This window comes from Sphingopyxis granuli NBRC 100800, from assembly GCF_001591045.1.
GTDB lineage: Bacteria > Pseudomonadota > Alphaproteobacteria > Sphingomonadales > Sphingomonadaceae > Sphingopyxis > Sphingopyxis granuli.
On the sequence record NZ_BCUA01000006.1, the window covers coordinates 1 to 56,008 of the forward strand.

The following is a 56,008-nucleotide window of genomic DNA, read 5'->3' on the forward strand; positions in this document are numbered from 1 at the left end:
TTGCAAGATGAATCCCCACACGCCTTAAAGGGTGATGTCGGCCAACTGGTCGTGCATCTCTGCAAGGACGCGCAACAGCGGCTTCGGCGCCTTGCGCATGTCGCCCTGCATCGAAACCCGACCGGCCTTCGCCATCGCCATGGCATGCACCGCCTGCGCCGCATTGTCTTCGGGCGTGGCGCGGCGCCGGTTCAGTCGCGCCGCCGGCAGCATGGCGTCATGGTCGCCCCGGACGACGACATCGGCGTCGATTTCCGTATCGAAGAATTCGACGCCCGCGCCGGTGATCCGCGCGGCGAGCACCACGGTCCCGCCGTCCGGCGGAACCGCCGTCACCACCTCGCACATGCGGAAGTCCGCGTCGGGAAAGCCGTGCCGATGCTGGTCGACCAGCGCGGTCAGGATCGCGCGCATCGCATCGCGCCAGCCGGGCGACGCATAGGCGTGGCGCGCGGCGGTCATGGGACGCGATCCGGCCGGATGAGCGGCGCAGGTGCGGCGGCTTCGGCGCAGGCCGATGCGTGACGACGATAGGAAATGGAACCCTCCCGCAATAATATAGTGCAATCATATCACTATATTATTGCGGGATCAACTGGCCGCCATAGAGATCAAGTACCGACGCCTCGCCCAACTCGCCGAGCACGATGTCCTTGAGCTGCTGCATATGCTGCCGCCACACCGCGGCCGCGGCCTCGGCGTTGCGGGACTCGATCATGTCGGTCAGCAACGTGTGGTTCGCCAGCGCCACCTTGTTGAGCTCGAGCTGGTCCTCGCGCGCGCGGGCGATGAAATGCGTCACGTGACGGCGGAATATGTCGTCGAGCATTCCGGTCATCAGCGCCAGCACGACATTGCCCGCGCGCTGCATCAATATGCGGTGGAATTCGGCGGTCGCGAGCGCGAATACGTTGAAATTCTCCAGATTGTCGCGTTCCTTGGCCAGATGGTCGCGGAGCGCCTTCAGGTCATCGTCGGTGCGCGTCGTCGCCAGCGCGCGCATCAGCGGCGGCTCGATGATCAGGCGCGCCTCCAGCACTTCCTTGAGCGAAGCGCCGCGAATCTGCAGCAGGGTGCCGATCGACTTGGCCGCGATCTCGTCCTTGGGCAGCTTGATCCGCGCCCCGCCACCGGCGCCGCGCTTCACCTCGATCAGCGATTCGGCTTCCAACACGCGGAACGCCTCGCGCAACGAAGAACGCGAAACACTGAACTCAAGCATCATCTCCGCTTCTGCGGGCAGTGCGTCGCCGGCCTTGAGCTCGCCCAGAACGATGCGGCGCCGCAGTTTCTCGGCAATGATCTCGGCCGCCTTGGGAACATGGATCGGCTGGGATTTGGCGACGGGTTCGCGCTCGCGGCGCGGCGTCTTCGTTCTGGTTGCCAAAGGCTTATTCCCTCGTAGAGTCCGGATAAGGTGCGATGATAGTCCTATAAAATGGGGAATCCCTCGTTTCAATGCCCCGTCGACGGTCGAAAAGGCCGAAAGAGGCGCGGAAACATAATTGGTGCACTCTTTTTATTGCGCAGTCCGCGGCTTTCGCACATGGTCGTGAAAACAACAACGACATGCGGGAGAGGATGTGACCACAGACGCATCGACGGCCACCCCTGGCCGTGAGCAATCGGCGGAGCGGCGCAACGCCCTGCACGGCTGGCGGACCATGGCCTTCGCGAGCCCGTCCTTCGCGCTGACAGCCATGCTGCTGCCGGTGCTGATGTATCTGCCCGATTATTATGCCCGCGACCTCGGCGTCGATCTGGCGGTCGTCGCCTTCGTGCTGACGACGGTGCGAATCGCCGACATCGCCTTCGACCCTGTGCTGGGGCTGATGATGGACCGCAGCCATCCCCGCACCGGGCGCTACCGGACATGGTTCCTCTGCGGTATCCCGCTGGCGGCGATCGCGATCTACATGCTCTATAACGCCCCCGTCGGCGTGTCGGGCGCCTATCTCTTCCTGTGGCTGGCCGCCGCCAACGTCGGGCAGTCGGTCAGCTATCTGGCGCATATCTCGTGGGCGGCCTCGGCGGCGCGCTCCTACGATCACCGGTCCAACATCTTCGGCTGGCTGATGGTCTTTTCAGTGCTCGGCATGTTCCTGATCATGGCGCTGCCCCCCGTGCTGAGCCTCACCCTCGGCTGGGAGCGGCCGCACGCCGTGCAATCGATGGGCTGGCTGATGATCGCCTCGCTGCCGCTGACCGCGCTGCTGGCGATCGCCGCGGTCGGCGAGCCGCCCCGCCGGCCGACGCTGGTACGCCCCTCGCGCCAGGATCTGCTCGCGTTGCTGCGCCGGGGGCTCGTGGTCCGGCTGATCGCCGCGGACATCGTCTGGGGCATCGGGCCATCGGTCGCGGCGGCCCTGCTCTTCGCCTTTTTCGACAGCCTCAAACTGATCGAGCGCGACCTCGCCGGGCTGGCACTGCTCGCCTATTTCATTGGCGGCATGCTGGGCGCACCGATCTGGGTCCGGATCGCGAAACGCACAGGCAAGCATCGCGCGCTGCTGTGGTCGGGGCTGACCTATGCCGTCGTTCAGTCGGCGATCCTGCTCGTTCCGGCGGGCAATGTGCCGCTCGCCCTCGCCGGAATGGCGATCGCCGGCCTGCCCAGCAATGCGGGCCCGATCCTCATCCGGTCGATGATGGCCGACGTCGCCGACGAGGTCCGGCTCGCAACGGGGGTCGATCGCCTGTCGCTGCTGCTGTCGCTGCTGTCGTCGATCGGGAAGATCGGGCCAGCGGTCATGACCGGGCTCGCGCTCTATGCCCTCAGCCTTGCGGATTTCGACATCGCGCTCGGCGCCCGCAACAGCACGGAGAGCCTGTGGCTGCTCGGCTTCCTCTATGCGATCGTTCCCGCCGCAACCGGCCTGCTGACCGCATGGGTCATTCGCGGTTACCGGCTCGACGCCACGACCCACGCCGATATCTGCCGCCAACTCGACGAACGCGACCGGACGGCGGAGCGCGAAGCGGAAACGCCCGAGCCGACACAGAAAAAAACTTCGCTTGCATCAATTTAGTGTATTGAGTGCACTAATTAATAGCTTTATCGTCGACATGTTGCACCGAATCCCGCTGCGAGACGGCGACACGGCGCGACGAGGCAAACACAACATGTCTCTGGGGAGAGGCCTAAATGTCAGATAATTTCCGGCGCCTGCGCGCCCTGCTGTTCGTCTCCGCGACCTTCGCCGTTCCGCTTTCCGCCGCTCAGGCGCAGGACGCCGCCTTGCCAGCCGACATGGCAGCGACCGGGGGCGGAGCGAGCGACATCGTTGTCACGGCCCAGAAGCGAGTGCAGAATGTGAAGGACGTTCCGATCGCGGTGACCGTCATCGGCGGCAACCGGATCGAGGAAGAGCAGATCACCAGCTTCCACGACATCGAGCGCATCGCGCCGAGCTTCAAGTCGCTGCAGCTCGGCGATGCCCGCGCATCGACGATGAACATGCGCGGTGTCAGTTCGGTGCAGGGCAATCCCGGCCGCCAGTCGTCGCTCGGCGTCTTCATCGACGGGGTTTTCATGGCGCGGACCGGCATGGCGTCCTCGCAGGATTTCCTCGATATCGAGCGCATCGAGGTGCTGCGCGGCCCGCAGGGCACGCTGTTCGGCATGAACACCGCCGGCGGCCTGATCCACATCATCACGCGCAAGCCGAACCTGTCCGAATTGTCGGGCCGGGCCGAAGTTGTCATCGGCGAATATGATACGCTGGAAGCGCGCGGCTATGCGACCGCGCCGCTGATCGAGAACAAGCTGGGCCTTAGCGTCTCGGCCGCGAAGAGCACGCGCGGCGGCCTTCTCTACAATTCGGTGCTCGACCGCAGGGTCGATACCGAGAACAAGTTCAACGTCCGCGGCAAGCTCTATTATGCCGACGACGGCATCGACGTCCTGCTGTCGGCCGACTACCACAAGGAAACGTCGATCTGCTGCAGCGCCGTCTTCACCCGGGTGACGGGCACGCCCGCGACCGGCCTGGGGGCCTATCCCGTCACCGTGCCCCCCGGCTCGCCATACAGCCGGATCACGATTCAGGACGGGCTCAGCACGAATCCCAACGAAGGCGGCGGCGTCAGCGCCGAAATCAACGTCGCCGTCGGCGATCACACGCTGACGTCGCTCACCGCATGGCGCCAGTGGACCGTTCGCTCGATCAACGACCCCGATTCGGTGAACTGGAATTTCCTCAACGATTTCCTGATTTATCAGAAGCACAGCCAGTTCAGCCAGGAGTTGCGGCTCGCTTCGCCCGCGGACCAGCCGCTGACCTATCTCGCCGGCCTGTTCTTCTATGACCGGCGATCGCGCGATTACGAGGATCTGCACATCGGCAAAGATCCGCTGCCGCCCGTGCTGCTCACCGGACAGGCGGCGATCACCGATTCGCGGGTCAAGGACCGCACCTACGCCATCTTCGGCCAGGCGGAATACAAGCTCACCGACAAGCTGACCGCCGCTCTCGGCGCCCGCTACACATGGGAACCGCAGAAGTTCAGCTTCGACCAGCAGTCCCAGATTTATATCTACCCCAATTTCGGGCAGATCTATCGCAAGCGCACCGACAGGGCGCTCACCTGGAAGGCCGACCTGCGCTATGCCTGGACGCCCGAGGTGACGACCTATGTCAGCGTCGCGCGCGGCTTCAAGCCCGGCGGCATGACCATGACGCGCGTTTCCAGCCTGGCGGGCCTGATGTTCGAGGAAGAGACCAATATCAATTACGAGGTCGGCCTGAAGGGGATTTTCTTCGACCGCACCCTTACCCTGAACACCGCCGCTTTCTACACCGAGTATAATGACTTCCAGACGACGGCGTTCGACGGCACGCGCTACATCACCGCCAATGCCGAGCAGTTCACGACCCAGGGCATCGAAGTCGAAGGCCAGTGGGCGCCGTCACGGCACGTCTCGCTCTTCTTCGGGGGCAGCTATGTCGACGCGCATTATACCGATTTCACCAACGGCCAGTGCACCGGCGTCGCTGGCGCGTGCGACCTGTCGGGCCAGCGCCTGAACGGATCGGCGAAGTGGAATCTCAATATCGGGGGCAGCTTCTCCGCGCCGATCACCACCGGTCTCGATGGCTATCTCCGGCTCGACTACGCATGGAAGAGCGATTCCTACGTCGCGCAGGACCTCGACCCGAATTCGCGCATCGCGCCCTATGGCGTCGCGAACGCACGTGTCGGGATCGAAACCGACGACGGCTTCAGCGTCGAAGTCTTTGCCAAGAATCTGTTCGACAAGAAATATCTGCTCTTCACCTACGGTCTGCCCTTCGGCGCCGGCGGTCATGTCGGCTACGTCGGCGCGCCGCGCCTGATCGGCGTTCGCCTTTCGAAGGCCTTCTAGATGAGGGGCACCCCAAAGGACGGATCGGGCGCCGGAGCCGACCGCTTCGGGGCTTGCCGCCTTATGAATTAGTGCTATGATTCAACTATAAATATATGATTGGGATAGCCTTGCCCCGCGCAAGCCAGAGGAGATGCACATGCCTTATGTTGAAAACCAGATCGTCCATGACGCCGATGCCCATATCGTCGAAATGCCCGACTGCCTCGATCCCTATTTCGATCCCGGCATGCTCGAAGTCTATCACGAGGCACGCAACCAGGAGCGCGAGTTCCGCGCGCGCATGGCCCCACTGATCGAGATGGGGGCGTTCGACAAATGGGCGGCGAAGCATGACGATCCCGAATTCCGCGCCGGCGCGGACGAGAACGTCCACAGGCGCAAGATGTATGAAGCGCTCGGCGCCTTCCGGGCCGAGGACCGCCCGCATGTGCTCGATCTTCAGGGCTATGCCAGCCAGCTGATCTTCACCTCGCTGTGCCTGCGCAACTTCGACTTCGACAAGGGTCCGAACATGGACCTCGCCTATGCCTCGGCGCGGGCGCACAACCGGATGATGGTCGATTACTGCTCGGTCGACCCGCGGCTGCTGCCGACGGCCTATATCCCGATCGCCGACATGAAGCGCACCGTGACGGAGGCTCGCTATGCGATCGAGTTGGGGGCCAAGGCACTGATGATCCCGGCCCATCCGCCGGCGACGCATTCGCACGCCCATATCGACCTCGAACCGCTGTGGGCGATGGCGCAGGAAGCCGGCCTGCCGATCGTCTTCCACATCGCCGGGACCGAACTGCCGCAGGGGTACAAGTTCACGGGCCGCGCCAATGTGAACGACACGGTGAGCGGCGGCGACGGCGATCATAATTCGCTGGGCCTCATCGCCATCCCGCATCCCATCCTGCTCACGCTGTCGGCGCTGATGTTCGACGGCGTGATGTGTAAGTTCCCGAAGCTGAAGTTCGGGGTCATCGAACTCGGCGCGTCATGGCTGCCCAGCCTGATGAAACTGCTCGATTCGAGTGTCCTGGCCTTTTCGCGGCACGAGGAGCGGCTGCGCCAGCTGTCCGCGACGCCCAGCGAGATCATCCGCCGCCAGGTGCGCGTCACGCCCTACCCCACCGACGACACCGGCTGGATCATCGCCAATTCGGGACCAGAAATCTGCATGTATTCGTCGGATTATCCGCATCCGGAGGGCGGCACCGATCCGATGAAACGGTTCCGTGCCTCGATGGAAGCCGCCAACCTGCCGCAGGCGACGTTCGACGCGTTCCTGCGCGAAAATTACATCGACATGATGGGCGAAGGGCTCGCGCCCGACCTGCGCTATCCCAAGCATCTGGTTGCCGCCTGATTTCCTTGCTTGGCGGGGCCGCCTCGGGCCGGCGTTTTCGGCGCCGGCCCATTTTTCCGGGGCAGACCCATCAAAACCGAATGCGCTCGAGGGATAGGTGAGAGGACGATATGACGTCAGCGAATGACAGCACATTGCCGGACGGACCGCTGGCGGGGGTCAGGATACTCGAAATCGGGCATTATATCGCGGCCCCGCATTGCGCGATGATGCTCGCCGATCAAGGCGCCGACGTCGTCAAGCTGGAGCCGCTGTCGGGCGATCCCGGGCGGCAATCGCCTCCCCTCGCCGACAATGGCGAAAGCCTCGCCTTCGCCTGCCACAACCGCGGCAAGCGCAGCGTCGCGATCGACCTGCGCGATCCGGCGAACCGCCCCGCCCTCGACTCGCTGCTCGGCTGGGCCGACATCGTCGTCACCAACTATGCGGCCGGCATACCCGAAAAGCTGGGGTTCGGCTTCGGTCGCCTGCAACAGGTCAATCCGGCGGCGTCGATGGTTCACATCACCGGCTATGGCGCCGACGATCCGCGCCGCGATTTCCTGGCATTCGATCCGACGATCCAGGCGATGAGCGGCTTTGCGGCGCTCAACGCGACGATCGACGGCCCGCCCCTCGCCAGCCCCTTCTTCATGGCCGATCATTCGGTTGCGATGAACGCCGCTTTCGCCGCGATGTGCGCACTGTGGGAACAGCGCCGCACCGGAAAGGGCCGCTTCGTCTCGCTCTCGATGATGGAATCGATGACTTCGCAGCTCAGCTATCACATCCCCTCGGCAGGGGTGAAGGGTAAGGTCGCCGGGCGTGGCTCCGGCTTCGGCATGTTCGACATGTTCCCGACGAAGGATGCGCCGATCTTCCTGGCGCCCGGCGCGCCCGACATGTGGAGCGCGCTGTTCCGCCTGCTTGGCCACCCCGAATGGATACCCGAAAAGGGCGAGAAACTCGACCTCGCGTCGAATCCCGCGCGCATCATGGAGGTGATGAAGGCCGTAACCGCCTGGCTCGCCGAGCGCAGTTCGAAGCAGGCCTTCACCGAATTGCAGCAGGTCGGCATCGCGTGCGGCGTCGCGCGCAGCGTCGAACAGCTTTATCAGGAGGAGCGCGCCGACGAGACGAGCGCCATCGTCTTCGCCGAACTGGCGCGCGATGGCGGCTCGGTGCCGGTGCCGGGCGCGGCGTTCCGCATGATGCCCGACGGATCGGTTCCGACCGACGTTCCCAGTCTTGGCGCCGACACGCGCGCGGTGCTGGGCGAGTTGGGGCTGAGCGACGACCGGCTCGATGCGCTCCAGGGGCACACCGCCGCCGCGGCGTCCTGATCCGAACGAAACGAGCCCCCGATATGCCCGATTCCCATGCGGACGAGCCGTTCAGGCGCGAGGTCCGCGCATGGCTGGACACCCATTGCCCACCCGAGATGCGCGGCCCCGCCGACGGCGAAGAGGATCACTGCTGGGGCGGCCGCAACCCCGAATTCAAGAACGATGCGCAGCGTCGCTGGATGGAGGCGATGGTGGCGCGTGGGTGGACCGTTCCCGACTGGCCGGTCGAATATGGCGGGGGCGGCCTTTCGTCCGGGCAATGCCGGATATTGAAGCAGGAACTGGCGCGTATCGAAGCGCGCAACCCATTGTTCAGCTTCGGCATCTCGATGCTCGGCCCGGCGCTGCTTAAATTCGGCACCGAAGAGCAGAAGCACCGCTTCCTTCCCGAGATCGCACGCGGAGAGATCCGGTGGTGCCAGGGTTATTCGGAACCCAACGCCGGCTCCGACCTTGCCGCGCTACAGACGCGGGCGGACGACAAGGGAGACCACTGGCTGGTCAACGGCCAGAAGATATGGACCAGCCATGCCGACAAGGCCGACTGGATCTTCTGCCTGACGCGCACCGACCCCGCCGCGCCGAAGCATCGGGGGATCAGCTTCCTGCTTTTCGACATGGCCAGCCCGGGCGTCACGACGCGGCCGATCCGGTTGATCTCGGGCCTGTCGCCATTCTGCGAAACCTTCTTCGACGACGTCCGCGTTCCCAAAGACCAGGTGGTCGGCGAGGTCGGCAAAGGCTGGGACGTCGCGAAATTCCTGCTCGGCCACGAACGGGAGATGATCGCCGGCATCGGCCTGCTCGGCCCCGAGGAGGGGCTGGGCGCCGAATTTGCCGATCTGCTTGCGGCCGATCCCATCCTGCGGGCGGAGGTCGCGGCGTTCGACGTCGACGCGCTCGCCTTTCGCGCGATGAGCGAGCGCTTCGTCGACGAGCTGAAAAGCGGCCGGGCGCACCCCGTGCAGCCGTCCCTGATGAAATATGCCGCCACCGAACTGCACAAGCGCCGCCACGAACTGCGGATGGCGCTCGCCGGCACCGCCACGCTCGAATGGGAGAGTGAGCGCACCACCTTTGGCATGCCGGCGCGAGAATGGTTGCGAACCAAGGGCAATTCAATCGAAGGCGGCACCAGCGAAGTCCAACTCAGCATTATTGCCAAACGGCTGCTGAACCTGCCGGTAGCGGGAGCCACACCATCCACCTAATGGCATGTTAATATTGAATATTCTCTCCGATCGGACAGGACATACCCTCACTCATACCCTCACGCGACCACAAAGAAAAAATGGGAATCGAAAAGAGGATGAAACGCGAAAAAAGGGAATCGAACACGCCGGTGGTGGGGCTTACTTGTCCTTCATCCTGCATTTGGCGAAAACGCGAAATTGCAGGATAAATTGCCTATGGACAGGCGCGAGCGATCTTGCCTGTCGTTCCTGTGGCTCGCTCATGGCACCTAACTTTTCTCGAACAGGCGCTTGAGACTGGCGTATCGGACGAAGGTTGATCGACCGACCTTTACCGTTTCAAGCTCGCCGGCCTTGATGAGTTCGTAGAGCGTCGATCGACCTATGCCGGTGAGTTTCACCGCGGCGGCTATGCGGACGCATACCCGAGCGCGTCGGGGCGAAGGCCATGACATGCTCCGGCCCGTCGTGGCGAAGATAGCGCCACCGCTTGCGGCCGAGAAAGACGCTGCTGTCGCTGAGCAGGCCGGCGCGGTCGATCTCGCCGTTTGTAGCCCAGCGCGCGGAGCCGTATGTGGTGACATGCCGCGACTGGCGCGCGCGCCATAGCGACCCGGCGATGGCGGACGCGCAGCCGAGAAAGCCGCTCGCTCCGGCGATCATCCCGGCCTTGTCGAAAACCTCGGGCGCGTAGGCTTCGTAGTGATACCACCACGGAAATATCGCCCACGGCCGATAGACCGGCGTGTCGAACAGGACAAACCATGCCGGTCCAAGCTGCGGCTGATAACCTAGCTGTGCCGCACACCATTGCGTGGCGATCCAGACGCCTGCGATTACCATCGCGAAAACGACGAAAATCTGTCCGACAAGGAGTTTGGTAGGCGTTAAGACATTTTCCCGGCGACGCAGGGATCGCGTCGGCGTCCCAAAAATCAGCCGGGTCGGTGAAATCTCATATGACGGTTATGGCGCGTGATGACGCGCCGCGACGCAGTGCGAAGGGCTATCAGATTTCGCTATAGGTATCGGCGTGACTGCATCGCGCCTGATGTCGGCCGTTCCACCTCTGATGAGCCCGAGCCGAAATGCGGGCACCGCCGTCCTTTTCGCTCTCCGCCAGCGGCCGGTCGAGCACGATGCCGCACGCCGTACGGTATTACTCGACATGCTTGGGCATTTGGCCGAGCACAGTTAGTGCTAGGAGACCGCGCCGCGGAGCGCGGAATAGGAAATTGATCGACGAGGCCGCGACTTTCGAAGGTTCCTCAACACTTTCAGCGTTTTGGGCGAATAGCGTTCCGACAGAGCGGCTGGCCGCCGGAGCATCCTACCTTTTGCGGATACCGTGATCGACCGAAGGGCGCTTATAGCCATCCCGTATCCGGTATTTGAAAGCCGATAGATTCGGGTTAGTCCCTCCCAGCTACAAGTAGCTCCCTCTGACCTTCATTTACGCTACCGACATAATTCAGGATTCCGGCGACTTGTTCGTCCGAACCGCCTTGAATATTTTCGAGAAATTCGACCATCCGATCAGCAGCAATTTCCATACGCCTGCTACCGATATGGATGTTGAAAGCGGTGATCTCTGCTGCGGGCCCATCGGACTTGGCATCATTTATAACGAAGCCGGATGCATCGGCGGCAGCGCGTATTTCGCTCAAAGCATGATCAACCGTCGCAACATCGTGCGAGGACACGATGATGTCGTCTACATATATCGACACTGGCCAGACTGCGTTGTTGACGCAAGCGATCGCCGCGCCGAGAGCCGAATGGTCAAGCACGACAGACGCTAACAATGGCGATTGAATTAAACCGAACCGCAGGCTGAAGTTCCGTTGCCCCCTTAACCGTCGCTATTATCGCAGATGGCCGCCGTGGTTTCGCAAGCCTCTTGGAACGGCGCTTATTGCAGAAGACATAGGAAGCTATGCGTTGTGCGGCTCTGGAAGGTGGTTATTCCGCCCGGCACGGACATAGATACATCCAGCCAATCCCGCCGCGTTGGCGACGTCCCAATCAATAGCTCATGCAGAGCACACGACGCTTATATCGGCACCAGAGCTGACATCGACGCGCATCGCGCAGATCCGCCAGCAGGTCGAGAAGGCGACGAGAGGCCGCGACCGTAAGAAGCTGCGATTGAATAATTCCAGTCCTCAAAGAGAAAAACAGGAAACACCGCCCTCGCCATTTAATGAAAATCCAGGCAGAAACTTGACTTTTCGAAAAGGATGGCCCATATCACAGTTGCTAACGTCGCCTGCGACGGAATTTTGATACCCCGCTCCGGGGCGATTCTTCCCTTCTCACGCTTCCAGCTCTGTCGGTGCTTTTGCCGGCGGATATCCTGTTTTCGTGAAAGGAAACACTCATGCCGATCGGCAAAGTCAAATTCTTCAACAGCGACAAGGGCTATGGCTTCATCTCGAATGAAGACGGCTCGGGCGACAGCTTCGTCCATGTGACTGCCGTCGAGCGCGCCGGAATGGCGTCGCTGGGCAAGGACCAGCGCGTCTCGTACGAACTGGAAACCGGCCGCGACGGCAAGATCTCCGCGGTCAATCTCGAAGCGGCCTGACCCGGCCCTTCGGCAATGGCCAAGGAAGATGTCCTCAGCTTCGAGGGCTCGATCGAGGAAATCCTGCCCGACGGGCGGTTCCGCGTCATCCTTGAAAATGGCCATCGGCTGATCGCCTATACCGCCGGACGGATGCGACGCTTTCGTATCCGTTCGGTGGTCGGCGACGCCGTCCGCGTCGAAATGACGCCCTATGACCTGACCAAGGGCCGCATCGTCTACCGCGATCGCGGCCCCGGCGGTCCAGCCGGCGGCGCGCGCAAGCGCCGCTGACACCTGAGAATCAAGAAGACCAATATGTTTCAGACCAACACCATTCTACCCGCGCTCGCCGGCCTCCCGCTGGCAGGCAATCCGATCACTATAGGCCGCACGCCGCGCCGTTCGCCAACGCTCTCGCGCCGCGAACTGAAGCGGCTGATCGCCGACATGATCGATTGAACGAAAGGAAAGCGCCGTGGCAGCAACCAGCGACAATTATCGCGAACAGGCCGAGCGATGCGAGGCCGACGCCGCCGCGGCGGACCTGACACTAGTTCGCGAGCGCAATCTCCGTTCGGCCGCCGCGTGGCACGCGCTGGCCAACCGCCAGTTCAAATCCGAACAGGCCCGCGCTGACAGGGATCGGCTCGCCGAAGCGGTCCGTGCCCAATGTCTCGCCTGAATCCGCGAGCGCGAACCTGAATCACCGGCACGGCGGCCGTCAGCATGACGAAAGGCCCCACCAGGACACCATCATGGATATGAACCAGCTCTTCTATCATCATCAAATGGCCGTGATCGCTGCCGACCGGGCACACCGCGCCGGCGAAGCACCCGCCGGTTTCGATCTCCCGAACCATTATGCCCGGCGGATCAACCGGTTTCGCGAAAAACGCGGTCTCGAACCTGATTTTGTCGGATATAGCAGCGCGCATGCGCGGTGGCCCGTCGCGGTGATAAAGACCGGCTCGGGCGCGATCGCGCTCGACATCGCCTAGCATCGGCCTATTGTCGTATGACAAAGGCTTTCCTCGCGACCCGGGAAGGCCAATGGGGCTTCCTTTGGTCACGAGCGCAGAGGATGAAAGGGCTTCGCATGCAGATGCGAGGCCCTTTTGCGATGGAGATTTGCCCGATCGTCCGAAGTCTCTTCGCGATGGCCCGCACGATTTCCGGTGCAGCAGAAAGTCCAAATCCCGCGCGCTATCAAACGCGCGGGAGCGACAGCAAAGCAGCCGGCGGGAAACCGCCACCGTCGACGGTGAGATAAAAACGCCGCGACGAGCCGTGCTGTAGCGCCACGATATCGATCCTCTCTTCCTGGAACCATATCCAGAAGCGATGAACCTCGTCCTTCGTCCAGTCGATGATCTGATCGACGAGGAACAGGCTTTCGCCGACTTTTACCGCCTCGATATGATGCGTCCGTCCGTCCATCCCGCCTTGCCGGATGCCGGTGATTTCATAATCGGCCATGCCGGATGCTCCATCCCTGTGTCATGGCCACTAGTAGCGAACGGGCACGATGCGAATGCGATCGATCGCGCCGGGCGACGCCCGCGACCGGGCGATCGCTTCCGTACGCAGCATGTCGAGAGTAAGCGCGTCATAGTCCTGCTCGTCGGGCTGCATGGCCAGATCGGTTTCGACGACAAGAATGACTTTGCGTGCCAGCCCGTCGATTTCCCACTCGAACCATGTGCGCGTGATATGCCGCGCGGCTTCCCGATCACCTGACATGGCGCTCACCGGTCTCGGCCGCGCGCGAGCGGATTTCCCGCTCGACGAGAGCGTAGCCCGTATCGCTCAGGGTGGCGATTGCGATCGGGCGGCCGCGCAATTCGGCGCTTTCGCCATTCAGGAAGGTCAGCGCGGGATCGCGCCCGCCGAGCAACTGGAAAGCGAGCGCGCTGATCGCGCCCTGACGCTTCGCTTCTTGCGGCGGAAGCGGTGCGAAGGGCCGGCGCCGCCTGAACGGATTGGTCCGCGCGCGCGCCGCCGGCATCTCCTTGCGGTCAGGCATCATTGGCTTGCCTCCCGGAATTCGCAGCGCTCTCGCGCTGACGACGCAGCGCGGCGCGGGCATCCTCGATATTGGTATAGCGAAAGCTTCCCACGCTGAACTGGTCAACATAGCTATGGACGATGCCCTCGTCCGACTGCGGGCGGAAAGGCCGCAGATGCACGGCCTGCCGTTCGTGGGGGGGGGGCGGAGGCAGGTCGGCAGCCAGCTTCGCGAGTTTTTCCTCGTCGAGATCGAGGGCCTGGTAGATATCGTGTCCGATGACCCACAGCTCTTCGTGGAGATCGGTCAAGCGCTCGGCTATGCCGCCCAGCGCGCATGCCGCGCGCTCGGCCTCGGTCATGGCCAGCGCCTTGTTGACGAGAAGTTCGGCAACCAGCGTGTCGCCAAGAAAAACCGGATAGTCGTCGCCCTGTGCCGAGGTCGGAGGATCCGCGCGCGGGCCGCCGTCTCGATCGGCCATGAGGGCCGGACCGACGCCGAGGCCGCGCCGCGCGCGATACTCGCCGATCCGCTTCGCATAATAGCGCGGAAGATCGAAATTGGCGTGGGGCCGCCCATCGCGGTGGGCGCGGTTCGCTGCGATCAGCGCCATCTGGTGATGATAAAGGAGTTGATTGAGATCCACGTCCACCTCCCGTTCAGCGGGAGCGCGATGGTCTCTCAGTCCCCGGCAAGCGAAAGGACGCCGACGATCTCATGGAGATGGGGTAGCGGCTTCTCATTTACAAGAGAGGGGGTTCGGCCCCGTGCTTGCCGGCTCGCAATGCTGCGGATCGACAGCGGCTTGCAGCCGACAACCGAGCGGCGCCGAAATTCAGCCTGGGTGCTTTGATAGCCGATATTGAACCCGTCGAAGAGAAAGGGTCGAGCTAATCACTCTGAAACTGATCGACTGAGTTCAATTGCACGCGTTCCGCGGGTGTATCCGGCGAGGCCGAATTGCATGGCGTGTGTGCACTTTGGCGCTGGCCGCGCGGCCCGTCCATATTGACGGCGCAAGCGCCCGGCAGGCGGATCGCATGCAGATCGGTCAGGCATCCGGCGACCTGCGACCAGAATTCCGCGTCCTCGATTTCACCAGCATCGCGCAGCCGGTCGATACGCCGTGCGAGAACCTCGGGCCCACGATCGCCAAACTGATTTTCGATGGCGAGGGCTTGGCCCCACAGGTCGCGAGTGGCCTTCGTTCCCATAGGTGCGACTCCAATTATCTCCCGAATATATCGCCGGCCTTGCGGGAATCCAAAATCCGGCGCGCTTCGAACGGCTGACCAAATGTTTGGCCGGTGGCACCCCGTCGCCTCACAGCCAAGACCACAGCCGACGAGCCAGACGATTTTCGGCGATTTTCCGGGAGAGGGTCCTATGATTCAGATCTTGGGGGGCTTGGGTGGAACCGATTCATCCGGTACCGCTCCGGGCTGCGCTGATCCTGATTCCGTTCCACACGACCGAGTCGCGGATCGCACGCAGTGACATCTGGAATGCCGTCGCGCCGCGGTTGTTCGGCTTTGGCTAAGCTCGGCCGTCTCGGCAGGCATAAGTTGAACCGCCGTCGCGGCAGCCTTCTCGATCATGTGCGGCATTTGCGTCGCGCCGGGACGGCGCGAAGCCTTTCATCGACCTAAAGCTTGCCGGTACCGAGCCACCTCACCTTCGCCGGGTCGCGGTGATCGAAGAAGCTGCTGGCCTTCCGATCGAGGGTCGCGATCCTGGCGAGATCCTCGTCGTCGAGCTGGAAGTCGAGGATCGCGAAATTCTCGACCATGCGTTCCTGGCGCACAGACTTGGGGATCGCAACGATACCGCGGTGGTTCGCTGCGAAACGGGTCAGCGCGACCATCTGGCCTTGTAAAGAGCGGTTGTTCGCACCACCTACGGGGGTATCGCCAGCCTCATTTTTGCATGTTGGCGACCGAGAGACTTTCGCGCTCCCGCACGCGGGAGACGGAATATGGATTTCGATCAACTTCTCTATCATCATCAGATGGCCTTGATTGCCGTAAGCCGGGCGCGGCGCGACGGACATCCTCCGTCCAGCTTCGATCTGTCCGACTCTTATGCCAGGCGGATCGCCGAATATCGCGACCGGCGCGGTCTCGACGACGGGCCTGCCGACAAAAGGCGGCCCGGTTCCGCCCGCCTCAAAGCCGACCCGACAACCTCGGAGCAGGCTGCCGGATATGCGGATTTCCTCGGCGACACATTCATTGCCGAGCTTCTCATTCATAAGGCGCTCAGCATGACGCCCCAAGAACGCAGCGCCTCCGCACTCGAAGATATAGTCGATCGACTGGCCGAGATAGAAGAAGCGCGCTGGGTCATCGGCCGCGATATCTATCGGTCGCTCGGATACGATGAAATGGCGCTCGCAGCGCTTGCCGACAATATATCGATGGACGACGGTGGGAGCAGCAGCGCCGTCAATCCCGGCTCTGCATGGCCATCGACGGACAAGGACATCGCGCGCGGCCATACCGGGCAATTGCCCTTGGAGACTTGGCGAAACGTCAACATCCATGATGAACGCGCCGAACTCCTCCGCCAGCGGATTCGGGAGCGCAGCTTGAGCGAACAAGCCGATGCGCCTGATCGCGAACAGGTCATTTCAAGGGCGATGCTCGACGCGGAATATCGCTACGGCAATGCTTCGGAACAATTTGCCGTCGACGAGGAAGCCGGGGCGGTTCGCCTTGGCGATCGCGGGGCCGCCCATATCTGGCAAATCGTCGGCGAGCGCCTTCATACGCTCCATGACATAGGCAGGCCGCCCAGGCAGGACTAATGAATTGATCGCGCGCGGCGCAACGCTGCGGAAACGACAAGCCAATAGCGAACGGGCTCGATACGAATGCGGTCGATTGCCCCCGGCGAGGCGTGCGGCCGACTGCGTTCGCAACCGCGCGCAAATCCTCCAAAATCAACAGATCATAGCCATTGCCGTCAGGTTGGTGTCGCTCTGCCCGGGAAGTGTTGGCCGCAATGATAAACATATAGGCATTCGAATTGCCCCGAATTCGTGGGGTGGTTTGCGCGATCCGTGGTATAAGGCCCTCATCACCTGAATTTTGAACAAGCTCCATGTGACAGAGGGACAAAAATTGTGCTCTCGCTTGATGCAGGAGCACGCACCATGTGCCTCAATCAGCTACTCGAAGACGAACAGATCGCGCTGATGCGCTATTCCGCCGCGACCAAACCCTCGGAGGTCATGCGATATCGGCGCAAGATCGAAAGCCTCGGTCAGTGCTTCAAATCCTTCCCCTACCGTCACCGTCCCTATCTTTCTCCGAATGTCCGGAGCGGAGCGATCGCTTCGGCCCGCCCGCGGCGTTCGGACGAATTCTCGTATCGTATGATCGAACGGAAGGACGTCTGACATGGCAAAATCGCAAAAGCGCAGCAATCGCGAGATCCGCAAGCCCAAGGCAGCAAAACCCAAAGCACTCACTGCCCTTGCCGCCCAAGAGGCGTCTGCGGTGAAAATGACCGCCAAACCGAAAGGCAAGCACTGAGATGGCCTGCACACGCCGGCGCTGCGGATCGCGTTCGTCGGCAATGCCCTCCCGCGCCGCTGCGGCATAGCCACCTTCACGACCGACCTCGAACTCGCGGTCGGCGCGCTCGGCGAGGTTGCGGATACGGCCATTGTCGCGATGATCGAGCCGGGCGGCGACCACGAATTTCCGCCAGCCGTCCGCAAGACAATCCGGCAGGGCCAGGTGGCCGACTATCGCGCCGCCGCCGATTTCATCAATCGCGAGGCGTTCGATCTCGTCTGCCTCCAGCATGAGTTCGGCATCTTCGGCGGCGAGGCAGGCGCGCTGATTCTCGGCCTCGTAGCGAGGCTCGATGCGCCGCTCGTCACCACCTTGCACACGGTTCTCGATCGGCCGACCACGGCGCAGCGCCGCGTCATGAAGGATATCGTTACCGCATCGGCGCGGGTGGTCGTCATGGCCGACAAGGCCCGCGACATGCTGATCAATGTCTATGGCGCCGATCGGGGGAAGATTGACGTTATCGCCCACGGCATTCCCGATGTTCCGCTCGCCTCGGCGCGAGCCGCCAAGGAGCGGTTGGGGTTTATCGATCGCAAGGTGATCCTGACATTCGGGCTGATGAGCCCGAACAAAGGTATCGAGACGATGATCGAGGCCATGCCCGAGATTGTCCGGCGCACGCCCGATGTCCTCTATGTGGTGATGGGCGCCACCCACCCCGCCTTGCTGGCCCGTGAGGGCGAGCGTTATCGCGACACGCTGACGGCGCGGGTACGCGAGCTTGGCCTCGATGACCATGTCGCGTTCATCAACCGTTTCGTCGACCGCCCCGAACTGCTCGACCATATCGCGATGTGCGATGTCTATGCGACGCCCTATCTGGCGGCGGCGCAAATGACGTCGGGAACGCTCGCCTATTCGCATGGTCTGGGGCGTCCGGTCGTTTCCACGCCCTATTGGCACGCCGCCGAGTTGCTCGCCGACGGGTCGGGCGTCCTGATCCCGTTCGACAATCCGGCAGGCTTCGGCCCGGCGATTTCCGATCTGCTGGGCAACGACACCGAACGTCTGGCGATGGGGCGCAAGGCCTATGCGGCGAGCCGCCCCATGATCTGGGCCAATTCGGCGCGGCGCTATGCCGCGAGCTTTCGCAAGGCTTGCCGTGAGCGCAGGCTCGCGTCCGGCGGCCAGGCGGGGATGCCCGAACCCGGGCCAGTCCGCCTGCGGACGAACGTCCAACCCGACCTCCCACCGATCTCGCTCGACCATCTCGCCGCGATGTCCGACGACACGGGGATATTCCAGCATGCCGTTCACGCAATCGCCGACCGCAGTCATGGATATTGCATCGACGACAATGCACGGGCGCTGCTCCTGTGCTGCGGTCTCGCCGGCGGCCCCGATGCGCCGCTGGCGCGCCGGCTGTCATCCACATTCGCGGCCTTCATCCAGCACGGCTGGAATCCGGGCAATCGGCGTTTTCGCAATTTCATGGGCTTCGACCGGCGATGGCTGGAAGATGCGGGCTCGGAGGACAGTCACGGGCGGACGCTCTGGGCGCTGGGCGCCTATAGTGCGCGTGCCTGCTCCCTTGGCCATGCGCGCTGGGCAAAAGAGCTGTTCAGCGAGGCGCTGGCCGACGTCGAGGCCTTCACCTCACCGCGGTCCTGGGCGTTCACCTTGCTCGGCCTCGCATCCTATTGCGCGGTTTATGCCGAAGATCATGCCGCCGCGCGCCTGCGTGCCGAACTCGCCGGCCGCCTCGAAAGGTTGCTGGGCGAACAGGAAGGTCCCGAATGGACATGGTTCGAAAATGGCCTCAGCTATGACAACGCCCGGCTGCCGCAAGCGCTGATCGTCACGGGCGCCGCAGCGCTCTCGGCGACCATGGTCGAAGCGGGATTGCGAAGTCTGCGCTGGTTGGTGGCGATGCAGACGGCGCCCGAAGGTCATTTCCGGCCCGTCGGCTCGCATGGCTTCCTGATGACCTCGCGCAATAGTCCCGAACCGTTCGATCAACAGCCGCTGGAGGCTTGCGCGACGATCGCGGCCTGTATCGCGGCGAAAGGCGTCGATCCAGACTCTTCGTGGCGTGCGGAAGCCGAGCGCGCCTTCGCATGGTTTCTTGGCGCGAACGATCTCGGCATCAAGCTGGCTGACCTCGCGACGGGCAGTTGCCGCGACGGCCTCCACCCGGACCGCGCGAACGAGAACCGGGGGGCGGAAGCGGTGCTATCCTTCCTGCTCGCGCTGGCCGATATGCAGCGCCTGAGAGCGGCGGACCGGCGGGCGCCGTCACAGCCGAGCCCATCCACACACGAAGCCATCAATGCCTGACGGGGCTCCGCCATCCGCGCCCTTCTTCAACCGGCAGGCGCTTCACTTGCGGCCCGACCCGTCGCGCGTCGTCGTCCGGCCGTTCCGGCCGGCGGTCGAACCCCGAGACCTGCATCCCGTCGACAAGACCCGCGCCAATCACATCGTCGACCGCGTCCTCGCAATGACCGCGGACGAGACCGACGCGCTGCTTGCCGAAACGCTGCGAAACTTCGACGACCGGCACCGCAACCTCCCCGCAATATTCGAACGGCGCGCCGCGGAAATGGAGGATGCCTTCACAGCTCACAAGAGCTTCTCGCAGGCGCAGCGTCAGCTCGTCGGCGCCTACTTTCTTCATGAGTACAGCTTCGAAGCAGCCGCGCTGTTCAATCCCAGCATCGTGCCGCACCCCGACCAGTCGGGAGTCGCCGCAGGATGCCGCCGCTTCATCCTTAGCCTGCGCGCGGTCGGCGAAGGCCACATCTCTTCCCTGACGTTCCGGTCGGGAATATTGGCCGCCGACGGAACCGTTACCATCGACCCGCCCGCGCGGCTCGCCGCGACGCCCGTCGTGACCGCCCGTGTCGGCGATCGTCTGGAACTCGGCTTCGATCCCGCCAGCGACATCGCGGAGCGGGTGATCTTCCCCGTCACCGAGAGGCAGGCGAACGGGATCGAGGATGCCCGCTTCGTCGCCTTCCATGACGAAGGCCAGACCATCTATTATGCGACCTTCACCGCCTACAGCGGAAGCGGCATAAGGTCGGAGCTGATCGAAACCCGGGACTTCGTGACATTCCATCTGGCACCGCTCAAGGGCGCTGCGGCGCACAACAAGGGGATGGCGCTTTTTCCGCGAAAGATCGGCGGGCGCTATGCGATGATCGCGCGCCACGACAATGAGAGCCTGCACCTCATCCTGTCGGACGACCTCCACGAATGGGGCCTCGGCGAGGTGATCGTGAAGCCCAAATATCCTTGGGAGTTCGTCCAAATCGGCAATTGCGGCTCGCCCATCGAACTCGACGAAGGCTGGCTGCTCTTCACCCATGGCGTCGGCCCCGTACGCCATTATTCGATCGGCGCGGTTCTGCTCGACAAGGACGATCCCTCGCGCGTGCTCGGGCGCTCGCGCGTACCGCTCGTCCAGCCCGCGACCGCGGAGCGCCATGGCTATGTCCCGAACGTCGTCTATTCGTGCGGCGCCATCAAGGTCGGAGAGCGCATCCTGCTTCCCTATGCCATATCGGACGCCTTTTCGACCGTCGCCACGATCAGGATCACGACACTTCTCGACCAGCTCAAGGATTGAAAGGCTTCGACATGGACAAGACCCCGTCCGGCAACCACCGGTCATGCAAATGCGGCGGTATCGACGCCGCCGAGCGTGAAACACTGGATCGATACGGCATTACCCGCGTGCCCGCCGCGACCTATCTCCTGGACGGTTATCGCTACACCAGCCTTGCCGACGCGGTTGCACAGGCACGCCGTTCCCGCATGTGAAGGGAAATCGGATACTGTCGGCGAGCGGGAATGACTTGAAGCGCGGCAGGACACTTCCAAAACGAAACCGGGCCACGTATCGACACGCAGCCCGGCCTGGGGACGATCGGTTAGCTCGGACTAGCTGCTCTGCTTGCCCGGCTTTTCCGCTTCTCCACCCTGCTGAGGCCGCTTGTCGCGGTCCGGCTGGCCGGGCTGACGGCGGCCGCCGTCCTCCTGCTGGGGCTGGCGCTCGCCTTCCGACTTGCGGCCCGGCTGGCTGCCGGTCTGGTTCTGGTCGGGGTTGACCATGACCATTCTCCTCTCTTCAATTGCCCGGTAGTGGGCTTGGAGAAGACGCGCGGGATAGGGCATTGTTCCTGTTTATCATGCCGGGTCGCTAATAGAGCGATTCCGTCCGGTCGAGCGGCAGAGCCGATCGTCTCAGCCCCGCCGTCCGCTCGCCTGCCATACCAAGCCGGGTAGTTTGACCATCTCGCAACCGCAAACGGTGCAATGGCTGACGAAGCGCCCCCGATCCCAGTGGCTCGCCTTGAAATCGACGAGGTGACGGCCGAATAGATTGTGCAGTATCATGATCGCGTTCCTTTCGCTGGTTGTGCTCCGCCCTCATTGTCCCATTGCTCAAGGGCATGCTGGACAGAAGACGACGACACGACTTGAGGATGGGCTGTTTGCGGCGCCCCCGAGCAGGCGTCGTTTTCGCGCTCCCAGCTTTCGATTGCGCGCTCGAGGTCGTGTCGCCGGCGCCGCGACTGGTGAAACGCGTTTCCCATCGTTTGCGGAACATGTTCCAGCCCGTGATGGAGAAGCCGGTTCCACAACCGAATGATCCGGCCGAAAGATCGCGAGGGTTCGTGGATGGAAATCATCGAATAGACTCCCGCTGGGCAAGCGGGAGCTCGAGGTCTCTCAGTCACGGGAAGCTTGCGATCGAAATCGGGTGATGACACATCCTATCACAGACGGACATGATGCGGGCATCAATTCGCCACGCAGAATGGGCCTGCGCACCGGATCAGCCTGCATCCTCGTCATCCCCCCGGCGCTGGCGCAGTTCTGGCGCTTCGCGAGGCGGTATGTCGGGCCGGCGCTCGAACGCGCCGCCTTCCCCGGATATGCGCTCCTTCTGAACGATGGCCGCTACGCGCTTCTTCGAAATGCCGAGGCTGCGCAGCGCATAGCCGGCGAGGCCGAACGACAGCTCGCGCGCGCCCATGATCGCGAGGCCGACGCCCTGACCTTCGAGATGGGCGACCTCGGCTTCGCTGTGGGTCCGGATCGCGGTGTCGATTTCGGGATTGAGCTCGCGCGCGATCTCGATGATGCGCCGTGTCTGAAAGCCATCCGGCGTCGCGATCACGAGCAGCCGCGCCTGGGCGATATCCGCCGCCTCGAGAATACCCGGGGTCGATGCTTCGCCATAGATGGCCGTAATGCCGCGCTCGCGCAGCGCCTCGACGCGGCGTCGATCCTTGTCGACGAGGATAACGGGAAGACCTTCGCTCTTGAGCATCCTACCGACCACGCGCCCGACCCGGCCGTAGCCGACAACGACCGCGTGATGGCGAAAGCTGCTGTGCTTCGCGTCGGGCAGACGGGAAAGGCTCTCATCGCCTCCCCGCTCCAGCAATGCCAACAGCCGCGGTCGTCGTCGCAGCCATCTCTCGAAGCCGTCGAAAGCGATGAAGACGAGCGGATTGAGCGTAATCGACAGCAGCGCGCCGGCGAGGACCAAGTCCCTCGCTTCCGCCTCGACCAGCCCCAAGGTGACGCCCAGGCCGATCAGGATGAAGGAGAACTCGCCGATCTGCGCCAGGCTCGCCGAGACGGTCAGCGCCGTCCGCGCCGGATAGCCGAAGGCCAGCACGATCCCAAACGCCGCAACCGACTTGCCGGCCAGAATGATCGCCAGCACTGCCAGAACGGCGGACGGTTCACGGACCAGGATGCCCGGATCGAACAGCATCCCGACCGAGACGAAGAACAGGACGGCAAAAGCATCCTGCAACGGCAGCGAGTCCGCGGCCGCCCGATGACTGAAATCGCTTTCGCTGAGGATCACGCCAGCAAAGAAGGCGCCGAGTGCGAAGGACACGCCGAACAGGGCGGCCGAGCCGAAAGCGATACCGAGCGCGGTCGCGAGAACCGACAGAGTGAACAATTCGCGCGAGCCCGTTCGAGCGACACGTTCCAATATCCAGGGCGCGGCGCGCGTTCCGACGATCAGGACAAGCGCAAGGAACAGCGCAACCTTTCCGAGCGTGACAAGCAAGACGAGCGCGATATCGCCCGCGCCGCCCGAAGCTCCTTCCCCTCCCAGCGCGCGCCCTAACGCCGGCAGCAACACAAGGGCCAGCACCATGACGAGATCCTCGACGATCAGCCAACCCACGGCGATCCGGCCGTTGATCGAATCGAGCGTATTGCGCTGCTCGAGCGCGCGCAGCAGCACGACGGTCGACGCGACCGACAGGGCAAGACCGAAAACCAGGCCCGCCCCGGTGGTCCAGCCCCAGAGATGCGCCAGGCCCGCCCCGAGCAGGGCCGCAACCACGATCTGGACGAGCGCGCCGGGGATGGCGATCCTGCGGACAGCGACCAAATCCTTGATCGAGAAATGCAGCCCGACACCGAACATCAGCAGGATCACGCCGATCTCCGCGAGCTGGTTCGCCAGCGCAGCATCGCCGACGAAGCCGGGAGTGAAGGGGCCGACCGCCACGCCTGCGAGCAGATAGCCGACGAGCGGCGGCAGCTTCAGCCTGCTGGCAATGAATCCGCCGATGAAAGCGAGGACCAGTCCCATAACGAGCATGGCGAGAAGGCTGGTGTCATGGGGCAATAGCGATCCTTTCGGAAAGAGCCGCCATGCCGGCGGCACTCGGTATGATGGAGCGCCGATGGGTAAAGCGGCCGCGCTATCGGTGGCGGTGAAGGATCGACCCTACACCAGCGACGGCGCCAAGACCATGCTGCTCATCGGAAGCAGGAAAAGACACTGACAGGTGCGATGGCGCGACTGCGTTGCGCGGACCCGCCTAGAATTTTCGATGGAAGCTGACGAGGTCCGCGTCGGGATCGCCATAGCCGCAGATCAGCCCGCGCAGCATCTGCGCCGCCATCATCGAGAAGGTGATGCCATTCCCGCCATAACCCATGGCTGCATAGCAGTTGGGCATGCGCGGGATGCGGCCGATCGTCGGGGTGCCGACAGGGCTGTCGCCGAAGCTGCCGGCCCAGCCATGGACCGGAGTCGCGTCGATTTCCGGCAGCAGCGCGGCGAGCTTGCGCGACAGGGTTCTGATCTTGCCGGGAAGCTTCGCGTCGCGTTCGCCCGCGTCCGCGATTTCCTCATCCTCGCCGCCGCATATGACCTCGCCGCGCGGGGTGGTGCGGATGTAGAGATAGGGGTCGGCGGCTTCCCAGATCATCGCGGCCGTCGACCAGATGGCGCGGGGCTGAGGGCGGGTCGCGATCGACCAGCTCGATATGATCCTGTTTCCCTTGCGCGGGATGCCCTTCATCATCTCGTAGCCCGTCGCCATGACCACATGGCGCGCACGGATCTCGGGACCGCGCGCGCTGTGAAGCGTCACGCCGTCTTCGCGCGCGTCGATGTCGCAGATATCGACCGGCGAATAGAGCCGGGCGCCGCGCGCGATGGCGGCGTTCAGATAGCCAAGGGTCATCCGGCGCGGGTCGGCGGAATAATTGCCGAAACCGATCAGCGCATGGCGTCCCTTGATCCCGTAGCGCTCCAACACCGCGGCGGGTTTGAGAAGCTCGACCTCGAAACCCGCGCGCCGGCGGGCGTCGGCTTCGCGCGCCAGGCCGTCGGCGTCGAGGACATTGCCGTCGAGATAGATGGAACCGCGCGTCGCGCCGTCGACGGCGAGGCCCAGCCGCTCGGTCCGCTCGCGCAGCGCATCGACCGCCTGGCGCGAGCGGCGCCAGATGCGCTCGGCCTTCTCGCGCCCGATCCGCTCCGCCATCAGCGAGAGCGGCGTGTCGAGTTCATATTGCAGCATCGCCGTCGATGCCGCAGTCGACCCTTCGGCGGGGCCGCGACGATCGACGATGACGGTCGTGAGCCCTGCTTCTGACAGCGCCTCCGCGATCAACGCGCCCGATACGCCGGCACCGACGACGATTGCATCGCACGCGATATCGCGCGTCAAAGGCCTTGACGAGATCGCCGGACGACGCCGCGCCGACCAGATCGACCGGCCGGTGCGGAGATCGCGGTGATGGGTCGCGGACGCGGCCGCCATCAACGTAGGCGATCAGGCAAGATCGCGCACCCTGGCTTCGCGCGCCCAGTGGCGCCGCGTGCCGACATCGGCGAAGGCGTCGATCGCAACGACGCCGCCGTCCTTTTCGACGCCCGCCTTGTCGAGCAATATCTGGGTCGCGTCGTCATGCGCGATGGTCTTGCAATGGCCATAGGCGTCCATGAACCACTGCACCGCCGCACCCTGCACCGAAAGCGCCTTGGCCTGTTCTTCTGTCAGGATCGAGGCGACCGCGTCGAACAGCACCGAAGGCGATCCGGCGAGTTGGCCATCGGCCTTGAGCGTGCCGCCCTTGACCTTGATCCCGCCGACCTTGGGCGCGACCAGGAACGGGGTACCGCCGGTGCCTTCGATATCGGCTTTCAGCTTGTCAATCGCCATCTTGTCCGACCCTTCGGCAAAGAGGATCGCGACCTTGCGGCCCTCCATCGTGTCATCGGCATTCTTCTGAATCGACAGCGCATCGGAGGGTTTGAGATCGACCGGCGCTCGCGCAGCCCTTTCCTTGGGCGGCAGGTCGATCGCGAGGCCCGCGGCAACGCGCTTCGCCAGATCCTCGTCGATGTTGCGAAGCTGGCCGACGACACGCGCGCGGACGTGATCGAGCGTGACCTTTGACAGTTCGAAGACCAGCGCCGAGGCGATATGCGCCTGCTCATTCGCGGTCTGCGACAGGTAGAAGAGCCGCGCCTGGCTGAAATGATCCGCGAATAGCTCGGCACGGATACGGAGCTTTTGCGCGGGATCGTTGCGCTCGTCGTTGGCGCTGAAGGTCGTGAAGCCCGCCTCCGCACTCTCCCGCGGACCGCCATTCTCACCCGCTTCGGCGAGGCTGTTGGGTTCGTAATTGGCGCGCCCGGTCGGCACGAGCGTCTGCATCATCCCGTCGCGCTGGAAATTGTGGAAGGGGCATTTGGGCGCATTGATAGGAATCTGGTGGAAATTGGTCGTTCCTAGCCGCGACTTCTGCGTGTCGAGATAGGAGAAGAGCCGGCCCTGCAGCAGCGGGTCGTTGCTGAAATCGATGCCGGGGATGATGTTCGACGGCAGGAAGGCGGCTTGCTCGGTCTCGGCGAAGAAATTGTCGACGTTACGGTTGAGCGTCATGCGCCCGATAATCTCGACCGGGATATCGTCCTCGGGGATCAGCTTGGTTGCATCGAGCACGTCATAGGGCTGCTTGGCCGCGAACGCCTCGTCGAACACCTGCACGCCGAGATCCCACGCCGGGAAGTCGCCCGCTTCGATCGCCTCGAACAGGTCGCGGCGATGGAAATCGGGATCGGCGCCGGCGATCTTGACCGCTTCGTCCCATGTCGTCGACTGGATGCCGAGCACGGGCTTCCAGTGGAATTTGACGAATTTGCCCGCACCCTCATCGTTGACGAAGCGGAAGGTATGAACGCCGAAGCCTTCGATCATGCGGAAGCTGCGCGGGATCGCGCGGTCGGACATCGCCCACATGATCATGTGCATCGATTCGGGCATCAGGCCGATGAAGTCCCAGAAGGTGTCGTGTGCGCTCGCCGCCTGCGGATAACCGCGGTCGGCCTCCATCTTCACGCTGTGGACGAGATCTGGGAACTTCATCGCGTCCTGGATGAAGAAGACCGGGATATTGTTGCCGACCAGATCCCAATTACCGGTTTCGGTGTAGAGCTTGACCGCAAAGCCGCGCACGTCACGCGGCGTGTCGACCGATCCGGCGCCGCCGGCGACGGTCGAGAAGCGAACGAAAACCGGACAACTCGCCCCTTCCTTCTGGAAGATCGACGCCTTGGTCAGTTCGGGAATCGCCCTGGTGCATTCGAACACGCCGTGCGCGCCCGACCCGCGCGCATGGACGATGCGTTCGGGAATGCGCTCATGGTCGAAATGGAAGATTTTCTCGCGGAGGGCGAAATCCTCGAGCAAGGTCGGCCCGCGTGCGCCGGCGCGAAGCGAATTCTGATTGTCGGAGATACGGTGACCGAAATTATCGGTGAGATAAGCCGCCGCATCGGCGACTCCATCTCCGACTTGCTGATGCAGTTCATCGCCATCGCCTCTGCTGTCAATCGGCGCCGGCTGGCCCTCTCCCGGTTGGTGGTCACGAAGTGCATGGTCTGCGGCGGGTGACGGCACGGGCTTCTTCGCCATGATCGGATCCTTCGGTCAGCGGGGATAAGGTCTCAACCCGCGGCTTCCCCCTAAGTTTCGTCGCGCCCGCTTTCTTCTGATCGAGCTAGGCCGCCTCCGGCGCCATTGCATGCCATCAACCGGTCGGGGATGGCCTATAGAAGCGGAATCGATCGACCGCGCCTTCGATCAGGTGGCCAGCGAGTCTGAGGCGGATTTCGTCGGCGCCGCTACTGGTCGTGCAGACCAAGCGCGTGCCGCCTGACGGCAACCGCTCGATCGCACTGATAGCCACTCCCGACGCACGGCAGATTTCCCTGACATCGGCCTCAGGCAACGCGAGGTTGATCGCGCGGCTCACGTCGATTCCGGCACGGAAGCACCAGAGCGGATGATCTCCGCGACCTGCACATAGCCCTCCGGGCTGGCGGTTGCGATGGCGAGCGGCCTTCCGCCAAGCACGACATTTTCTCCATTGAGAAAGGCGATGGCAGGTTCGCGTCCGCCCATCACCAGATAGGCAAGCTGGCTGATGTCACCCTGACGCCGGGCATGATCGAGGGAGAGCGGGCTTCGATATTTGTGGAAATGGCGCACGGGGCGAGACGATGCGACGGTTCTTTCGGCGGTGTCGGGGCGATTCATGGCGTGGCTCCTCTGCGTAAGCGGGAGCACAGGCTCTCAGCCGCGGCGGCTTACAAAAAGGAGGGCCGCGATAGATGCTATATGGGTTTGTACACACGGATTGTAAGGACGAAAATCCAAGGGCCGCGGTCCGCGACATTTCGCCCCTAGCCGTGCCTGTCCTTCGTCGAAGCAGGGAGCCGCATCACCTTCCTAAGATGATGTTTATAATGAATATTATTTCCAATCGGCCGAGACATACCCTCGCTGACACCCTCACGCGACTATAACGAAAAATGGGAATCGAATAGAGGGTCGAACTTCGCGAAAATGGGAATCGAAAAAGTTCGGTGGCGGGCCTGCCGGTCCATTACCCTGCATCTGACGAAAAACGGAGAATTGCAGGGTAAATTGCCTATAGACAGGCGCAAGGGATTTTGCCGGCCATCCCCTGCGGCTCGCTCGCGGCGCCCTAGCTTTTCTCGAACAGGCGCTTGAGGCTGGCGTATCGAATGAAGGTCGATCGACCGACTTTTACAGTTTCTAGCTCTCCGGCCTTGATGAGTTCGTAGAGCGTCGACCGTCCGATGCCAGTGAGTTTAACCGCGGCGGATATGCGGACGCTGATCGGTTCGATATGGTGGCGGTCCTCGGACGCAACTTGCGGCCCTTGCCTGCTCTGCATCTTGCTCATGGCTTCCGCCTCCCTCGGTGAAAGCGGCGATCGGTTTCGATGAAAGCCGTAAGCATTGCAGGAATAAGGTCCGGCACGGATTCACGCCTGCCGTATGCCGCTTCGTAAGCGTCGGCATAAGCGTTCAATGCCTCGAACAAACCCGGCATGGCGTTGAACGTGATTCTCTTCGGCGTTCGCTCCGGCAGCTTCGGCAATTTCAGGTCAGCCATTTCCGCCTCCCCACGGCCGCCCGACGACAATATCCTTGTGGACGATGACACGCAGCGGCCAGCCGGGCCGGACGCGCATAGTCGGCTGGATATTGAGATTGCGGGTGACGAGCTGGTCGCCCGCGCGCGCGCCGCTCTGCTGCGCGGACTCGCGGATCGCTCGAACAAGGTCGCTCTCGCTGCTGCCAAAACTCAATTCCGAGCCGACACCAAGCAGCGTCGAGAGCGCGACGCCCTTCAATAGCTGCCATGTGTGCCGGTCGATCTTGTCGGCGAGGCCCGCATAGCCCTGCGTGTCGGTCGCGGGAACATTGTCGATGCGGATTGACGAACCATCGGGAAGGATGATGCGCTGCCAGACCACCAGCGCGCGGCTTTGGCCGAACGCGACGACGCTATCGTAACTGCCGACCAGCCGCGAGCCTTGCGGGATAAGCAGGCTTTGGCCGGTCACGCTGTCATAGACATTTTCCGTGACCTGCGCCGTCACCAGCCCCGGCAAATCGGAAATAAGCCCGGTGATGAGGCTCGCCGCGATGACGCTGCCCGCCTGCACGGTCCAGGGTGAGACGGGCGCGGTCAGCCTGTGCGGGTTTACGTCGCCGCCCGCGTTCGCTTTGCCGATCATTGCGTTCTTGCGCTGCTGTCCGTTCGGATCGTCTGCGGCCTGCGGCGACGCTGGCAACTCGGGCGTCTGTTCTGCCGTGACCGCGACCGGGCGAGCAGATGCGGCGTTGCCGGCGACTTGCAGCATGACGCCGGACTCGCGGGCCGCGCGCTGTTCGGCCGCGATGCGCTGGCGTTCGGCTTCGGCCTCCTGCGCCGTGCGCCGCGCCGCCTCGTCCGCGGACTCGATCGGCGCCATCCCGATTTTGCGCTGATGGTCGAGGATCGGCTTGCCAAGGTCGCCGGGGAGCGGCGGCCCGAGTTGCGGCACGTCGCCATAGCTGACGGGAGCGCCCGCGAGTGCATCGGGCGGCGCCTTCGCGCCATGCAGCTTGTCGTCGGCGGGTGCGATGATGCCGATACTCGCAGGCTTCAACGCCAGCCATGTGACGCCGACAATCGCGGTCGATCCGACAGCGGCAATGGCGACGATCGCGCCGCGCCGAAAGCGGGTCACGCGACCCGGCGCGGCGCGAAGGGCGAGCGTTTCGGGGTCGGCCTTGGCCGGTGCGGTGCTGACGGGCGGGATAGCCGGGTCGATCATTTGCCTTTCCTCCGCTTCGGCTGCGCCGTCTCGATCCGCACGATCTGCTGCTTCTTGCCGCCAAGGCGCAACTCGGCCGCGCCGAACAGCCGATCGACGACATAGTAGCGGCCCGCGACCCGGTAGTTCACAAGTTGCGCCTCGCCGTCGTCCCCAATGACGAACAGCGGCGGCGCCTCGCCAACCGCAATGCTCGGCGAAAACTCGATAAAGGTCTGCCGCCCATCATCGAACGCGCGCAGCGGACGCCATGCAGGTTTGTCGCCGGAAATCGCATAGTGGAAATTGAGGCGATCGACCGCGAGGCCCGACGCGATCGGCGCGGCTGCTGCTGCCGCGTCCTGCTGGCGGCGCAGCGCGATCAGCTCGTCTTTCGGATAGGTCCACGACAGCGCCGCCATCGCGCCGGTCGATCGGCTTTCGAGTTCGATGTGATAGACGCGCCTGTCAGTCGTGATGACGAGATTCGAGCGAAGTCCTGCCGAATAGGGCTTCACGAAAATATGGGTGCGCTGCTCTGCGCCACTGCCGCTGGTCGTGTCGCCAACGGTCCAGCGCACGGTATCACCCGCGGCAACCGACGTGACCGCCTCGCCAGGCTGCAAAGCAATGTCGGTGATGCGCTCGGGGGCGGCATAGAGCCGATAGAGCGTCCCGTCGCTATAGGGATAGACCTGCACCGCGCCGACGAATCCGGCGTTCGACGGCTCGCGCAGCGCGGCCTTGTTGGCGGCGGCGACCTTTGCGGTCGGCTGGGCGGCGGCGGGAACGGCAAGCGCAAGGACGCTAACCGACAGGATGACGGCGCGGATCATGGTTCATTCCTTTCGGGGGTCTGCGGCGGTTCGGGGTCGATCGGCATATCGGCGGGCGGTTCCGGCGCGACCAATTCGTCCGGTCTCGGGAAGCGATCGAGCGGTTTCAGAACATCGGTGTCGAGTTCGCGGGACCAGTCGATCGCGTCGATATAAAGGCCGAGCGGGTTCTTGCGCAGCACCTCGGCCGAGCGTGGCGGCTGCACCTTCACGGTCAGCATCGCGGTCCAGCGCGAAGTGCCCGACAGGCTGCCGCGTTCATAAGCCTGCTCGGTCCATTTGACCTGAAAGCTACTATCCGATGCGCGGACCACGCTCGTCACCTGTACCGACACCGTGCGACGGCCTACATCCGCGAACGGATTATCGGCGCGGGCATATTCGCCAAGGAAGAGCGACGCGCGTTCGGTGGCGAAGTCGTATGCCGATAGCCAGTTCTCACGCATGAGCACCGGATCGAGCGAACGCGAGCGGACATTGACGATGAACTTGCCAAGGTGCCAGGCAATCTGCGGGTCGGTCGCCTGATACTCCGTGTCTGCCGGCGCGACCGCCTGCGCCTCACCGAGAGTGTCGACCTCGACGACATAGGGCACAACATGGCTCTGCATCGACTGCCAGATCAGCGCGGACGACAGGCCCGCGGTGAGCAGCAGCCCACCGAACGCCATCAGCCGCCAATTCTTCGCCTGAACGCGGGCGGCACCGATGCGCTCGTCCCATAGTTGTCCGGCGCGTTGATAGGGAGTTTCAGGTTCGGGCGTCTGCCCATAGCGCTGCACGGCTCGTTTGAATCTCATGACTTAATCCCTTTCCTTGATGTCCGGTGTGATCCCGGCGCCGCCACGATCGCCCGATTGAACGGCGTGGATCGCCATCTGACGGCGGTGACGGCTAGCCTGGGTGGCGTGGAGTTTTTGCGCCCATGCCGGCGGCGATGCGTCACCGGCGGCGCTGCCGCTGGCGGCGCTCGATGCACCGCTGGTTCCCGCGGCCCAGGCGGCTTGCTGACCGCGCGCGGCAGCAGCGCGAAGGCCGAGGGCATTGTGCATCCGGTTGGCGGCAGCCCCTTTGGCGGCGCTCGCCATGCCGCCGATACCGGCGCCGATGGTCGAGGTGCCGGACGTTTCCTGGCCCAGCTTGTAAGCCGTCGAAGCTGCGCTCCCCATCGCCGTTCCGGCGCGAAGCGCGCCGAGACCGGCGCCGGCAACGCCCCGCGTAGCGGCAACAGCGCCGGCTCCGCCCATCGCGAAGCCGCCTGCGGCCAATGCGGTTGTCGCGACGACGGAACCGGCGCCGAGCTGCGGGGCGCCCGCGACCAACCCGGACGCAATGCCGGGACCAAAGATAGCGAGGCCGAACAGGGCCAGGCTCGCGAGCATCAGCGATACCGCCTGCTCGATCGACACCTCCTCGCCGGCAATCGCGCCGGTGAAGTCGGCAAAATAGTTGGAACCGATACCGACGATGACCGCCAGCACCATCACCTTGATGCCGGACGAGACGACATTGCCCAGCACACGCTCGGCGAGGAAGGATGTGCGATTCCAGAGTGCGAAGGGAACCAGCACGAAGCCCGCGAGGCTCGTCAGCTTGAATTCCAAGATCGTGATGAAAAGCTGGATCGCGAGAATGAAGAAGGCCGCGATGACGATCACCCAGGCAATTACCAGCACCGCGATCTCGACGAAATTATTGAAGAAGTCGATCGGGCCGACGAGCTCTTTCGCTTGCACCAGAAGCGGAAAGGCGGCCTCGAATCCGGTTCCCGCGAGCCGGCCCGGCATCAGCAAATCCTGCGCGCCGATCGCGCTGCCGCCCGCGGTCAGTCCCAGTCCGGCGAAACTGCGGAAGATGATGTCGGTGAGGAGCGGAAAGCTGTTCAATATCAGCGCGAAGGCGCCGACATAGAGAATCTTCTTCAAAAACTTGCCGATGACGTCGTCCTCACCGCCAAGCGCCCAGAACAGCCCGGCGAGCGTGATATCGATGCCGATCAGGATCGTGGTCAGGAAACCGACATCGCCGCCGAGCAGCCCGAAACCGCTGTCGATATAGGCGATGAACGCCTGCATGAACTGGTCGATGACATTCAAATCCTGCACGCACGGGACTCCTTAAAGGCAATGGATTGGGGTCGCGGGAACCGCTGGCCGCGAGAGGGGGGAGCCATGCGGTCCCCGCGACGGGACGGCGCTCGCCGGGGAACAAGGGGCGCAGCGCCGCCCAAGCTATGGCTGCGGCGTGTAGGCCTTGCCGTCGCCGAGGAATCGGCTCGTGCGGACACGGGCCTCGCGCGCGCTCTGGCCGCGCCGCGCCGCTTCGAGCGATTCGGTTCGGAACTGCGCCGCCATCAGGTTCTGGAGCTGGAACTGCTGCTTGGTCGCGAGCGCGAGAAGCTGGTTTGTCGCCTGCTGTGCCTGCAAACTTCCTTCTGCGCCTTGGCTCTTGGCGACGATCGCCGCGAGGGTTTGCGCGTCATCGCGGACATTCTCGACGATACCGCTCTGAACCTGCATCGTCTGCCGGAACGCGGCCATTTCATTATCGAGCCGCTGTTTCGCGACCGCAATCCGCTGGTCCCGTTTCAGCGCGGTCCCGAAGCTGTCGGGAAACTGCTGCCGAAACCGCTCGTCGAGTTGGTCGACGCGGAAGTCGATGCCCTGCGCCTGCCCCATCAGCTTGTCGATCTCGCCGAGCTTCTGGCGGAGCTGGTCGAGCTGCGGGAAGTCGATGCGCGAGAGGTTCTTAGCCTGACCCGCAAGCATCTGGGCTTCGTTCTGAAGGCTCTGGATCTGATTGTTGATCTGTTGAAGCGTCCGCGCGGCCGTCAGCAGATTTTGCGTGTAGTTGGTGGGATCGAACACGCTGATCTGCGCGGAGGCCGGCGCGGTGGCGAGCGATGCCGCACCGATCGCGCCGACGATGCCGGTTCCGATCAAGGCGGCGATGACATATTTCTTCATCTCATATCTCCTTAGGGTTGCACGGGGGACGCGGGGAAACAGGCGGCCGCGTCAGCCGCCCATTCAAGGCCGGAATCGGAGAGGAACCAGCCGACGAAATCGTCTGCGCCATGTGCGGCGAGCAGCGCGTCGATACGCTTTTGCGTGTCGGGATCGGATGCACCGCAAAGGGCGAGCGCGATCGGGCCTAGCCCCAGCTCGAACAGCCGGTTGCCGCGCGCCGATTGCAGATAATATTGCCGCTTCGGCACCGCGCGGCTGACCAGCTCGATTTGCCGCTCGTTGAGGCCGAAGCGAAGATAGGCCGCCTGGCTTTGCGGTTCGATCGCCCGATCGTTGGGAAGCAGGATGCGCTGCGGGCAGCTTTCGATGAGGACAGGCGCAATCGCGCTGGCGGCAATCTCCGAAAGGTTATGGGTGGCAAAGACGACCGACACATTTTTCTTGCGGACGGTTTTCAGCCATTCCCTGATGCGCTCGGAAAACAGCGGATGGTCGATATATTTCCATGACTCGTCGAGGACGAGCAGCGTCGGCTTGCCCGTGAATCGTTCTTCGAGACGATGAAACAGATAGGAGAGGACCGGCGCGACAACGCTTTCCGACCCCATCAAGGCTTCCATCTCGAAGCATTGGACGTCGGCCATATGTAGGTCGTCCTCGGCCGCATCGAGCAGACGGCCGAATGGCCCTTCGAGCGTATAGGGCGCGAGCGCCGATCGCAGCGGCGCCGATTGCAGCAGCAGCGACAGGCCGGTCAGGGTCCGTTCCTCCATCGGCGCGGTTGCGAGATTGGTGAGCGCCGACCAAACGGCTTCCTTGACCTCGGGCGTTATCGGGACATTCTCCCCGGCGAGCAGGGCGCCGATCCACTCGGCCGCCCATGCCCGCTCGTCGGGCCGGTCGATGTGTCGCAACGGCTGGAAAGCGATCGTCTCTCCGGCATCGCCGCCAAGCCCAAGACCATGATGCGCGCCGCCCATCGCCAGCGTCGCCGCGCGCGCCGACCGCCCCATGTCGAAGATATAGACTTGGGAGTCGGGGTAGCGCCGGAACTGCAACGCCAAGAGCGTCAGCAGCACGGACTTGCCCGCGCCGGTCGGTCCGACGATCATCATATGCCCCACGTCGCCAATATGGGTGCTGAGCCGGAACGGGGTCGAGCCGCTGGTTTCGGCATAGAGCAAAGGCGGGCCGTCGAGGTGCGCGTTGCGCGCCGGTCCCGCCCATACCGACGACAGCGGCATGAGGTGGGCGAGATTGAGCGTGTGGATGATTGGCTGGCGGACGTTCGCATAGACATGGCCGGGCAGGCTCGACAGCCACGCCTCCACCGCGTTGACGCTCTCGCGAATACAGGTGAAGCCCAGCCCGTTGACGATGCGCTCGACCGCGCGCACCTTTTCCTCGACGCGGGCGCGATCGGTATCGGCAACGGTTATGGTCGTGGTCAGATAGCCGAACGCAACATGGTCGGCCCCGAGCGCCTGCAATGCCAGGTCAGCATCGACGACCTTGTTGTCGGCATCACTGTCGAGCAACTGGACCGGCTGATTATAGATAACCTCGCGCAAGAGCGCCGTCACCGACTTACGCTTGTTGAACCACTGGCGGCGCAGCTTGGTGAGCGCCTTGGTCGCGTCGGTCTTGTCGAGCGCCACGAAGCGCGTCACCCAGCGATAGCCGAAATCTTCGTGATTGAGCGCGTCGAGGATTCCGGGCCTGCTGACATTGGGAAAGCCCATGATGGTCAGCGTCCGCAAATGCTGGTCGCCAAGCATCGGTTCGAGGCCACCGGTCAGCGGCGTGTCGGTCAGTATCGCGTCGAGATACATCGGGGTTTCGGGGACCGCGACGGCGTGGCGGCGCGTCGATATGGCGCCGTGAAGGAACGTCAGCGTCTCGCCATCGTCGAGTGCGCGCACCTCCGGCATGAAGCCCGAAAACAGGTCGAGCGCCCTATCGGTTTCGGCGACGAAGCTCGCAAGCGCCTGCCGCCAGTCGCGGCCCTTCACGTCGTCGCTACGCTCGACCAGCGCGCGGCCCGCCGTGTCCGCCTGATCCGGCGACGGCAGGAAGGTGAGCGTCACATAATAGCGGCTTTCATAGTGTGCGCCCGCGCTCTCGAACGCCGCTCGCCGTTCCTGATCGACCAGCCAGGACGCGGCGTCGGGAAAGCCGCTGTCGGGATAGCCCAGCGCCTCGCGGCGTTCGGCTTCCAAGTGGAGCGCCCAGCCCGATCCGAAACGCTTGAGGACATTGTTAGCCCGCGCGCAGGCGCCGACCAACTCGGCCTCCGTTGCGGACTCCAAGTCCGGCCCGCGAAAGCGCAAGGTGCGCTGAAAGCTGCCGTCCTTGTTCAGCACCACGCCGGGAGCGACCAGCGCCGCCCACGGCAGATGGTCCGCAAGGCGGTCGGCCCGGCTGCGATATTCGCGCAGGTTCAGCATGTCAGATAACCCCGCTGGCGAAGGTGGCGGGCGAGGACGGGCGCGAAATCCGGGTCGCGCTTTGCGACGAATACCGCAACCGTGTGACCAAGCGCCCACATTGCGAGGCCAGCAATCCATTGCTGCAAGCCCAGCCCCAGCGCCGCCGCGATCGTGCCATTGACGATCGCGATGGCCCGCGGCGCGCCGCCGAGCAGGATCGGTTCGGCAAGCGCGCGGTGCATCGGCGCCTCGAAACCCTCGATGTGGCTGCCCGCGCCGATCATGCGATGAGCGCCCCGCCGCCGAAGCTGAAAAAGCTGAGAAAGAAGGAGCTGGCCGCGAACGCGATGCTGAGGCCGAAAATAATCTGAATCAAACGGCGAAAGCCGCCCGCCGTTTCCCCGAACGCCAAGGTCAAGCCGGTCACGATAATGATGATAACGGCGATGATCTTGGCAACCGGGCCTTGGACGGACTCCAAGACCTGCTGCAACGGTTCCTCCCACGGCATCCCCGATCCGGCGGCCTGCGCGGTGGCGGCGACAGCCAGGCCGAGCATCGCGGCACCGGCGGCGGTTATGATCTTGTGTGGTTCGCGAACGCGGGACAGGCGCATGTCATTCTCCTTCAAAAGCGGTGGGATCGGGGGTGAGATCGCGGACGGCGTAATTTCCGTGCTCGTCGAGGCCGACGACGCGCGCGACGCTATCGACGCGGCGCGCGAGGCCGCGCCCGGATATGAAAACGATCATGTCAATGGCTTCGGCAATCAGCCGGCGCGGGACGGTGACGACGCTTTCCTGAACAAGCTGTTCGAGGCGATAGAGCGCCGCGACCGCGCTATTGGCGTGGACGGTCGCGATGCCGCCCGGATGCCCGGTGTTCCATGCCTTGAGCATGTCCAGCGCCTCGCGCCCGCGCACCTCGCCGACGATGATCCGGTCAGGCCGAAGGCGGAGCGTCGAGCGCACAAGCTCGGCCATCGTGACCGCGCCGGTTCCGGTCGGGCCGATAGAGCGGGTGCGGAGCGCGACAACATCGCTGGCCGCGCATTGCAGCTCGCGCGTGTCCTCTATGATGATAATGCGCTCGTCGAGGCCGGCCATTTCGGCGAGCAGCGCATTGGCGAGCGTCGTCTTGCCCGATGACGTGCCGCCCGCGACTAGAATGTTTCGTCGCTCGACGACCGCCATAGACAAGAGCCGCGCCGTGTCGGCCGACATGATGCCGTCGCGAACGTAATCGAGCAGCGTGTAAATTCTGGCGGCGGGCTTTCTGATCGAGAAGCAGGGCGCGAGGCTGACGGGCGGCAAGACGCCCTCGAACCGCTCGCCCGCGCCTTCGCCGTGCGGCGGCAGTTCGGCCGATATGATCGGCGCCGCCGCATGGGCCTCGGTGCGGGCGTGGCTGGCGACCAGGCGAATGATGCGTTCGATCTGCGCCGGGTCGTATCGGGTTCCGGTGTCGATACGGCCTTCGCCGAGCCGGTCGAGACGCAGCACCCCATCGGGGTTCACCATGATCTCGATGACGGCGGGGTCGGATAGGGCCGCCGCGATACCCGGTCCCATAGCGGTGCGGAGCATCGCGCGGCGGCGATCTGCAGAAAGCGCGTCGGTCATGGCTGTGCCTCGATGATGTTTTGGGTGTCGAGTGTCCGCTTGCCGCCCGCGATCTGGCGGCCAAGCTGGGCGATGAATCGCTCGAAACGCTGATTGCCAGTCGCGAGCGCAGCGGCGTCGGCTTCGGGGAGCGGCGCGGTGACGGTAAGCTGGTAGCGCACGAACAGCGCCAGAGCCTCCAGCACCACCTCCATGTCGCGGCGACCTGCCGCGACCTCGCGCGATATGCGGTCGAGCCGGACTTTCAGAAGGTCGTCGACCTCCTTCGTCGCGCGGCGCGCCAGCCAATCGCGAAGCGCCTCGTTGACGATCCGTGACTTGTTGCCGCCGCGCCGGATAACCAGCGCGTCGAGCGCATCGCTCAAGTCGCTGTCGATGTAGAGATTCTGCCGGACCTTCATCGCCTACAGCCCCGGCAGCAGGTCTTGGGACTGCGATTGATTCATCGCGTGGCCGCGCACCAGCGACGCGCGAACGCGGTCCATGACGCGCTTGTCGGCCGCCGCGTCGGCGTCGTCGCGTTCCATGTCGGGCAATTCGAGTTGCGTCGCAGGTTCGGGCTGAGGCGGCTTCTCGTCGATCGACGGATGCCGCTGCTGCTGCAAGCCGCCGTCCTCGTCCGCACCGGGTTCCTCGTCCGCTTTGCCGAGCCTGCTATCGGGCGCGCTGACCAGCCCGGTCCAGTCGTCGGGGCGGCTTGGCGGTCGGTCGGCATAGTCGCCAACCGCGAGCGCGGGCGGCGGCAGGAGCCGCGCGCGGAAATTGGCGTCCTTATAATATTGCAGCTTCTTCGCCCGGATCGGGGCCATACCAGACACAAGAACCAGCTCGTCGGCGGGCGGAAGCTGCATGACCTCGCCTTGGGTCAGCAGCGGGCGCGCCGTCTCCTGCCGACTGACCATGACGTGCGCGAGCCAGGGGGCGAGCCTGTGGCCCGCATAGTTCCGCATGGCGCGCTGTTCGGTCGCGACGCCGAGAGCATCGGAAACCCTCTTTGCCGTCCGCTCGTCATTGGTCGAGAAAACGACGCGCACATGGCAATTATCGAGGATCGAATTATGCTCGCCGTAGGCCTTATCGACCTGGTTGAGCGACTGCGCGATCAGATAGACCCGGATTCCATAGCCTGCCATGAAGGCGAGGCTCGTCTCGAAGAAATCGAGCCGCCCCAAGGCGACGAACTCGTCGAGCATCATCAGAAGCTCATGCTTGCGCGGCATCGAGCTTCTCCGTGAGGCGGCGGCCGATCTGATTGAGCATCAGGCGCACAAGCGGCTTGGTGCGGCTAATGTCGGACGGCGGAATGACCAGGTAGAGCGAGACGGGATGATCGGCTTCGGCCAAGTCGGCAATGCGCCAGTCGCAACGCGACGTGACGGCCGCGACGGTGGGGTCGCGATAGAGGCCGAGGAACGACATGGCCGTCGAGAGAACGCCCGATCGCTCATTCTCCGATTTGTTCAGCACCTCGCGCGCGGCGGACGCGACGACCGGGTGGACCTGCGGCGCTTCCTTCGTGCCGAGATGATTGGTGGTCATCATCCGGCGCAGCGTCGTCACGAACGGGCGCTGCGGATCGGACAGGAAGGTTGCGACGCGGGCGAGCGTCTTTTCTTCCTCGGCATAGAGTATGTGGAGGATCGCGCCGACCAGCAGCGAGTGCGATGTTTTCTCCCAGTGGTTCCGACGCTCCAGCGCCCCTTCGGGATCGACCAATATGTCGGCGATGTTCTGAACGTCGCGAACCTCGTTCGCGCCCTTCCTGACCTCCAACAGCGGATTATATTTTGCCGATCGAAGGTCGGTCGGGTTGAACAGCAGGACGTGCGAAAAGCACGCGCGCCAGCCCGCGGTAAGCTGCCAGTTCTCGCCCTTTATATCGTGGACGATGGCCGAGCCGGTCCAGCTTAGCAGCGTCGGGATGACGAGGCCGACGCCTTTGCCGCTCCGCGTCGGCGCGAACGCCATGACATGCTCCGGCCCGTCGTGGCGAAGGTAGCGCTCGCGCAGACGACCAAGGAAAACACCGCGCTCGCTAAGCAGCCCGGCGCGGTCGATCTCGCCTTTTGTCGCCCAGCGCGCCGAGCCGTATGTCGTGACATGGCGCGACTGGCGCGCGCGCCATAGCGACCCGGCGATGGCGGACGCGCAGCCGAGAAAGCCGCTGGCTCCCGCGATCATCCCGGCCTTGTCGAAGACCTCCGGCGCGTAGGCCTCGTAGTGATACCACCAAGGGAATATCGCCCACGGGCGATAGACCGGCGTGTCGAACAGAATGAACCATGCCGGCCCAAGCTGCGGCTGATAACCGAGCTGCGCCGCGCACCATTGCGTCGCGGCCCAGACGCCCACGATGACGAGTGCGAAAACGACGAAAATCTGGCCTATCAGCAGCTTCGTGGGGGTCACGGTTTTCTCCCGGCGACGCAGTGATTTGCGTCACCGGCAAAAATCAGCCGGGCGAGAAAAATCGCATACTACCGTTGTGGCGCACGATGACGCGCGGAGACGCAGCGGGGGTGACTATCTTGTATAGAATCACGCCAAATCGGTCGCTATCGCCTGACCATTGACGATTTCGCAAAATCGTTGACCGGGTATGCGCGAGCCAGAAGCCCAAATCCGAAAGCAAGGCCCATGGGGCAACAATATTGACGCAATGACCGTATCGACGCAATGACCGTATCAATGTTTCATTGATGGCTTGGCGATAGAGACCTGCGCGCGTAAGGGGAGCGGCCATGAGCGATGAGCAGGAATTCGGCAGAAAAGCCAAGGACCGCAACGGCCCGGGGGTTACGCCGTTCCGCTATCCTGGTGGCAAGGCGTTCTTGGCCGATTTGCTTGAATCGAAGATACGCACCTACAAGAAAATTACCACATATGCGGAGCCCTATGCAGGCGGTGCTGGCGCAGCCATCGAATTGATGGCCCGCGGAACAGTTGAACGAATCGCCCTCAATGACTTTGACAGGCGCATCCATTCGGCATGGTGGGCGATATTGCATCGGACTGATGATTTCGTAGAACGCATCCGCGCGACCACAGTGGACCTCGCCACTTGGTATGCTTGTCGCCAGATTGTAGAAGAAAATAGGCTGGACGGCGACCCGTTTGAGTTGGGGTTCGCCACCTATTTCCTAAATCGAACGAACCGCTCCGGTGTTATCGTTGGCGCCGGCCCTATCGGGGGATATGCTCAGACCGGTAAATGGCTCATTGACGCGCGTTGGTATCCCGACACTATGTGCAAGCGCATCATCTGGTTGGGCCAACGCCGAGATCGGATCGAACTCACCAATCTCGACGGCATCGCCTTCATCAAGTCGTTCCCGAAAAAGCGTGCGAAGGAGACGTTTTTCTTTATCGACCCTCCCTATGTGCAGGCAGGTGCGAAGCTTTATCTTAATGCCATGAATGATCTAAAACATCGTGATCTTGCCCAGTATTTAACGGGTAATCCAACGGTGCCAAATTGGCTCGTCACCTATGATGATTGTCAGCTCATTCGAGAGGTTTACGCGGCGGCCAGCGTCGAGCAGATACCCGTGCGTTATAGTCTTCAGCGCAAGCGCACAGAACATGAAATTTGCGTGGTTCCTGCTTAGGCAGCCCTTTGCTCATTCCGATAGCGCACCAGCCATGACAGCAAAGAGTGCGCGCGATCTACCTCGTCCACATGGACTCCGTTCACGGTAGCCAACTCTATTCCTTTCATAGCAGCCTTCGGCGTTCTCAGCCGGTCTAGGATGTGACCGTGCCTTTTGCCGTAAAGCTTATGGTCGTCTTCGCTGAGCCGAAACGGAACAACCGTTAGACCGACCATCGAGCATGCGGGCCTGTCCAAAAAGTAACCGCCGAGAAACTGGTCGAGTTCGTCATTGGCGCTTTTGCCGCTCCAATTATGCCCGCTGGCGGCTTGTCCGAAATACATCATTGCCGGAGGCGGCAGGCCGTTGTCGGCGTGCCGCCATGCGATCACGTCCATGCCTCCATCTTTTGCCTTTTTGGCCGCTTCGGGGCCAGGCGGAACGCGCGGAGTTCCTGTGCCTGATCCTTCGCAGCAGCGGCCCACGGCTTCCGTTATGGTTTCACCGCTTGCCCGCGGCCAGCCGAAAGAGACCGCTGGCCCCTGCACATGCCCAGCAACCGCGAGCGTCGCGAGTGTCTGGAATTGCCTCTTGCGGACCTTCGCCGCCTCATCGCCGGAGGGTGGATTGCTCAAGATTGGCGATTTCGTAAAATGCGAAATGACTAGGCAGGTTAGATAAAAGCCGAGACCACGCCGCTCGCCCCGCGGCTTTAGACGCAATTCCTCGCCATCTTCGCTTAAAACAAAAGGATAGGCATCGCCCAAGGAAGCAACTCGCGAGTTAATTTCATTTTCGATGGTTTCCCGCCGTTCGTCTTTTTCTGCGTCCGCTGTGCCATTATCTTCCGCATGATCCTCTTTCTGGATCTCGGTTGTATTGTCTATTTCGTCTAACCTCGCGCGGCCCTTCTCATCAAAAAAAGCAGTAAGTTCCAGCCAATCGACAAGGATGAAGGAGTCAGCGTCAAGGGCCGGAGGCGCGACAGCAGTGATCGCCATTATCTTATTCGTCCGACGCTTGTTGTGCGGCGAGCGTGGTATGGATGAAAGTCGCGCGTTTGCGAATGTCATCAGCGATCTCAATGGTTTCGCTGTCGTTGTCCGCGTTGGTGATCTCGGCCACAGCTTGATGCAATGATGCCTGTGCATCGACCAAGGCTTTGCTGAAACGATCGCTTCCTTCGACAGTCAACGATAGCGCCGCCGCAAGATCATGCCGTTCGAGCATAACCTTTCGGGCGACGGCATGACCCAAAACGCGCTTAAGCAATGAGAGGTCAGGATTCTGCGTCTTAATGACAGGCTCGACGCGTTCTGCCTTGCTGCCGTATAGCCACAAGAGCAGCGTCCGCAAATTCTCATGAAAGTCGGGGCGTATTGGATTCCGCTCTGGATTTGCGGAGCGATCCGCGCGCCCGAGGCCAACAAAATCTCGAAACTCTGTATAGGTCAACGCAGTGTAAAGATGGGAGAAACTAAAGTTTCTTTTTACTCGGTCTTCCACCCTAAAAAGTTCAAGCTGTTGGGCTTGTTGCAGCACGTAAACTGCGCTTACGATGCGATAAAGCGTGTCGTGCTTATCACCCATTCGCGCCGCGATTTCATTGAGACTAAGCCCCGCATCGCCTTTCGCTACCTCGTCGTCCAGCCAGCGTGCAGCATAGAGCGCCTTAGCGTAGGCATCCCATCCTTGCGGTCCATTGATGTGCTTAAAACCGATCAGGTTGCGCGCTTCATCTTCGTGAAGCACTTTGAAAGCGGTAACCTCTTGAAGAGTTGCGCGGACCTCAGGTGAAATCTCAGGAATTGTAACGCCAGCTTCGGCAGCTAACCCCGGATCGAGCAAGCTCTTGAGGGCAGCTAAACGCCGATTACCTTCCAGCACGACCAGTTCGTCGTCACGAGGGATGACGATCAGGGGTTCGATGTCGATGTAGCCACTCGCCGCGATCGATTGGATCAGTTCGCCTAGATCGGCAGTTCGATCAAGGTAGGCAATAATCGCGCCATCGGTCGCGTTGTTGGGCTGCTTGTCAGGCGTAAAGCGAGGGTTCGAGACGTCGAAGGCCAGCTTCGCAGGTGGAACTTTGTCCCGCTGACCTGCTGAAAAATATTGATCCCACCAAGCCATTCGGCGCATCGCTCCGTTCTGAATTGCTCACGAAACAGTGTAAGCCCACGCGCGGGCCGTTTCATAACTCTATTGAATGTTCACGCCTAGCGTTCGCTGGATGGGCTGTCCATTGCCAACAGCACGTCACGAAATGCTCGGCCCGCTGCGCTGCCGCCCGAACGTCCAGCTTATGCCGCCATCGCGCATGATGCCTGACACGCTCTTGCCGATATGCCGCTCCATCACCGGACGCCACGGAATCAGAACAAAATCGCGCGACCGCTCGACCAGGGCTTGCCGCCCGCTCGTCATATCGACGGCGCGGACCAACCCGCCCTGTATCGACTCCCGCGGCCTCGCTTCGGCGAAGGGCTTGCCAATTTCATCCGATAGCTGGCTCGCGACGCGCAGCAGCTCGCGCCGCAGCAGGGCCGCGAGCATGTTGCGGCGATAGATGGTTCGCCCCTCCTGTGCCTCGGCCAGCCCCTCGGCAACCAGCCATTGCCGTCGCATCGCTTGCGCGGCGCGAACCTCGCTTCCGAAACCGGCATCGCGAAGCGGCGCCGGACTATCGGCGACCAACTCCCGGTCGAGCCACGTCGCGGCCTCGGCCCCCGGCAGCTTGTCGAGCGGCACGGCCGACAGCGTTTCGACGGTGACAGGCCGGTCGCGAAGCTGGCGCGCCTCGAACGCTTCCACCTTGTCGAGATGGTCGGGAGTGATGACCCAGCTTCCGTCGGGTTCGCGCTCGACGTTTCGCATGACGCGCCGCATGGCTTCCAGACGCCGGACGTGGCTTTCCGCAAACCGTTCGCTGGCGGTCGGGTCGTGCCGCAAATGCGCGTCGATCGTGTAGCGCCCACCATTCGCGGTCGCGACCTCGGCAATCGTGCGATCGACGGGACGAACGCCGCTGCTGCTACGTGGTGCGATCTCGACAATCGCGTCTTTGGGGATCGGGCTGACCGCTTCGCCCTTGCCGATCTCGGCATAATGGGTGCGCCCGTCGATCGCCTCGACGATGACATAATGGCGATCGGCATATTCGTCCGACAGCCCGCGTTCGACGACACGGCCGATAAGCGGGCGGGCATCGGATGCGGTCGGGTCATAAATGACCTGATCGACTATCGCGGGCGCGTTTCCGCGCGCCGCATATGCGCGCTGCATGGTGCGGATAATGTCGTCGCGCTCGCCCATGCGGCGCAGCGTGTCGGCAAGATCGGGGGCGAGCTGCCAATGCGCCGCGCCGTGCCGCGTCGCCAGCCCGAGACGTTCGAGCTTCTTGAGCCGACCCATGCGAATAGCCTGATCGAACGCGCCGCGCGCGTTGGAACTGACAAGAATATCCTTGTCGGCCTCTCGCAGCATCGCGCGGTCTATGCTGGTCAACCGCTCCTGTTCCACCTCGGCGCGAAGGCGCTGCTCGATCGCATGATCGGTGCGCGGGCCAAGGTCGAGGTCGACCAGCTCTGAGGCACGCTCGCGCAGGCCGTGGCTGATATAGTCGCGCGCGATAATCAAATCCTTGCCGCGCTCGTCCTTGCCGCGCACGATGATATGGGTGTGCGGGTGGCCGGTGTTATAGTGATCGACCGCCACCCAATCGAGTTTGGTCCCCAAATCCTCTTCGACCCGCTGCATCAGCCGCCGGGTCAGCGGCTTGAGGTCGTCATATTCCATGCCGTCCTCGGCGCTGACGATGAAGCGGAATTGATGGCGATCGCCCTTCGCCGGTTCGAGCCAGGCATTACGGTCCACCGCGTCACCGTCGGCGCTATAGAGTTGCCCGCGTCCGCCCTCGCGGGTCGTGCCGTCGCGCTCGACGTAGCGCAGATGCGCTTTGGCAACGTCGAATCCGTTGCCGCCGAGTTTGACGGTGCGAACCTTGACGATCACGCGCCGCTGGCGAAAGGCGGCGAAGCGGTCGCGCGATGACAGGACGAGACCGACGCCAGCGCCGCGCCCGATGCGGCTGCCGGTAAAAGCCGACTGCCGCGCGCGACCGGGAGCGCCGCCGCGCGCGAGATTGGTTGCAGCAATCACGCGCGAGAGGAACTTGCGCGGGCGCGGCTTCCGGCCCTTGTCGCCAAGGCGGCCGAGCCGCGGTTCAAAATCGTCGTTGGTGGATATGATCGGCGCCTTCGGTGGGAGAGAAAGCCCGATCATGCGCGCGGCCCGGAGACATGAAAATCGGTGCCGCCGAATGTGGCGGAAAACCGCCGATTTTCGGCGCACCGGCACTGTCGCCAGCATGGCGGCACTGTTTTCCTCTCCCTAAAAACGATGTGCAGACAACAGCTTAGGCATCATCCGCATAAGCGGACGGTGCCGTAGCTTTATATCTTGCCTTCCGCGCCTTTCCTCACCGCCGGCCCCTTCGCATCACTCCTGGCCCATTCTCACGCCTCCCCGCGCGCAAAAAAGGGGAGCGACGCCACGCGGACGCCGCTCCCCAAACCTTCCTCGCCGATCGCGCGCCGGCCTATTGCCAGCCCGCCTTCTCGGCTTCTCTCTGCACTCGATTGTGTCGCTTCCAGCGTCTCTCGGCGGCGCGCAATTCGGCCTCGATCTGACGCCGTTCGGCCGCGTCGTCGCACCAGGAAAGTTCGGCGCGCAGTTCCTCGATTTGCTGTTCAATCGACATCTTCTTGCCTCCATCTTGCGAAAGATGAGGTCTCGCCCGGCGGCGGGCGGGCCGGGTCCAGGACCGCGAAGCGGCCGCGCCAGCGGGCGACGGGGGTGCCGATTTTGTCGTCGGCGAAGCGCCGCGCAGCGGCGTGAAGACGGCGGCAAAATTGGGGGCACCGGCGATCCTTGACGCGGCCCGTTCGCCGCCGGATGCTGGTCCTTGCTGAGCGGATTTCTTCCTCTCGTCCGCACAGCCACGCTCGCTTTACACGCCTCATTGCCCGCCTATTTGCGCATGGAAAACCCCGCGCTGATGGACAGCGCGGGGTGAAATTCGGCTCAGTCGCCGGGGTTCCAGATGATCGCATAGGCGTCATCATCATCCTGCCCGGCAGCGCGTCCGAGATTGGCGTAGAGTGTGCGCGGACCGAGTTCGGGCGCCGACATCGCGAGGCGGATATATTCGCGCTGCGACACCTCGCCGGTGCGGATCCAGCCGCCACCCAGTTCTACGCCGTTCGACACCACGCGATAGTCGGGCTGCTCGCCGCTCTTGCCGCGATTGGGGACGATGGCGACCTCGGCATTGACCGATAGCGTCCTGATCGCGCCCCTGAACGACCCGTCGGGCTGGCGCTGCACATAACCGATTGCTGACATTGTTCATCTCCTTCGATCTCGCCGAGCACCGTGCCGGGCGATGGGCAGACCGGAGGGACGGTTTCAGCGGCTCACGCGAACCGGAGGCCGAAGCGCCAGCGAAGGACCGGAAGCGCGCTGCTGATTTGGATGCGAAGCGGCCGCGAGGAGCGCCGCGATAGCGGCGCGGGGAAATCAGCAGCGCGCGATGGTTTTGCGGGAGGCGCGGCCGTCCCAGGTCGATGCCCAGTCCCGGCACGGGCCGCCGGACGAAGATAGCGGAATGATTGTCAGCAAAGGCGTTTGCGGCCTCTGCCGAGGGAATGGAAGGATGCAAATAGACAAGAGAAAATGGGCGGCGACATCGCCGCCGCCCGCGAGGATTCAGGCCGCTTCGCGCTGGGGCTGTTGCGGCCCGCCAGTGTCTGCGACATCGCGCACGGGCGCATGATCGGCGCGCGCTGCCGCGACCAGCGCGGCGGCTTTCACCGTGCCGACACCGCCACGTTCACTATAGGCGGCGGGCGGAAAGGCCATCCATTTCGGGACCCAGTTTTCGCATTTTTCGCGTCCGCTCGTGCCGTTCAGATGATCGCGGATAATGCGTTTCAGAACCTTACCCGGTTCCTTGGCATTGGCCTTCGCAACGATTTCGCCTGCGACCTCGGCGACAAGGCGGGTGAGTATGTCCCTGTCGCGAAGACATTCGAAAAAGGCGTCGTCGGCTTGCCAGACGGCGGCCATGTCGATGCCGATTTCCTGTCCGACGGCCTCGACGACGGCGCTGCCGCTTTCGAGCGTTTCGCCGATCACGATGGTCATGACGTCCATCACCGCGCGGTCGGGCAGTTCGAGAAGGCGCAGGAAAAGACCGACCAGCCCATGCGGATCGCCACTGCCGCCGGTAACGGTCGGTTCCTCGGCATCGAAGCCGATCAGCGCCAGAACCGCGCGGCGGCGCTCGTCGAACAGCGCCTCCGCAGCGCCGCTTTCGACGCTCTCGCGCACCGCATCGTTGCGGCAGCTCTGCGGCTCGGCGCGCACGCGCCAGAGATAGGAGCCGACAATCGCATGGGCGACCATGAGCCTCAAGGCGACCTTGGGGTGACCGATCAGCGCCGCGCGCACGGCGGCGTGACGATGAAGGTCGATATAGGTCTGGCACGTGCTGCTGATCTCGGCGCGGGCTGGCTTGGTTTCCTTGTCGATCGCCTCGCCGCGTTCGAGCCGCCGCGCCTCTTTCGTCGTCACATAGCCTTCGTGGAAGGCGACGTCGCCATTGCTACGCACCTCGATATAGATGCGCCCGCCCTTGCGCTTCGGGGCCTGTGCGAAGTCGTAGCGGTGGAAATAGTCACCGCGTGGGACGATCACGACATCGCTCCACCCATCGGCGAGATAGGCCTGCTTGCGTTCAAGGATCGCCTGTTCCTGCGCGCGCCAGAACATGTCGGCGTCGGCAAAATAGCGCTCGTCACCGAACAGGTCGGCGATGATCGCGAGGCCGCTCGCCTCGATGTCGAACAGCGCATGATCGACGTTGATCGATGCGCCGCCGAACAGCCATTCCTTCAATTGATGGCCGGTCGGGCAATAGCTGTTCGGGTCGTCATGAAGCGCAAGCCAAGATTTCTGCTGCGCCTTGCTTGCGAGGGTCAGATGGCGGACGGTCGCGGCATTGATTTCCTCCTTGCGGTAGAGGGTGCGGATGCGCGGCAAGAGATTGCCGAGCGCGAGGATGCGTTTCACACCCGCTTCGGGAATGCCGAAGGTCGCCGAAATATCGGTGACATCGCGGCCCTCGCGAACCAGCCGCGCGAAGGTTTCCCAGCGCGTCACCTCGTCGGGCGCGAGCCGCGCGATATTCTCGATCAGTGAGGCTTCGATGGCGGCGACATCATCGCCTTCGCCGAGAATGGCACAGGGCAGCGGTTCGCCGGGGAGGTCGCCGCGTTCCTCGGCGACCTGCCGCGCGGCGGTGAAACGCCGCGCGCCCGCGACGATTTCATAGGAGCCGGGAGAACAATTGGGCCGCACGATCAGCGGCACGAGAATGCCGCGCGCACGGATCGTCGGCAGGATGTCGGAGACGTCGGGCGGCTTCTTCGCATAGCGCATGTTGGCCTTGCTGATCGCCAGCTTGTCGGGGGCGATAAAGTCGAGTTTCATGATGCTCACCTTTCGATGGAAGGTGCCGGCCCGCCGCGACAATGGGAGGATGGCGGACCGGCAGGATATGCGGCGAAACGCGCCGCGCGTTATCCGCCGGATGGCGGAATCCCGTCGTCATTCGCCACGCTGGACGCGCGGCGAAGCCATGTTTCAGCGATGATGATCGACCCGGCGCGGCGCGACCATGCGGCCCATGTCGAAAGACTATGGACGCTCGCAAATCCGACATCGCGCTCGATACCGAGGCCGAAGGGCAAGCGGACGCCCGCCAGTTCGGACAGGCTGAAGCTTCCAAGTTCGGGAAAGCCGAAGCCCAAATCGGCAAGGCCGAACAAGGTGTCGCCATCGGCATGAAGTTCGGTCGCGAGCCATGTCGCCGCACCGACCGGATTGAAGAATTTGACCAGCGGAACCGGATCGGGTTCTGCCGTGCCGAATTGGAGGGCGTCATGATTCGCGGCGGCGTTGGCGCGCAGCGCGGCGTGAAGATCGGAGGTCAGGAGCATCATGCCGCGACCTCCCGCGGTTCGTCGATCCCGTCCGTTTCCGCATGGCGTGCGAGCAGCCAGTCGGCGGCCTTGCTCGCCGCGCTCGCGGCGCGGAAGATCGCGCGATTGTCTTCGCGCAAAACCTGAAGCCATGACGCCAGATAATCAGCGTGACGAACGGTCGGCTCGATGCCGAGGGTGGCGCAAAGAAAGGCGCTGCCGAGTTCGGCTACCAGCTCCTCGCGAGCATAATCCTTGGTGCCGAACGGGTTGAGGATTTTGCGCGCGAGCCGGGACTCGTGCCCGGTCGCGTGGGTCAGTTCGTGGAGCGCGGTGCGGTAATAATCGACCGGCTCGAAGAAGGCGGGCTGCGGCGGAAGCTGCACATAGTCGCGCGTGGGCACATAGAAGGCTTCATCGCCGCCAATGCGGACGGCGACCCCCGATGCCGCGATGATGGCTTCGGCAAGCGGCAGAATGTCGCAATCGCGGCACGGCTCCAAAAGTGCGGCTGGGTCTCCGACGAGGTCGGGCGGCAAGCCATCGCATTGCGCGACGTTGAAGACGGTGAAGCGTTTGAGGAAGGGAATGGCGCGCGCATCCTCGCCGGCTTCGCGCGCGCGATCTTTCTCGGCTTCGGGGGTGAAGCGGTCGGCATAGACGATGCTGGTTCCGCGCTCGCCCTTGCGGACATGCCCGCCCGCCGTCAGTGCTTGGCGGAAGGTGAGCCAGCCCTGTGTCGACCAGCCCTGATCGATCACCGCGCCCCACAGAATGAGGATATTGACGCCCGAATAGCTGCGTCTGGTGAGCGCATTGTGCGGAAGGCCAAGCGCCGCCGCGCCGCTGCTGCGCCACGGTTGGACCCAAGGAAAGCGGCCCTCTTCGAGCTCGGCGACGATGCGGCCGGTGACTTCGTCATAGAGGCTGGCGCGATCTTCGCTGGGCTTGGTCGTGCCAACCTCGCGGCGCGCACGGCGGTTGCTGGTCTGGCGCATGGCTATCCTCCCATCGCCGCCCCCAACCCTGCGCGGGCCTCCCCCGGAGTGGGGGTGAGCGGCGAAATGCGACCTGCCGGGCGCGGCCAGGAGGCGCGTTCGCACCTGCAAAGGCCGCAACGCATGTGGAGGAGCCGAGCCCGAAGGGCCGGCTTGCGGACGCGCCGGGCCGCGCCCAAGAGGGAGCGCCGCTCACCGCCACGACGGCGGGACGGCCGAAGGCAAACGCCGCCGCGCGGGTCACCCGCGCGGCGTCACCAGGCCGGAACCTATGGTTCCGGCGCAGCGGCAGCGATCATAGCCCGGACGGGGCGGGACGCATGAGCGGCCCGCCTTCGCTTGGTGCTCCCGCCAAGGGAGCCCTAGCGAAGCTGAGCGCGGTCACGCCGTCAGGCGCGAGCCGCCCGATTGCTGATCGTTACCGAAGAGCGACAGCCCGGCCCGCTTAGGTTCATCTGAAACGAAACAAAGCTGGCTTACTTCAGCCTATCGATCTCGCGTTGAAAAACTCAAAATGATGTTCGCATTGACGCGACGACCTATTTTCTGCTCGACCAACATCGTGATGGCGAATGTCCTGCCTACCGCTTAACCGACTTATCCTGCGGATATTTATCATCGATCGACCATCCGATCGACGTAGCCGCATTCATTTAGCAAACGGCATCGATGACGGCTCGTACGATGCTCGCCGTGCCTTTTCCTAAGGGCATGATCGGTTCGCGATCGTCCATGGCCTCCTTGATGCAATAATAAGCGGAGTGGCTGCTGCTCCGCCAAGCGAAGACGAAGAAGTCGGCATTTTTCGCAAGGCTCGCAAGCCTAGCCGTCGCCACAAGATCGGCATTGAGTATGACTTCAACACCGGGAAACATCGTCTCCAATTGGCTTTTGGCACGGCTTCCGGCCGCTTCGGTGAGAGTGTAAATACCAATAGTCTTGTCCGATAAATCGGGGAGCACGCCTTGGTCGTTCGCCTGCTCTTCAGCATCGATTGCGCCGAGCGCTTCGCGGTCGATCCCATAGTCCTGTGCGAGAATGCGGAATGCATGGCGTTCGTCCGCACGTAAGCGATGAGCAAATCCGATCGTCTTGCCGACGACGAGCAGGAAGAATTGCTGGCGTGCATTTTGGCAATCGACCGACGGCGCAGGTGCGAGGGCCAACGCTTCTGCGACATCCAGCGACCAGCCCACATGCGCTGGCGACCCCATGCGCTCTTCGACGTCGCTCAAAGTATCGAGGAGCGATAGATAATCAGCACTCGAAACGCCGGCTTCCAGAAGCTGGCCGAGCAGTTGAGACAGCAGGGCTAGGTCGATCGACGACAGGCCATCGTCCATCGCGACAAGCATGAAGAGCGTGTTGGCGATCGGCTTGACGCTCGGCAGCATGACTCCCTCGTCGCCGAGGAACGCAGCGTGAATCGAAGGGATTGCATTCCGCACGATCGCCGATCTGTCGCCGCCCACGTTTCCGATCCTGTCGGCGAACTGCTGCGCCCGTTCCGGGGCGCTGCGAATCGCATCCGCATCCCAGGTCACAGCCGCGTCGGCAGGCAGGGTGCTGGCTGTGCCCTCCCGTAGCCCGGCAGCCCAATCGAGCCACCCGCTGGCCGCGTCCGGGACGCTCGCCAATGCCGGCTCAACACCGGCAGGGCTCCCCAAATCCCTCTCGACCGGCAACGCGTCTGCCACCGGGACAACCTCAACCTCAATGGATGGCGGCGAGACCTGCAAAGCCTCATATTTGGCACGGTTTGCTAACGATAATTCTTCGACAAGCTGTCCGGTTTTCTCGACCGTGGCCACGACCTTGTCGATGGCCTCCTGCGTGCGCACGAAGGAGGCACAGTGGATCAGACGGGTGATCGTCCTTTTGCTCTGCGGGAGCGCAAGATAGAGTTCAATGGCGCGATCGAAATTACCGTCATCGAAAGCTTCGTCGGCGGCGTCGATACTCGGCGCCTCGCTCGCGGCGGAAGGGATGGAGATCAGTTCGGCAATAGTACCGGCAACACGCGCGGAATCGGGCAGCAGCGCAGCGAGCTCGGCAATGATTTGCGGGCTGGGCTTCGGGCGGCTTCGCTCGAACAGCAGAAATGCCTTCACTGCGCGCGGCGTCCGAACGCCCCGGCGCGAAGCAAACAGCCGCGGATAACGACTGCCAATCTGTTCGACAAAGGTCGCGAGAAGTTCGTCGCTACTGCCGCTGGCTTCAGGAAGATCGAGATGTGTCCGATACAGCGCCTCGATTAGATCGGCGATAATCTGCGGCGGAAGAACCAACTCGGAGAGCGTCTTGATCAGCCAATGATCATGAGCGATTTGCGGCCATAATCCGAGGCCGGCGCGCATCCGCACATCCAGGAAGCGCAGATTTTCTTCGTTGAGGCGCGCGCTTTGCTTCAACTCGTCCAGCAATACCTGCGCCTGAGCCTGATCCTGGACAAGCAGCGCGCGATCAAACTCCGATCGAATGGCCCCGACCGGGCGGCGTTCAATCTTCTTGCGCCGCGTCCGTCCCGCAAGGAGAGTTGCCAGCGCGCGCAGATCATTGGCGATCCGTTGGTTCGCCGCTTCGTCGGCGCCCGCAAAACGAAAGACGGGCGTACCGAAAGCGCTCCCGAGTGCCGCGGCCATCGGGTCTGCGGCGGCGGGCGAGGTTCGGTCGAAATGCTCGAACCATGCCCGCCCGAACCATGCGTTCAGCAGGCGCTCGAGTTCCCCGGTCCGCTCTTGATCGCGGGCCGCAGCATACCAGCCGGTTATTTTACCGTCCCGAACGAACGGAAGAATTATTGGGGCAATCTGCTCATAGTCGCCGAGCAGTCTGAGCCATGGATCGACAGATTCGGCAATCCCGGACGGGATGCTCCCAGCCGAGAGGGTTACCCAGTCGAGGCCGTTCGGCGCCGCAAAGAAGCGCGAGAGCCAAGGGGCATGGTCAGGGCCGACCTCAGGCATCACCGGCCAAATATGATTCAAAGGCGATCCGTGCCTGGGCGACGGTCTGCCGCGTCGTATCGTAGACGACGTGTTCGTCGTTAAGTTCAAGCCCGTTATAAGTGATGTTCATCGATCCGGTCAGCAATCCGCGGGAAAATAGCAAACCCTTCGTATGAAGGAGTTGACGGCGAACAATCACGAGCTTGTCTCCGACGCCCGCTTCCTGCGCACCTGTCTCGAGCGCCGTCAGCAGCGAGTCATTATGCCCGTCAAAACTCGTCGCGATGCCGAGCGGCGTTCCCCGGGACATGAGATAAACCAACAGTTCAACCAAGCGAACCTCGCGTTCACCCCAATCGGGATTAAGCGCGGAGAAGCCTGCCGCTCGATTGTCGAGAAGGATGACGTTGCTGATCCAGGGGCTGACCAGCCAGGCGCGCTCGTCGCCCGGCGACAGGAGCTCGGACAACAGCATCTGCTGAAGCAACTCGCGGATCAGATTGTGGCTGGTGCTCGCACTCTTGAAAATGCGGCGCGTGGCAAAACTCATTGCAGCGCCTCCGCAATGTCGATGTCGGCCTCGAGATTCCCGCCAACGCGGCGGATTGCCTGGGTCCGTGCAAATACCGAGAGGTAATCCGCTTCGACAGGGTTGGTCGCGAGGAAGGTAAGCGCTTCCGCCATCCGGTCGCTTTGCGCCAGTGCGCAAACGAGGGTAGCGGCGCCGGTCCGTGCCAATTGATCGAGGCATCGCTCGCGCCAGGTCGGGTTATCCAGGTCAATGGTTGCCGTGCCCTCGGGAAGGAAGGCCCGAACAAGCAATGTTTCGGGCGCCGGCAAATCGCTGAATGTCGAGTAAAGGGCGAGGCCCGCCTGGCGAATGTAGGAACCCCGCGGCCAAAGCAGACCATATATAACGCTGAACCGCCATTGGTCGGGGTTGATCGTAGGCGTATCGATACCCGCAGCACCAAGCGCTTGATCGAGATCACTGTTTCGCGAGAGCCTATAGGCGATCACGCGCGCGTCAAGTTCGACGCCAAGTCGGGCTTCCTCTCCGTCCCAGAGCAGCAAAGCATCACGCAGGAAACGATCGCTTTCAGCGCTCGACCCCGGTCGCAAAACGCGATTGCTGAGCGCCACCATAAAGGCGTGCGACGTCACATAGCCCTGTTCCGCAATCAGGTGGCGAAGCGCGGTAAAGGCGCGGTGGGTGGCTTCGGCACCCGACGCTCTTCGCATCGCCTGGAGCGCCTCGGCGAAAGGATCCTCCGGGGCGGCCAAAACAGCATCGTTTACGAAGCGCTTCAACTGGAAATCGCTCAGCGCAAAGTCGTTGTCGCGAAGGGCTGAGCTCATCAATGCGTAGAAACGGCGCGGATCCTCGGCATATACGCGCTGAATCTCCTCGATGTGGCCATTCCCGCCGGGCGACATCTCGCTAATCCACAATTCGCTCGCCTGATCCTGGGATATATCTTCGCCGTCGCGCGGCCCCGCGTGGATGTCGACCACCAGTTCGTCGGTATCTACCTCCGGGCAGAGGCTCTCAATCGCATGAATCAAGGCGGCGGCGATCGTCGCTGTGAAGCGTTCGCGCAACCAGCCTTCCGATTCCTCCCCCAGCGGTTCGTAAAGGCCATGTCCCAATGCCAGAAGGTTGCGTACGACGTCGGGGTTCGCGAGATAGGCCGCAAGATCCTGGCGGAGGCGGTCTTGGGCGTTCCCTTGCGCGCTGGCGTCGTCGACGATTTGCGACTGGAAGAGAAAATTGAGGGTCTGGTCGAGATCGAGATCGGCGCTTCCCCCGGCGAGATTTGCCGCCGCTTGGCGGAGGTCGATCGATTTAGCGACCGCCTCATTGGTCAAGGTTGTCAGAAGCAATTGCGCAAGCCAATCGCGAGCAAATATATTATCGATCCCATCGAGCAGCGGACCGTGCCGCGCTTGGTGATAGAAATAGGCTGTGCGCATCGCTCGCGCGAGTTCGTCGACGCGACCATCGAGATTTTCCCATATGCGGTCAGGCAACGCCAAACGCATACAAAGGGCATCGACCGCGATTGTAAATCCAAGTCCGACCCGTTCGCCTCCAGACTCGAAGTAAAATTCCTTAACTGCCGAAGTTCCGTCCTGGAAAAGGATATTCGCATCACTGCCGAGTGCGACGCGCCGCGTTTCGATCGGACAATGGCCTTGGTGTGTGAAAAATTCCATGGACCGGACATGGTCGGACCATCCGTTTCCAGCAGGTGGCGCAAAAGCCAGTCCGTGCG

Annotated in this window: 57 protein-coding genes and 2 pseudogenes (1 of these 59 cut by a window edge); 17 read left to right on the forward strand and 42 right to left on the reverse strand. The window is 63.1% G+C overall.

The genetic code is table 11. The features are described 5' to 3' along the window. Positions 1 to 24 precede the first annotated feature (24 nt). Both SGR02S_RS02655 and SGR02S_RS02660 read right to left on the reverse strand, forming a co-directional pair. Complete coding sequence (locus SGR02S_RS02655) at positions 25 to 462, reverse strand: hypothetical protein (RefSeq protein WP_067105469.1); 438 nt, start codon at positions 460 to 462, stop codon at positions 25 to 27. A gap of 118 nt (positions 463 to 580) precedes the next feature. Next, positions 581 to 1,387 (reverse strand): FadR/GntR family transcriptional regulator, encoded by an 807-nt coding sequence (locus SGR02S_RS02660; RefSeq protein ID WP_067105470.1) that lies wholly within the window; start codon positions 1,385 to 1,387, stop codon positions 581 to 583. A gap of 196 nt (positions 1,388 to 1,583) precedes the next feature. Between SGR02S_RS02660 and SGR02S_RS02665 the strand changes: the two genes are divergently transcribed. The 5 genes from SGR02S_RS02665 (at position 1,584) to SGR02S_RS02685 (ending at position 9,258) form a co-directional block, all read left to right on the forward strand. After that, a complete protein-coding gene (locus SGR02S_RS02665; RefSeq protein WP_156482935.1) occupies positions 1,584 to 3,029 on the forward strand; it encodes an MFS transporter in 1,446 nt (481 codons plus the stop codon). Positions 3,030 to 3,145: 116 nt separating this feature from the next. After that, a complete protein-coding gene (locus SGR02S_RS02670; protein ID WP_067105472.1) occupies positions 3,146 to 5,365 on the forward strand; it encodes a TonB-dependent receptor in 2,220 nt (739 codons plus the stop codon). A 139-nt stretch (positions 5,366 to 5,504) separates the two neighbouring features. Beyond that, the gene (locus SGR02S_RS02675) at positions 5,505 to 6,722 is read left to right on the forward strand and encodes an amidohydrolase family protein (protein WP_067105547.1); all 1,218 of its coding nucleotides are present in this window, start codon (positions 5,505 to 5,507) and stop codon (positions 6,720 to 6,722) included. A 110-nt stretch (positions 6,723 to 6,832) separates the two neighbouring features. Further along, a complete protein-coding gene (locus SGR02S_RS02680; protein ID WP_067105473.1) occupies positions 6,833 to 8,044 on the forward strand; it encodes a CaiB/BaiF CoA transferase family protein in 1,212 nt (403 codons plus the stop codon). A gap of 23 nt (positions 8,045 to 8,067) precedes the next feature. Continuing rightward, entirely contained in the window at positions 8,068 to 9,258 is a 1,191-nt protein-coding gene (locus tag SGR02S_RS02685; protein ID WP_067105474.1) for an acyl-CoA dehydrogenase family protein, read from the forward strand. 251 nt (positions 9,259 to 9,509) lie between these two features. On the opposite strand, the gene SGR02S_RS19465 is transcribed toward SGR02S_RS02685, so the two are convergent. The 3 genes and pseudogenes from SGR02S_RS19465 to SGR02S_RS02695 form a co-directional block, all read right to left on the reverse strand. Then, a complete protein-coding gene (locus SGR02S_RS19465; RefSeq protein ID WP_082737236.1) occupies positions 9,510 to 9,695 on the reverse strand; it encodes a helix-turn-helix domain-containing protein in 186 nt (61 codons plus the stop codon). Further along, positions 9,664 to 10,083, reverse strand: a pseudogene (locus tag SGR02S_RS19905) (conjugal transfer protein TraG); the annotation flags it as partial. The gene SGR02S_RS19465 and the pseudogene SGR02S_RS19905, both read right to left, overlap by 32 nt. A 569-nt stretch (positions 10,084 to 10,652) precedes the next feature. Further along, positions 10,653 to 11,030, reverse strand: a complete 378-nt coding sequence (locus SGR02S_RS02695; RefSeq protein ID WP_169799620.1) for an RNA-dependent RNA polymerase family protein — start codon at positions 11,028 to 11,030, stop codon at positions 10,653 to 10,655. A gap of 590 nt (positions 11,031 to 11,620) precedes the next feature. Between SGR02S_RS02695 and SGR02S_RS02700 the strand changes: the two genes are divergently transcribed. The 5 genes from SGR02S_RS02700 to SGR02S_RS02715 are packed head-to-tail and all read left to right on the forward strand — an operon-like array spanning position 11,621 to position 12,807. After that, a complete protein-coding gene (locus SGR02S_RS02700) occupies positions 11,621 to 11,827 on the forward strand; it encodes a cold-shock protein (RefSeq protein ID WP_067105477.1) in 207 nt (68 codons plus the stop codon). A gap of 15 nt (positions 11,828 to 11,842) precedes the next feature. Continuing rightward, entirely contained in the window at positions 11,843 to 12,100 is a 258-nt protein-coding gene (infA, locus tag SGR02S_RS02705) for a translation initiation factor IF-1 (RefSeq protein WP_067105478.1), read from the forward strand. A gap of 24 nt (positions 12,101 to 12,124) precedes the next feature. After that, a complete protein-coding gene (locus tag SGR02S_RS19910; protein WP_156482936.1) occupies positions 12,125 to 12,268 on the forward strand; it encodes a hypothetical protein in 144 nt (47 codons plus the stop codon). Between the two features lie 16 nt (positions 12,269 to 12,284). Next, positions 12,285 to 12,491, forward strand: a complete 207-nt coding sequence (locus SGR02S_RS02710; RefSeq protein WP_067105479.1) for a hypothetical protein — start codon at positions 12,285 to 12,287, stop codon at positions 12,489 to 12,491. After that, positions 12,472 to 12,807 carry a hypothetical protein gene (locus SGR02S_RS02715; protein ID WP_156482937.1) on the forward strand — a complete coding sequence of 112 codons (336 nt, stop codon included), beginning with the start codon at positions 12,472 to 12,474 and terminating at the stop codon, positions 12,805 to 12,807. The genes SGR02S_RS02710 and SGR02S_RS02715 overlap by 20 nt, the downstream gene beginning before the upstream one ends. A gap of 208 nt (positions 12,808 to 13,015) precedes the next feature. Here SGR02S_RS02715 and SGR02S_RS02720 read toward each other — a convergent pair whose 3' ends face one another. From SGR02S_RS02720 to SGR02S_RS02745, 6 genes are all read right to left on the reverse strand, one after another. Next, complete coding sequence (locus tag SGR02S_RS02720) at positions 13,016 to 13,285, reverse strand: hypothetical protein (RefSeq protein WP_067105481.1); 270 nt, start codon at positions 13,283 to 13,285, stop codon at positions 13,016 to 13,018. A gap of 30 nt (positions 13,286 to 13,315) precedes the next feature. Next, a complete protein-coding gene (locus SGR02S_RS02725) occupies positions 13,316 to 13,549 on the reverse strand; it encodes a hypothetical protein (protein ID WP_067105482.1) in 234 nt (77 codons plus the stop codon). Further along, on the reverse strand, positions 13,539 to 13,814 hold the full coding sequence (locus tag SGR02S_RS02730; protein WP_067184112.1) for a hypothetical protein: 276 nt from the start codon (positions 13,812 to 13,814) through the stop codon (positions 13,539 to 13,541). Before SGR02S_RS02730 ends, SGR02S_RS02725 begins: the two co-directional genes overlap by 11 nt. A 10-nt stretch (positions 13,815 to 13,824) precedes the next feature. Continuing rightward, positions 13,825 to 14,460, reverse strand: coding sequence for a hypothetical protein (locus tag SGR02S_RS02735; protein ID WP_067105484.1), 636 nt, complete (start codon positions 14,458 to 14,460; stop codon positions 13,825 to 13,827). Positions 14,461 to 14,704: 244 nt separating this feature from the next. Next, complete coding sequence (locus SGR02S_RS02740; protein ID WP_067105485.1) at positions 14,705 to 15,028, reverse strand: DUF6961 family protein; 324 nt, start codon at positions 15,026 to 15,028, stop codon at positions 14,705 to 14,707. Positions 15,029 to 15,459: 431 nt separating this feature from the next. Then, complete coding sequence (locus SGR02S_RS02745) at positions 15,460 to 15,678, reverse strand: hypothetical protein (protein ID WP_067105486.1); 219 nt, start codon at positions 15,676 to 15,678, stop codon at positions 15,460 to 15,462. Between the two features lie 111 nt (positions 15,679 to 15,789). On the opposite strand from SGR02S_RS02745, the gene SGR02S_RS02750 reads away from it, so the two are divergent. The 6 genes from SGR02S_RS02750 to SGR02S_RS19915 all read left to right on the forward strand — a co-directional run bounded on the left by SGR02S_RS02750 (position 15,790) and on the right by SGR02S_RS19915 (position 21,163). Continuing rightward, complete coding sequence (locus SGR02S_RS02750; RefSeq protein ID WP_067105487.1) at positions 15,790 to 16,620, forward strand: SDR family oxidoreductase; 831 nt, start codon at positions 15,790 to 15,792, stop codon at positions 16,618 to 16,620. Between the two features lie 348 nt (positions 16,621 to 16,968). After that, positions 16,969 to 17,214, forward strand: a complete 246-nt coding sequence (locus SGR02S_RS02755; RefSeq protein ID WP_067105488.1) for a hypothetical protein — start codon at positions 16,969 to 16,971, stop codon at positions 17,212 to 17,214. A 1-nt stretch (position 17,215) separates the two neighbouring features. Beyond that, complete coding sequence (locus tag SGR02S_RS20525) at positions 17,216 to 17,350, forward strand: hypothetical protein (protein ID WP_255211373.1); 135 nt, start codon at positions 17,216 to 17,218, stop codon at positions 17,348 to 17,350. A gap of 141 nt (positions 17,351 to 17,491) precedes the next feature. Beyond that, complete coding sequence (locus SGR02S_RS02760; RefSeq protein ID WP_255211374.1) at positions 17,492 to 19,675, forward strand: glycosyltransferase family 4 protein; 2,184 nt, start codon at positions 17,492 to 17,494, stop codon at positions 19,673 to 19,675. Beyond that, complete coding sequence (locus SGR02S_RS02765; RefSeq protein ID WP_067105490.1) at positions 19,668 to 20,969, forward strand: glycoside hydrolase family 130 protein; 1,302 nt, start codon at positions 19,668 to 19,670, stop codon at positions 20,967 to 20,969. The genes SGR02S_RS02760 and SGR02S_RS02765 overlap by 8 nt, the downstream gene beginning before the upstream one ends. A gap of 11 nt (positions 20,970 to 20,980) precedes the next feature. Next, positions 20,981 to 21,163, forward strand: a complete 183-nt coding sequence (locus tag SGR02S_RS19915; RefSeq protein ID WP_156482938.1) for a hypothetical protein — start codon at positions 20,981 to 20,983, stop codon at positions 21,161 to 21,163. Between the two features lie 120 nt (positions 21,164 to 21,283). Here SGR02S_RS19915 and SGR02S_RS19920 read toward each other — a convergent pair whose 3' ends face one another. The 20 genes and pseudogenes from SGR02S_RS19920 to SGR02S_RS02855 all read right to left on the reverse strand — a co-directional run bounded on the left by SGR02S_RS19920 (position 21,284) and on the right by SGR02S_RS02855 (position 40,560). Next, on the reverse strand, positions 21,284 to 21,460 hold the full coding sequence (locus SGR02S_RS19920; protein ID WP_156482939.1) for a hypothetical protein: 177 nt from the start codon (positions 21,458 to 21,460) through the stop codon (positions 21,284 to 21,286). Positions 21,461 to 21,586: 126 nt separating this feature from the next. Next, complete coding sequence (locus tag SGR02S_RS19925) at positions 21,587 to 21,739, reverse strand: hypothetical protein (RefSeq protein WP_156482940.1); 153 nt, start codon at positions 21,737 to 21,739, stop codon at positions 21,587 to 21,589. 442 nt (positions 21,740 to 22,181) lie between these two features. Further along, positions 22,182 to 24,047, reverse strand: a complete 1,866-nt coding sequence (locus SGR02S_RS02770; RefSeq protein WP_369691224.1) for a cation:proton antiporter domain-containing protein — start codon at positions 24,045 to 24,047, stop codon at positions 22,182 to 22,184. 157 nt (positions 24,048 to 24,204) lie between these two features. After that, positions 24,205 to 25,437 carry an NAD(P)/FAD-dependent oxidoreductase gene (locus tag SGR02S_RS02775; protein ID WP_067105492.1) on the reverse strand — a complete coding sequence of 411 codons (1,233 nt, stop codon included), beginning with the start codon at positions 25,435 to 25,437 and terminating at the stop codon, positions 24,205 to 24,207. Positions 25,438 to 25,449: 12 nt separating this feature from the next. Continuing rightward, positions 25,450 to 27,597, reverse strand: coding sequence for a catalase (locus SGR02S_RS02780; protein WP_156482941.1), 2,148 nt, complete (start codon positions 27,595 to 27,597; stop codon positions 25,450 to 25,452). Positions 27,598 to 27,712: 115 nt separating this feature from the next. Beyond that, positions 27,713 to 27,937: a hypothetical protein gene (locus tag SGR02S_RS02785; protein WP_067105493.1), complete on the reverse strand. Its 225-nt coding sequence runs from the start codon at positions 27,935 to 27,937 to the stop codon at positions 27,713 to 27,715. Beyond that, complete coding sequence (locus tag SGR02S_RS02790) at positions 27,934 to 28,221, reverse strand: hypothetical protein (RefSeq protein WP_156482942.1); 288 nt, start codon at positions 28,219 to 28,221, stop codon at positions 27,934 to 27,936. The genes SGR02S_RS02785 and SGR02S_RS02790 overlap by 4 nt, the downstream gene beginning before the upstream one ends. A 451-nt stretch (positions 28,222 to 28,672) precedes the next feature. After that, entirely contained in the window at positions 28,673 to 28,894 is a 222-nt protein-coding gene (locus SGR02S_RS02795) for a helix-turn-helix domain-containing protein (RefSeq protein WP_082737238.1), read from the reverse strand. Next, the gene (locus tag SGR02S_RS02800) at positions 28,891 to 29,106 is read right to left on the reverse strand and encodes a DUF2274 domain-containing protein (RefSeq protein WP_067105495.1); all 216 of its coding nucleotides are present in this window, start codon (positions 29,104 to 29,106) and stop codon (positions 28,891 to 28,893) included. Before SGR02S_RS02800 ends, SGR02S_RS02795 begins: the two co-directional genes overlap by 4 nt. Then, positions 29,099 to 30,316, reverse strand: a complete 1,218-nt coding sequence (locus SGR02S_RS02805) for a TraB/TrbI/VirB10 family type IV secretion system protein (protein ID WP_067105496.1) — start codon at positions 30,314 to 30,316, stop codon at positions 29,099 to 29,101. The genes SGR02S_RS02800 and SGR02S_RS02805 overlap by 8 nt, the downstream gene beginning before the upstream one ends. Further along, positions 30,313 to 31,131: a P-type conjugative transfer protein TrbG gene (gene trbG, locus SGR02S_RS02810; RefSeq protein ID WP_067105497.1), complete on the reverse strand. Its 819-nt coding sequence runs from the start codon at positions 31,129 to 31,131 to the stop codon at positions 30,313 to 30,315. Before trbG ends, SGR02S_RS02805 begins: the two co-directional genes overlap by 4 nt. Further along, complete coding sequence (trbF, locus tag SGR02S_RS02815) at positions 31,128 to 31,931, reverse strand: conjugal transfer protein TrbF (RefSeq protein WP_067105498.1); 804 nt, start codon at positions 31,929 to 31,931, stop codon at positions 31,128 to 31,130. The genes trbG and trbF overlap by 4 nt, the downstream gene beginning before the upstream one ends. Before the next feature lie 3 nt (positions 31,932 to 31,934). Further along, entirely contained in the window at positions 31,935 to 33,236 is a 1,302-nt protein-coding gene (gene trbL / locus SGR02S_RS02820; RefSeq protein ID WP_067105499.1) for a P-type conjugative transfer protein TrbL, read from the reverse strand. 126 nt (positions 33,237 to 33,362) lie between these two features. Further along, positions 33,363 to 34,097 carry a P-type conjugative transfer protein TrbJ gene (gene trbJ, locus SGR02S_RS02825; protein WP_067105500.1) on the reverse strand — a complete coding sequence of 245 codons (735 nt, stop codon included), beginning with the start codon at positions 34,095 to 34,097 and terminating at the stop codon, positions 33,363 to 33,365. 11 nt (positions 34,098 to 34,108) lie between these two features. Beyond that, positions 34,109 to 36,547, reverse strand: coding sequence for a conjugal transfer protein TrbE (gene trbE / locus SGR02S_RS02830; RefSeq protein WP_067105501.1), 2,439 nt, complete (start codon positions 36,545 to 36,547; stop codon positions 34,109 to 34,111). Next, positions 36,541 to 36,813 carry a VirB3 family type IV secretion system protein gene (locus tag SGR02S_RS02835; protein ID WP_067105502.1) on the reverse strand — a complete coding sequence of 91 codons (273 nt, stop codon included), beginning with the start codon at positions 36,811 to 36,813 and terminating at the stop codon, positions 36,541 to 36,543. The genes trbE and SGR02S_RS02835 overlap by 7 nt, the downstream gene beginning before the upstream one ends. After that, positions 36,810 to 37,145, reverse strand: a complete 336-nt coding sequence (locus SGR02S_RS02840; RefSeq protein WP_067105503.1) for a TrbC/VirB2 family type IV secretion system protein — start codon at positions 37,143 to 37,145, stop codon at positions 36,810 to 36,812. The genes SGR02S_RS02835 and SGR02S_RS02840 overlap by 4 nt, the downstream gene beginning before the upstream one ends. 1 nt (position 37,146) lies before the next feature. Further along, a complete protein-coding gene (gene trbB / locus SGR02S_RS02845) occupies positions 37,147 to 38,151 on the reverse strand; it encodes a P-type conjugative transfer ATPase TrbB (RefSeq protein ID WP_067105504.1) in 1,005 nt (334 codons plus the stop codon). Then, on the reverse strand, positions 38,148 to 38,552 hold the full coding sequence (locus SGR02S_RS02850; protein WP_067105505.1) for a ribbon-helix-helix protein, CopG family: 405 nt from the start codon (positions 38,550 to 38,552) through the stop codon (positions 38,148 to 38,150). Before SGR02S_RS02850 ends, trbB begins: the two co-directional genes overlap by 4 nt. Before the next feature lie 3 nt (positions 38,553 to 38,555). Next, a pseudogene (locus SGR02S_RS02855) lies at positions 38,556 to 40,560 on the reverse strand (conjugal transfer protein TraG). A 332-nt stretch (positions 40,561 to 40,892) separates the two neighbouring features. Here SGR02S_RS02855 and SGR02S_RS02860 point away from each other — a divergent pair. Further along, positions 40,893 to 41,759: a DNA adenine methylase gene (locus SGR02S_RS02860; protein ID WP_082796911.1), complete on the forward strand. Its 867-nt coding sequence runs from the start codon at positions 40,893 to 40,895 to the stop codon at positions 41,757 to 41,759. Here SGR02S_RS02860 and SGR02S_RS19930 read toward each other — a convergent pair. From SGR02S_RS19930 to dpdJ, 11 genes are all read right to left on the reverse strand, one after another. Then, complete coding sequence (locus SGR02S_RS19930) at positions 41,756 to 42,742, reverse strand: hypothetical protein (RefSeq protein ID WP_156482943.1); 987 nt, start codon at positions 42,740 to 42,742, stop codon at positions 41,756 to 41,758. The genes SGR02S_RS02860 and SGR02S_RS19930 overlap by 4 nt on opposite strands. A gap of 4 nt (positions 42,743 to 42,746) precedes the next feature. Beyond that, on the reverse strand, positions 42,747 to 43,874 hold the full coding sequence (locus SGR02S_RS19475; protein ID WP_082796912.1) for a ParB N-terminal domain-containing protein: 1,128 nt from the start codon (positions 43,872 to 43,874) through the stop codon (positions 42,747 to 42,749). A 126-nt stretch (positions 43,875 to 44,000) separates the two neighbouring features. After that, the gene (gene rlxS / locus SGR02S_RS02880) at positions 44,001 to 46,025 is read right to left on the reverse strand and encodes a relaxase/mobilization nuclease RlxS (RefSeq protein ID WP_067105557.1); all 2,025 of its coding nucleotides are present in this window, start codon (positions 46,023 to 46,025) and stop codon (positions 44,001 to 44,003) included. A 316-nt stretch (positions 46,026 to 46,341) separates the two neighbouring features. Continuing rightward, a complete protein-coding gene (locus SGR02S_RS20195; RefSeq protein ID WP_169799621.1) occupies positions 46,342 to 46,503 on the reverse strand; it encodes a hypothetical protein in 162 nt (53 codons plus the stop codon). 323 nt (positions 46,504 to 46,826) lie between these two features. Continuing rightward, positions 46,827 to 47,147, reverse strand: coding sequence for a DUF736 domain-containing protein (locus SGR02S_RS02885; RefSeq protein ID WP_067105509.1), 321 nt, complete (start codon positions 47,145 to 47,147; stop codon positions 46,827 to 46,829). Positions 47,148 to 47,510: 363 nt separating this feature from the next. Further along, positions 47,511 to 49,295, reverse strand: a complete 1,785-nt coding sequence (locus tag SGR02S_RS02890) for a ParB/RepB/Spo0J family partition protein (protein ID WP_067105510.1) — start codon at positions 49,293 to 49,295, stop codon at positions 47,511 to 47,513. An 89-nt stretch (positions 49,296 to 49,384) separates the two neighbouring features. Next, positions 49,385 to 49,807 carry a DUF2958 domain-containing protein gene (locus SGR02S_RS02895; RefSeq protein ID WP_067105511.1) on the reverse strand — a complete coding sequence of 141 codons (423 nt, stop codon included), beginning with the start codon at positions 49,805 to 49,807 and terminating at the stop codon, positions 49,385 to 49,387. Then, positions 49,804 to 50,784 (reverse strand): ArdC family protein, encoded by a 981-nt coding sequence (locus SGR02S_RS02900; RefSeq protein WP_067105512.1) that lies wholly within the window; start codon positions 50,782 to 50,784, stop codon positions 49,804 to 49,806. The genes SGR02S_RS02895 and SGR02S_RS02900 overlap by 4 nt, the downstream gene beginning before the upstream one ends. 653 nt (positions 50,785 to 51,437) lie before the next feature. Then, a complete protein-coding gene (dpdD, locus tag SGR02S_RS02905; RefSeq protein ID WP_067105513.1) occupies positions 51,438 to 53,750 on the reverse strand; it encodes a protein DpdD in 2,313 nt (770 codons plus the stop codon). Further along, complete coding sequence (gene dpdK, locus SGR02S_RS02910) at positions 53,743 to 54,282, reverse strand: phospholipase D-like domain-containing protein DpdK (protein WP_067105514.1); 540 nt, start codon at positions 54,280 to 54,282, stop codon at positions 53,743 to 53,745. The genes dpdD and dpdK overlap by 8 nt, the downstream gene beginning before the upstream one ends. Then, positions 54,279 to 56,008, reverse strand: partial view of a protein DpdJ gene (gene dpdJ / locus SGR02S_RS02915; RefSeq protein ID WP_169799622.1) — the final stretch only. 2,794 nt of this gene lie beyond the right edge of the window; the window shows 1,730 of its 4,524 coding nt (coding positions 2,795–4,524); the start codon falls outside the window, past its right edge; it ends in the stop codon at positions 54,279 to 54,281. Before dpdJ ends, dpdK begins: the two co-directional genes overlap by 4 nt.

Bases quoted from the DNA above. Each gene is read 5' to 3' on its own strand.
- SGR02S_RS02655 (WP_067105469.1), bottom strand. From the start codon at position 462: ATGACCGCCGCGCGCCACGCCTATGCGTCGCCCGGCTGGCGCGATGCG.
- SGR02S_RS02670 (WP_067105472.1), top strand. From the start codon at position 3,146: ATGTCAGATAATTTCCGGCGCCTGCGCGCCCTGCTGTTCGTCTCCGCG.
- SGR02S_RS02675 (WP_067105547.1), top strand. From the start codon at position 5,505: ATGCCTTATGTTGAAAACCAGATCGTCCATGACGCCGATGCCCATATC.
- SGR02S_RS02680 (WP_067105473.1), top strand. From the start codon at position 6,833: ATGACGTCAGCGAATGACAGCACATTGCCGGACGGACCGCTGGCGGGG.
- SGR02S_RS02685 (WP_067105474.1), top strand. From the start codon at position 8,068: ATGCCCGATTCCCATGCGGACGAGCCGTTCAGGCGCGAGGTCCGCGCA.
- SGR02S_RS19465 (WP_082737236.1), bottom strand. From the start codon at position 9,695: ATGTCATGGCCTTCGCCCCGACGCGCTCGGGTATGCGTCCGCATAGCC.
- SGR02S_RS02700 (WP_067105477.1), top strand. From the start codon at position 11,621: ATGCCGATCGGCAAAGTCAAATTCTTCAACAGCGACAAGGGCTATGGC.
- infA (WP_067105478.1), top strand. From the start codon at position 11,843: ATGGCCAAGGAAGATGTCCTCAGCTTCGAGGGCTCGATCGAGGAAATC.
- SGR02S_RS19910 (WP_156482936.1), top strand. From the start codon at position 12,125: ATGTTTCAGACCAACACCATTCTACCCGCGCTCGCCGGCCTCCCGCTG.
- SGR02S_RS02720 (WP_067105481.1), bottom strand. From the start codon at position 13,285: ATGGCCGATTATGAAATCACCGGCATCCGGCAAGGCGGGATGGACGGA.
- SGR02S_RS02725 (WP_067105482.1), bottom strand. From the start codon at position 13,549: ATGTCAGGTGATCGGGAAGCCGCGCGGCATATCACGCGCACATGGTTC.
- SGR02S_RS02730 (WP_067184112.1), bottom strand. From the start codon at position 13,814: ATGCCGGCGGCGCGCGCGCGGACCAATCCGTTCAGGCGGCGCCGGCCC.
- SGR02S_RS02740 (WP_067105485.1), bottom strand. From the start codon at position 15,028: ATGGGAACGAAGGCCACTCGCGACCTGTGGGGCCAAGCCCTCGCCATC.
- SGR02S_RS02745 (WP_067105486.1), bottom strand. From the start codon at position 15,678: ATGGTCGCGCTGACCCGTTTCGCAGCGAACCACCGCGGTATCGTTGCG.
- SGR02S_RS02750 (WP_067105487.1), top strand. From the start codon at position 15,790: ATGGATTTCGATCAACTTCTCTATCATCATCAGATGGCCTTGATTGCC.
- SGR02S_RS02755 (WP_067105488.1), top strand. From the start codon at position 16,969: ATGTGCCTCAATCAGCTACTCGAAGACGAACAGATCGCGCTGATGCGC.
- SGR02S_RS20525 (WP_255211373.1), top strand. From the start codon at position 17,216: ATGGCAAAATCGCAAAAGCGCAGCAATCGCGAGATCCGCAAGCCCAAG.
- SGR02S_RS02760 (WP_255211374.1), top strand. From the start codon at position 17,492: ATGATCGAGCCGGGCGGCGACCACGAATTTCCGCCAGCCGTCCGCAAG.
- SGR02S_RS02765 (WP_067105490.1), top strand. From the start codon at position 19,668: ATGCCTGACGGGGCTCCGCCATCCGCGCCCTTCTTCAACCGGCAGGCG.
- SGR02S_RS19915 (WP_156482938.1), top strand. From the start codon at position 20,981: ATGGACAAGACCCCGTCCGGCAACCACCGGTCATGCAAATGCGGCGGT.
- SGR02S_RS19920 (WP_156482939.1), bottom strand. From the start codon at position 21,460: ATGGTCATGGTCAACCCCGACCAGAACCAGACCGGCAGCCAGCCGGGC.
- SGR02S_RS19925 (WP_156482940.1), bottom strand. From the start codon at position 21,739: ATGATACTGCACAATCTATTCGGCCGTCACCTCGTCGATTTCAAGGCG.
- SGR02S_RS02775 (WP_067105492.1), bottom strand. From the start codon at position 25,437: ATGGCGGCCGCGTCCGCGACCCATCACCGCGATCTCCGCACCGGCCGG.
- SGR02S_RS02780 (WP_156482941.1), bottom strand. From the start codon at position 27,597: ATGGCGAAGAAGCCCGTGCCGTCACCCGCCGCAGACCATGCACTTCGT.
- SGR02S_RS02790 (WP_156482942.1), bottom strand. From the start codon at position 28,221: ATGAATCGCCCCGACACCGCCGAAAGAACCGTCGCATCGTCTCGCCCC.
- SGR02S_RS02795 (WP_082737238.1), bottom strand. From the start codon at position 28,894: ATGAGCAAGATGCAGAGCAGGCAAGGGCCGCAAGTTGCGTCCGAGGAC.
- SGR02S_RS02800 (WP_067105495.1), bottom strand. From the start codon at position 29,106: ATGGCTGACCTGAAATTGCCGAAGCTGCCGGAGCGAACGCCGAAGAGA.
- SGR02S_RS02805 (WP_067105496.1), bottom strand. From the start codon at position 30,316: ATGATCGACCCGGCTATCCCGCCCGTCAGCACCGCACCGGCCAAGGCC.
- trbG (WP_067105497.1), bottom strand. From the start codon at position 31,131: ATGATCCGCGCCGTCATCCTGTCGGTTAGCGTCCTTGCGCTTGCCGTT.
- trbF (WP_067105498.1), bottom strand. From the start codon at position 31,931: ATGAGATTCAAACGAGCCGTGCAGCGCTATGGGCAGACGCCCGAACCT.
- trbJ (WP_067105500.1), bottom strand. From the start codon at position 34,097: ATGAAGAAATATGTCATCGCCGCCTTGATCGGAACCGGCATCGTCGGC.
- trbE (WP_067105501.1), bottom strand. From the start codon at position 36,547: ATGCTGAACCTGCGCGAATATCGCAGCCGGGCCGACCGCCTTGCGGAC.
- SGR02S_RS02835 (WP_067105502.1), bottom strand. From the start codon at position 36,813: ATGATCGGCGCGGGCAGCCACATCGAGGGTTTCGAGGCGCCGATGCAC.
- SGR02S_RS02840 (WP_067105503.1), bottom strand. From the start codon at position 37,145: ATGCGCCTGTCCCGCGTTCGCGAACCACACAAGATCATAACCGCCGCC.
- trbB (WP_067105504.1), bottom strand. From the start codon at position 38,151: ATGACCGACGCGCTTTCTGCAGATCGCCGCCGCGCGATGCTCCGCACC.
- SGR02S_RS02850 (WP_067105505.1), bottom strand. From the start codon at position 38,552: ATGAAGGTCCGGCAGAATCTCTACATCGACAGCGACTTGAGCGATGCG.
- SGR02S_RS02860 (WP_082796911.1), top strand. From the start codon at position 40,893: ATGAGCGATGAGCAGGAATTCGGCAGAAAAGCCAAGGACCGCAACGGC.
- SGR02S_RS19930 (WP_156482943.1), bottom strand. From the start codon at position 42,742: ATGGCGATCACTGCTGTCGCGCCTCCGGCCCTTGACGCTGACTCCTTC.
- SGR02S_RS19475 (WP_082796912.1), bottom strand. From the start codon at position 43,874: ATGGCTTGGTGGGATCAATATTTTTCAGCAGGTCAGCGGGACAAAGTT.
- rlxS (WP_067105557.1), bottom strand. From the start codon at position 46,025: ATGATCGGGCTTTCTCTCCCACCGAAGGCGCCGATCATATCCACCAAC.
- SGR02S_RS20195 (WP_169799621.1), bottom strand. From the start codon at position 46,503: ATGTCGATTGAACAGCAAATCGAGGAACTGCGCGCCGAACTTTCCTGG.
- SGR02S_RS02885 (WP_067105509.1), bottom strand. From the start codon at position 47,147: ATGTCAGCAATCGGTTATGTGCAGCGCCAGCCCGACGGGTCGTTCAGG.
- SGR02S_RS02890 (WP_067105510.1), bottom strand. From the start codon at position 49,295: ATGAAACTCGACTTTATCGCCCCCGACAAGCTGGCGATCAGCAAGGCC.
- SGR02S_RS02895 (WP_067105511.1), bottom strand. From the start codon at position 49,807: ATGATGCTCCTGACCTCCGATCTTCACGCCGCGCTGCGCGCCAACGCC.
- SGR02S_RS02900 (WP_067105512.1), bottom strand. From the start codon at position 50,784: ATGCGCCAGACCAGCAACCGCCGTGCGCGCCGCGAGGTTGGCACGACC.
- dpdD (WP_067105513.1), bottom strand. From the start codon at position 53,750: ATGCCTGAGGTCGGCCCTGACCATGCCCCTTGGCTCTCGCGCTTCTTT.
- dpdK (WP_067105514.1), bottom strand. From the start codon at position 54,282: ATGAGTTTTGCCACGCGCCGCATTTTCAAGAGTGCGAGCACCAGCCAC.